Source organism: Pseudomonas sp. B21-036 (genome assembly GCF_024748925.1).
Lineage (GTDB): Bacteria > Pseudomonadota > Gammaproteobacteria > Pseudomonadales > Pseudomonadaceae > Aquipseudomonas > Aquipseudomonas palmensis.
In genome coordinates, this window is record NZ_CP087178.1 from 2445366 (window position 1) to 2502367 (window position 57002).

Sequence of the window (57002 nt, forward strand, 5' to 3'; positions counted from 1 at the left end):
TGCAGCGCATGGGCCATGCACAGGCCCTCAAGGCCAGCACCACGCACCGTCACGACTACCTGGGCAGTTACGTCAGCGACCTGGTCAATGTGATTGATTTCGATGTGATTCGTGGTGCGGGCCTGCGCCTGGGTGTCGACCCGCTGGGCGGTGCCGGGGTGCGTTACTGGTCGGCGATTGCCGAGCACTACAAGCTCGACCTGGACGTGGTCAACACCGAGGTCGACCCCACGTTCCGCTTCATGTGCGTGGACTGGGACGGCCAGATCCGCATGGACCCGTCCTCGCCTTACGCCATGCAGGGCCTGATCGGCCTGCGCGATCGGTTCGACGTGGCGTTCGGCTGCGACCCCGACCATGACCGCCACGGCATCGTCACCCCGTCAGGTGGCCTGCTGGCGCCGAACAACTACCTGGCGGTGTCCATCGACTACCTGTTCCAGAACCGCCCGCAATGGCGCGCCGATGCGGCCGTGGGCAAGACCGTGGTCAGCAGCGGCATGATCGACCGCGTGGCGGCACGCCTGGGGCGTCGCCTGTACGAAGTGCCGGTGGGCTTCAAGTATTTCGCCGATGGCCTGTTCGACGGTTCGCTGGGCTTTGGTGGGGAGGAGAGCGCCGGCGCCTCGTTCCTGCGCAAGGACGGCACGGTGTGGAGCACCGACAAGGACGGCCTGATCCCGTCGCTGCTGGCGGCAGAGATGACCGCCCGTACCGGGCGCGACCCAAGCCAGGCATACGAGGCGCTGGCCGAGGCGCTGGGCAGGCCGTTCTCCACCCGGGTGGATGCCAAGGCCACGCCGCAGCAGAAGGCCCAGTTGGGCAAGCTGTCGCCGCAGCAGGTCAAGTCGACCACGCTGGCAGGCGAGCCGATCGAGCAGATCCTCAGCCATGCGCCGGGCAACGACCAGGCGATTGGCGGGTTGAAGGTGATGACGGCCAACGGCTGGTTCGCGGCGCGGCCGTCGGGCACCGAAGACATCTACAAGATCTATGCGGAGAGCTTCGTCGACGACGCGCACCTGCAGCGCCTGGTGGGTGAGGCGCAGGAGCTGGTGGACGCTGCCATCGCCTGATTCGGCCTCTTCGCCGGCAAGGCCGGCTCCTACAGGTGATGCGTGAACCTGTAGGAGCCGGCCTTGCCGGCGAAAGGGTCAATGCCTACGCCACATCCACCAGCACAATCTCGCTGTCTTGCAGCGCCACCACCCTGAGCACCTGCTCATCCTCCACCGCCACCCCGTCGCGGGCCTCGGCGCGCAGGCCATTGACCTCGATCACGCCCTTGGCCGGCACCAGGTAGGCCCGGCGACCCGCATCGATGCGGTACTCGGCGCTTTCCCCGGCCTTCAGCGTCGCCGCCACCAGCCGCGCATCGGCGCGGATCCCCAGGCTGCCTTCATCCCCCTCGCGCCCGCTGGCCAGGGTCACGAACCCTTCGCCGCGCTCGCCCTTGGGAAACGGCCGCACGCCCCACGACGGTGCCTGGCCCACACGCTGGGGCACAATCCAGATCTGGAAGATCCGCGTGTCCACGGCCTCCACGTTGTACTCGCTGTGGGTGATGCCGGTACCGGCGCTCATCACCTGCACGTCACCGGCTTCGGTACGGCCCTTGTTGCCCAGGCTGTCCTGGTGGGTGATCGCGCCTTCACGCACATAGGTGATGATCTCCATGTCGCGGTGCGGGTGCGGCGGGAACCCGCTGCCGGCGGCGATCAGGTCGTCGTTCCATACCCGCAGCGTGCCCCAGTTCATGCGGCGCGGATCGTGGTATTCGGCAAAGGAGAAGTGATGGTGGGCATCCAGCCAGCCATGGTTGGCGTGGCCAAGGGTGTCGAAGGGGCGCAGTTGCAGCATGCTCGTGTCCTCGGTAATCAGGTGGATGGCGCTGATGATCCTCTCGATAAACATCGAAAAAAAGCGTAAATATCGGCTAAATATGATCGTTATATTCGATATATAACCTGCGGTAGTTTCGCCGCTTCGTCGCCTAATCCACTGATGTGAAAGCATTCGGCTGGTGATTTGGTCGTGATAAGGCGAACATGGCCGCTGATTGAATTGATTGCCGGAGTCGGTGTGTCACACGAGCGTCCCAAGCTACCCACGGATCTAACCCCACCCGCGCAACTGCCCTGGGTCAGACGTCTGGCCGCACGCCTGCTGGGCCGTGGCCTGAGCCGGTTGCAGGCACAGCACCGAGATTCGTGGTTCCAGGGCCATGCCAACGGCCAGCGCACCGGGCATGCCGACGGGCTGCGTGAAGGCTATGAAGAAGGGCGCGTGGACGGTTTCGAGGCCGGGCGCCAGGTGCTGGTGATCCGCGATACGCGCCCGGATGCCCACGGCGTGCCGGGGCTGGACGATGCCCTGTTCGACGACTGGCGCCTGCCGCTGACCCCCGAGCTGAAGAAGCGCTTCAAGGCCGACGTCGCCGCGCGCCTGCCGGCCCACGCCCAACCCAGCGCAGCGCAGTGGAAGATGATCTTCAGCGACACGCCGTCCACCTGCGTGATCGCCGGCGCCGGCGCTGGCAAGTCCACCTCGCTGGTGCTGCGTATCCTGTTGCTGCGCCATTACCTGGGCTTCGAGCTGGAGGCCATGACCGTGGTCACCTTCACCCGCGAGTCGCGCAAGGACTTCATTGCCCGCCTGGTGCAGGTGTTCGGCCTGTGGCAACTGGCCCTGAGCCCGGTGCAGGCGCGTGAGCTGGTGCGCACCTTCCATTCGCGCATCCTGCCGCTGGTGCGCAGCCTGCCGGGCTTCAGCCAGGTGCGGGCATTCGAGACCCTGGGCAGCGAGCAGCCCGGGGGCAGCGAGGCGGGCGTGGACAGCAACCCGTTCGACCTGCGCATCAACGATGCCCAGCGCCAGCAACTCAACCTGTGCTACCGCGACCTGCTGCACACCAGCCCGCGGTTCGCCGAGCTGATTGCCGGGCTGCGCCGCGAAGCCCTGCAGCTCAAGGCCCTGGACCGCGACCACCCCGACGTGCAGAAGCGCGTGGCGGTGACCCAGCTGTCGTCCGGGCGCGACGAAGAGCTGTGCGACGTGATCGAAGACCTGTGGTTCCAGGCAGGTGCCTGGCCGATCAAGGGTATCGAGCCCAGCCGCGAAACCGTCGAAATCAACGGCAGCCGCTTTCATTTCCACGGCCATATCGCCGAGCTTGACGCCTGGGTGGTGCTGGGTTTCGACCCCAAGGAGAATCAGCAGTACAAGCGCCCCGGCGCCAAGCTGCCGGTGTGGGCCGAATGGGTGATCAAGCGCACGCTGTTCCAGGCGTTCTGCGACAAGCCGGTGATCTGGCTGGAAAACTACGCGGCGGCCAAACGCCTCACCGCCTCGCTGGCCGGTGATGCAGTGGCCGGGCCGGGCTTTGACTACAAGGTAAAAGGCGAGCTGGGCGCGGCGCCCTTGCTGGATGCGTTCGTCGGCGCTGCCGGGTTCATCGAGAACCTGGGGTTGGATGTGAGCGTGGCGGTGGGCGGCATGAGCTTCCCGCAGGGCGACACCGACGCGCTGTTCTTCGAGGCCCTGAGCCTGTACTGGAAGGCGCTGGAGGTGCACCTGCTGGCACAGTCGCCGCCGATCATGAGCTACAACCGCATGTTCGCGCTGTTCGGCGAGAACAACCCGGAAAACCTGCGCCTGCTGCCCGACCCGATGCTGCGCCCGTTGTCGCACCTGATGATCGACGAGTTCCAGGACGTGTCGCCGCAGATCGTCTCGTGGCTGCGCGCCTGCCTGCGCGAGATCCGCCGGCGCGGCCCGGCCATGCACGTGGGGCAGGTGGCGCAGCATTCCTCGCTGCTGTGCGTTGGGGACGACTGGCAGTCGATCTATGGCTGGCGCGGCAGCTCGCCTAAGTACTTCATGGAGTTCGCCAAGCAGTTCGTCGCCCCCAGCACCACCCGCGTGATGCTGGCCGACAACTACCGCAGCCACCAGCACATCATCGATGCAGCCGAGCATATCGTTAAGTCGGCCCCGGCAATTGCCGGCAAGAAGGCCCGTGCCTGTGGCCCGGCGGCCGAGCAGCCGGTGCCGGTGATGGTGATGGAGCGCGACGAAGCCACACTGGCCCGGCAGTTGATGGACCACTACCGCGATGGCGAGTCGGTGATGCTGCTGTACCGCAAGAGCGTCGACAAGTCGGTGATTGCCGAGCACCTGCAGCCCTTGCTCAACCACGAGGCCAGCCTGCCGGCGGCGCAGCGGCGGTTCCGCCAGCTCACCTACCACAGCGCCAAGGGCCTGCAGGCCGATGCGGTGTTCATGCTCGGTGACTGCCAGCACCTGACGCGCTCGCCGTACAAGAACCAGGTGTACCGCCAGGCCGGGCTGGGCCGCGCGGGCGACCCCGAAGGCTACGACAACGCCCAGAAGGACGAGATCCTGCGCCTGGCCTACGTGGCCATCACCCGCGCGATCAAGCACTGCTACTGGCATGTGGAGACGCCGACCGGGGAGGCGGCGAACCTACCCCGGGCGTCTGTTCAGGTGGACGGGAACAAGGCCTGCTTCGAAGACCTGCGCGGGGCGCAGCCTCAGGACGCCTCGCGGTAGGGGTTGCGTGGGTCGTGCAGCCAGTCCAGGAACGGCTTGCCGGTGTCCTGGGGCACCATCTCGATGCAGTCCTCGACCGGGCAGGTGATCTGGCACAGGTTGCACCCCACGCACTCGGCGTCGATCACCTCGTAGCGGTGCCCTCCCTCGGCCTTGACCAGGCTGGCGATGGCCTGGTGCGAGGTGTCTTCGCAGGCAATGTGGCAGCGCCCGCAGCCGATGCAGGCCTGCTGGTCGATCCTGGCGATCACCTGGTAGTTGATGTCCAGGTACTTCCAGTCGGTGGTGTGGCCCACCGCGCGCCCGCGAAAGTCCTGCAGGCTGTGGTAGCCCTGACTGTCCATCCAGCGCGAGAGGCCGTCCTTCATTTCGTCGACGATGCGAAAGCCATGCAGCATCGCCGCGGTGCACACTTGCACCGAGCCGCAACCCAATGCAATGAACTCGGCGGCATCCCGCCAGCTGCCGATGCCGCCGATGCCACTGATGGGCAGCCCGTGGGTGGCCGGGTCGCGGGCGATCTCGGCCACCATGTTCAGCGCGATCGGCTTCACTGCCGAACCGCAGTAGCCACCGTGGGTACTGGCCTCGCCGACGATCGGCAGGGCGATCATGCGCTCAAGGTCGACGCTGGTGATCGAGTTGATGGTGTTGATCAGCGACACTGCGTCGGCGCCGCCGCGGTGCGCGGCGCGGGCCGACTGGCGGATGTCGGTGATGTTGGGGGTGAGCTTGACGATCACCGGCAGCGAGCAGTAGGTCTTGCACCAGCGTGTCACCTGCTCGACGTACTCCGGCACCTGGCCCACCGCCGCGCCCATGCCGCGCTCGGGCATGCCGTGGGGGCAGCCGAAGTTCAGCTCGATGCCGTCCGCCCCGGTGGCCTCCACCAGCGGCAGGATGGTTTTCCACGCGTCCTCCACGCACGGCACCATCAGCGACACGATCAGCGCGCGGTCGGGCCAGGCCTTTTTCACCTGGGTGATCTCGCGCAGGTTGATCTCCAGCGAGCGGTCGGTAATCAGCTCGATGTTGTTGATGCCCAGCACCTCGCGGTTGGGCCCGAAGTGCGCCGAGTAGCGTGACGACACGTTGACGGCGGCGGGGTCTTCGCCCAGTGTTTTCCAGACCACGCCACCCCAGCCGGCCTCGAACGCACGTATCACGTTGTAGGCCTTGTCGGTGGGCGGTGCGGAGGCCAGCCAGAACGGGTTGGGCGCCTTGATGCCAGCGAATTCGATCGACAGGTCTGCCATTTATGCGGCCTCCACGTTGAGGGTCAGTTGGGCATGGATGGCCTCGGCGGCCCGCTTGCCGTGCTGCACGGCCTGTACGGTGAGGTCCTGGCCCAGGTGCGTGCAGTCGCCGCCGGCGTACACGCCCGGCAGGCTGGTGCGCAGGTTGTCGTCCACGCGGATACGCTCGCCATCACGCTCCAGTTGCAGGGCCTGCGGGTCGCTCAGGGCCTGGCCGTCGAAGGCCTGGCCGATGGCCTTGAAGATCGCATCCGCCGCCAGTTCGAAGGTTTGCCCAGTGGTTTGCAGACGCCCGTCCACCAGGTGCGTGCGGGCAAAGCGCATGCCGCGCACCCGGCCCTGGTCGTCGAGCAGCACCTGCTCGGGCTGGGCCCAGGTCAGCAGCCGTACCTGGTTGGCCTTGGCGATGTCCTGTTCATGCTGGGTGGCGCCCATGTCCTGCAGGCCACGGCGGTACACCAGGTTGACGTCATGGGCGCCCAGGCGGGCCATCTGTACTGCCATGTCGATGGCGGTGTTGCCGGCGCCGAGCACGATGCAGCGTTCGGCCAGGGGCAGGGTGCTCAGGTCGTCGGCCTGGCGCAGCTCGCGGATGTACTCGGTGGCGCTGAGCAGGCCGGGGGCGCCTTCGTCGGGCAGGCCCAACTGGCGGCTGGCGGCCAGGCCCAGGCCGAGGAACACCGCGTCGAACTGCTGTTGCAGCTCGCCCAGGCTGAGGTTGTCGCCCAGCACCTGGCCGTGGCGGATCTCGATACCGCCCACCTGCAGCACGAAGTCCAGCTCGCGCTGGGCGAAGTCGTCCACCAGCTTGTACTTGGCGATGCCGTATTCGTTGAGGCCGCCGGCCTTTTCCCGTGCTTCGAAAATCACCACCTCATGCCCGTGCCAGGCCAGCCGGTGGGCGCAGGCCAGGCCTGCGGGGCCGGCGCCGACCACGGCGATGCGCTTGCCGGTGCTGGGCGCACGCTGGAACGGGTGCTCGGCGAACTCGGCATGATCGACCGCGTAGCGTTGCAGCAGGCCGATCAGCACCGGGGCGCATTCCTGGGCGTTGTTGCGCACGCAGGCCTGCTGGCAGAGGATCTCGGTGGGGCACACCCGGGCGCAGCTGCCACCGAGGATGTTGGCCGAGAGAATCTTGATGGCCGCGCCCTGCACGTTGTCCTGCTGGATGTTGCGGATGAAGGAGGGGATGTCGATGTCGCTGGGGCAGGCGTCGACGCAGGGGGCGTCGTAGCAGTACAGGCAGCGCGCGCTTTCCACGGCGGCCTGGCGCGGGGTGAGGGGTGGAGCCAGGTCGCTGAAATGCGTGGCGAGGGTGGCGTTGTCGTCTTGCGGGTGCGGGAGATGGTTCAAGGCGTTGATCACGGTAGTGGCCTCTTTGTTTTTTTATAGAAACCGGGGCGCTGGCGCGCCCATCGCGGGTCAAGCCCGCTCCCACCGGGATCGCACGATACCTGTGGGAGCGGGCTTGACCCGCGATGCTTTAAAGGCTCAGCGCTTGACCGCGCCGGGCCTGCACTGCTGCGCACGCTTGCTCAGCAGGTCGAACACCGCCGGGTATGCCGGCCGTTCGACATAGCGCCCGGCGCCGCGCTCGGCGCGCAGGTCGCCGTCGGCCCACACCAGCTTGCCCTGGCTGATGGTATGGCTGGGCACCCCGCGCACCGTCTTGCCTTCGAAGATGTTGAAGTCGACGTTCTGGTGGTGGGTCTTGGCCGAGATGGTGCGCGTGCCGTGCGGGTCCCACAGCACCAGGTCGGCATCGGCGCCGACCCGCAGCGCACCCTTGCGTGGGTACAGGTTGAAGATCTTGGCGGTGTTGGTGGAGGTGAGGGCGACGAAGTCCTGCATCGACAGCCGGCCGGTGTTCACGCCTTCGTCCCACAGCACCGCCATGCGGTCCTCGATGCCCGCCGTGCCGTTGGGGATACGGCTGAAATCGTCACGCCCCGCGGCCTTCTGCTCGGCGCAGAAGCAGCAATGGTCGGTGGCGGTGGTATGCAGGTTGCCCGATTGCAGCCCGTGCCACAGGGCCTCCTGGTGCCCGCGCGGGCGAAACGGCGGGCTCATCACATAGCCGGCCGCCGTCTGCCAGTCGGGGTGCTGGTACACGCTGTCGTCCAGCAACAGGTGCCCGGCCAGCACTTCGCCGTACACCGGCTGGCCCTTGGCGCGGGCATAGGTGATCTCGTCCAGCGCCTCGCGGGTGGACACGTGCACCAGGTACAGCGGGGTGCCGAGGGTTTCGGCAATGCGGATGGCACGGCTGGCCGCTTCGCCTTCCACCTGCGAAGGGCGCGACAGTGGGTGCGCTTCGGGGCCGGTGATGCCCTGGGCCAGCAGCTTGCGCTGCAGGTGGTACACCAGCTCGCCGTTCTCGGCATGCACCGTGGGCACCGCGCCCAGCTCCAGGCAGCGCTCGAAGCTGCCGACCAGGGTGTCGTCGGCGGCCATGATCGCGTTCTTGTAGGCCATGAAGTGCTTGAAGCTGTTCACCCCGTGGTGGTTGACCAGCTCGGCCATTTCCTCGCGCACCTGCTCGCTCCACCAGGTGATGGCCACGTGAAAGCCGTAGTCGGCCGCCGATTTCTCGGCCCAGCCGCGCCACTGGTGAAAGGCTTCGAGCAGCGATTGCTGCGGGTTGGGGATCACGAAGTCGATGATCGAGGTGGTGCCGCCGGCCAGGCCGGCGGCGGTGCCGGTGTAGAAGTCCTCGCTGGCCACTGTGCCCATGAAGGGCAGCTGCATGTGGGTGTGGGGGTCGATGCCGCCGGGCATCAGGTACTGCCCGCTGCCATCGAGCACGGTACAGCCGGCGGGGACGTCGAGGTTGTGGCCGATGGCCTGGATCAGGCCGTCTGCGCAGTACACGTCGGCCGGGTAACTCTCGTCATGGGTAATCAGGGTGGCGCCACGAATCAAAAGCGTCATCACGAAGCTCCTCGCAGGCTTGACCGGTTGCTACCGGCTCTAGATTTTTGTCGTGATCGGCGCCGGAGTAATCCTGTCATCGCCGTCAAGAATTGAATCTAGTTGGCGATCCGGGATTGGGCAAGATTATTTTTTATATGCTTATTCTGTTTTCAACTTATTGAAAAATAAGAATAAAACTTCTTTTTACGGGTTAGGAAAGGTTTCTGGCGAGTCCTGTCTTGCTTGACAGGATGCGTAAATGGTCAAGATTTCTCAGATCACCTGACCGTGATTGCCTTACCTGCACGCGCAAGACTCCGGCGCCTCATCGCGAGGTGCACATAACCAGAAAAGTGGAGCGGCCAATGCACCAGACCCGATCGCAAGTGAGCGAGCGTGACGGCTTGTTCGAGCTCGACGCCGGCACCGACGTCCTCGACAGCCCTCGCTACAACCATGACATCGCCCCGACCAAGGTGGGGCAGCGCACCTGGAACAAATGGCACATCACCGCACTGTGGGTCGGCATGTCGATCTGCGTGCCCACCTACACCCTGGGCGGGGTGCTCACGGCGTACTTCGGCCTGACGGTGGGCGAGGCGCTGTTGGCGATCCTGCTGGCCAACACCATCGTGCTCATCCCGCTGACGCTCAATGCCTTCCCCGGCACCAAGTACGGCATCCCGTTCCCGGTGCTGCTGCGCTCCTCGTTCGGCATCATCGGCTCCAACGTGCCGTGCCTGATCCGCGCGCTGGTGGCGTGCGGCTGGTTCGGTATCCAGACGATGTTCGGCGGGCTGGCCATCCACCTCTTCCTGGGCTCGTTCTGGCCGGAATGGAAGGCGCTGGGCGGCACCGGCGAGGTCATCGGCTTCATGCTGTTCTGGTGCCTTAACCTGTGGGTGGTGCTGCGCGGCGCCGAGTCGATCAAGTGGCTCGAAACCCTGTCGGCACCGCTGCTGGTGCTGGTGGGTGCCGGGCTGCTGGTGTGGGCGCTGCCCAACGTGTCGTTCAGCGAACTGCTGGCGCAGCCGCCCAAACGCCCCGAAGGCGCCAGCGTGACCGGCTACTTCTTCGCCGGGCTGACCGCCATGGTGGGTTTCTGGGCCACGCTGTCGCTGAACATCCCGGACTTCAGCCGCTACGCCCGAAGCCAGAAGGACCAGATCCTGGGGCAGATCTTCGGCCTGCCGCTGACCATGTTCCTGTTTGCCGCGCTGGGGGTAGTGCTGACCGCTGCCTCGGCCTCGCTGGTGGGCGAGACGGTGTCCGACCCGGTGAGCCTGATCGGGCATATCCAGAGCCCGCTGTGGGTGGCGCTGGCCATGGCGCTGATCATCATCGCCACACTGTCGACCAACACCGCGGCCAACATCGTTTCGCCCACCAACGACTTCCAGAACCTGGCGCCCAAGTGGATCGGGCGTACCACCGCCGTGCTGCTGACCGGGCTGGTGGGCCTGCTGCTGATGGCCCATGAGCTGCTCAAGAAGCTCGGCCTGATCGTCTCGGACGTGAGCCTGGAGTCGGTGTATTCCAACTGGCTGCTGGGCTATTCCAGCCTGCTGGGGCCGATTGCCGGGATCATGGTGGTGGACTACTTCCTGCTGCGCAAGCAGACCCTCGACCTTGCCGGGCTGTACCGCGACGACGTGTACCCGGCCTGGAACGCGACCGGCTTCATCGCCTTCGGCGTGCCGGTGGTGCTGACCCTGTTGTCGCTGCACAGCCCGGCGTTCAGCTGGTTCTACGACTTCGGCTGGTTCACCGGCTCGGCGCTGGGCGGGGTGATCTACTACGCCCTGGGCAGCCTGAAGGGCGCGCGTGCCACCAGCCTCAAACCCACCGTGTAACCCCACGGCCCGCAGAGGCCGGCCAAGCAGGAGATGCTCATGCAAACCGCTAAGGACGTTCTGCAAAGTACCCAGGCCCACATCGATGGCCAGCGCCTGTGGCAGTCGCTGATGGAGCTGGCGCAACTGGGTGCCACCGCCAAAGGAGGCGTATGCCGCCTGGCCCTGACCGACCTGGACCGCCAGGCCCGCGACCTGTTCGTGCAATGGACCGAGGCTGCCGGCTGCACCGTCAGCGTGGACGGGGTGGGCAACATCTTTGCCCGCCGGCCCGGGCGCAACCCGCAACTGCCGCCGGTAATGACCGGCAGCCATATCGACACCCAGCCCACCGGCGGCAAGTTCGATGGCTGCTTCGGAGTGCTGGCCGGGCTGGAAGTTCTTCGTACACTCAATGACTTGCAGATAGAAACTGAGGCGCCACTTGAGGTTGTGGTGTGGACCAACGAGGAGGGCTCGCGGTTCGCGCCGTGCATGATGGGCTCGGGCGTGTTCGCCGAGAAGTTCACCCTTCAGGAGACGCTGGCCAAGCGCGATGCCCAGGGCGTGAGCGTGGGCGAGGCGCTGAATGCGATCGGCTACGCCGGCACCCGCGCGGTCAGTGGGCACCCGGTGGGCGCCTATTTCGAGGCGCATATCGAGCAGGGGCCGATCCTGGAGGACCAGCGCAAGACCATCGGCGTGGTGCTCGGCGCGCTGGGGCAGAAATGGTTCGACCTCACCCTGCGCGGTGTCGAGGCCCACGCCGGGCCGACCCCGATGCACCTGCGCAAGGACGCCCTGGTAGGCGCCAGTGCGGTGGTGGCGGCGGTCAACCGCGTGGCTCTGGAGCATCAGCCCCATGCGTGCGGCACGGTGGGCTGCCTGCAGGCGTACCCGGGCTCGCGCAACGTGATCCCCGGCGAGGTGCGCATGACCCTGGATTTTCGTCACCTGGAGCCGGCGCGGCTGGACTCGATGATCGCCCAGGTGCAGGAGGTGATCGCCGCGACCGCGCAGCAGCATGGGCTGACCTACACGCTGACGCCCACCGCGGACTTCCCGCCGCTGTACTTCGACAAGGGCTGCGTGGAGGCGGTGCGCAGCGCGGCGCAGGGGCTGGGCATGTCGCACATGGACATCGTCAGCGGGGCCGGGCACGACGCGATCTTCCTGGCCGAACTGGGCCCGGCCGGGATGATCTTCGTGCCGTGCGAGGGCGGCATCAGCCATAACGAAATCGAGAATGCCGACCCCAAGGACCTGGCGGCCGGGTGCGCAGTGCTGCTCAGGGCGATGCTGGCGGCGGCGCAGGCGGTGGCGCAGCGTGAAGCTGCTTAACTACATGAGGTTGTTGGCTTATCTGATTGATATATATGAAATAAAAATCACAACTTAAAGTGGTTTCTAGGTTGTGGATGCTGGCCTCTTCGCCAGCAAGGCCGGCTCCTGCAACGCCAGTAGGAGCCGGCCCTGCCGGCGAAGGGTTCACCAGGCCCGGCAACAGCCCAGCGTTTTTTTGTCGATTGCCCGGCGCAGCCTGTATAAACTGCACGCCACCTTGCTGGTCGCTACCTGAACCGGCAGCTGAAACAAGAGAGTCGAGATGGGCGCACAGTGGAAAGCCAAGCATAGAGAAGTAGCAGCCAACGCCAAGGGCAAGATCATGGGCAAGCTGTCCAAGGAGATCCAGATCGCGGCCAAGGCTGGTGCCGACCCGGACATGAACCCGCGCCTGCGCCTGGCCGTGGAACAGGCCAAGAAGGCCTCGATGACCAAAGAGACCCTGGAACGCGCCATCCGCAAGGGCGCGGGCCTGGATGGCGACGCGGTGCAGTACCACCACGTTACCTACGAAGGCTTCGCCCCGCATCAGGTGCCGCTGATCGTCGAATGCCTGACCGACAACGTCAACCGCACCGTGGCGCAGATTCGCGTGCTGTTCCGCAAGGGCCAGCTGGGCGCTTCGGGTTCGGTGGCCTGGGACTTCAACCATGTCGGCCTGATCGAAGCCAGCCCTGAAACCCCTGATGCCGACCCGGAAATGGCCGCCATCGAAGCCGGTGCACAGGACTTCGCGGAAGGTGAAGAAGAGGGCTCGACCCTGTTCATCACCGACACCACCGACCTGGACGCGGTACAGAAGGCCTTGCCGCAACAGGGCTTCAAGGTGATCTCGGCCAAGATCGGCTACACCCCCAAGAACCCGGTCAGCGGGCTCAGCGACGAGCACATGGCTGAAGTCGAGGCATTCCTGGAAGCCATCGACGACAACGACGACGTGCAGAACGTGTACGTCGGCCTGGCGGGCTGATAACCCACTTCGCCGGCAAGGCCTGCTCCTACGCCTCTTGCAGGAGCCGGCCTTGCCGGCGAAGCACCCGTTCAACCTGCGCAAAATCCGGCCTTGCCAGCACCTGCGGCTGAACACAGCTCGCCTGCAAGTCCGCCAGTTCCTCTGACGCCTCCCCGCAACACGCCAGCAGTTCCCCCAGCAACACCCCGAACGCCCGCACCTCGATACGCTGCAATGCGTCTGCTGCAACACTGCCATCCTGCGCAAAGAACGATGCCGCGCCAAAGTCCCCGAGCACCGCGTTGCCCTGTGCATCGCACAGGATGTTGTGCGCGTACAGGTCGCCGTGGGTGATGCCGCGCTGGTGCAGGTGCGCCGCGACCGACGCGATGGCCGTCGCCAGCCGGGTTGCGGCTTGCAGGCCAAGGCACAGGTCAGGCGGGTAGACGTCTCGGGTGCAGGTTTGCAGGCTGGGCGGCCCGGCCAGGGCAGACAGGTGGGTGCCCACCAGCGCCATCAGCAACCCCGGCACCTGGTGCGGGTGGTTGGCTACCTGCCCCAGCAGCGGGATCAGGTTCGGGTGGGCGCCAGCTGCCACGCACGCCTGCATTTCGTTGAGCGGCGAGCCATCGCTGGTCATCTGGCCCTTGTACAGCTTGAGCGCCGCCTTTCGGCCCGCCACCTGCACGCGGTGAATCACCCCGGAGGCGCCCTGGCCCAGCACCTCGCCCAGCTCGAGGGCGTGCCAGTCGATGGCGTCGCACCGGCCCGGCGCCTGGGGCGCCGCAAGGCCCTGGGGCAAGGGGTTGCCGGCATATGCCAGCCACGCCAGGCGGGGCATCGTCAGCAGCCACTGGGGCAGTTCGCTCAACCGGTTGGCCGACACCCGCAGCAGTTCGAGCCGCTGGCACCGCGCAAGGCTGGCCGGCAGGGCGCGCAGGCGGTTGCCCGCCAGCATCAGCTTTTGCAGCTGCTGGCAGTCGCCCAGTGCGTCGGGCAACTGTTCAAGGCAATTCTCGGTCAGCACCAGTGCCCGCAGGTTGGGGCCCAATGCGGCGGCCGGCAGGTGCGTGATGCGGTTGTTGCGCAACCCGAGCATTTCCAGGCGCAGGCACTGGCCTACGCTGGCCGGCACCTCGGTGAACCGGTTGTGGGAGCAGAACAGCACCTTGAGCCGGTGCAGTCGGCCCAGGTCATGGGGCAGGCTGCTCAACGCATTGCCGCTCAGGTTGAGCACTTCGAGGCTGTCGGCCAGTTCGAAGATCTCATCCGGGAACTGCGTGAGCCCGCAGTTCAGGTCGAGGCGGGTGGCACCTGCCAGGCGGCCGCGCCTGAGGTCGTCGAGGGTGTGCATGAAGGGGCTGCAAGGGCAATGAAGACGGCGGCGATGATACCCGACTTAAGTACCATGGCAGGCGCGCAATTGGCGTCCATACTCGATATTCGCCCTTTTAATAACAACAAAGTTCAGGGTTACCGATCGATGACTTACCAGCACAGCTACGACCGCTCCATTGCCGACCCCGCTGCGTTCTGGGCCGAACAGGCTGACCACCTGGCCTGGTACCGCAAGCCTGCGCAGACCCTTGTGGCCAACCCCGACGGCACCCACCAGTGGTTCGCCGACGGGCAGCTCAACAGCTGCTACCTGGCCCTCGACCACCAGATCGAGCAGGGCCGTGGCGAGCAGACCGCACTGATCTACGACTCGCCCGTCACCGACACCCGCCAGACTTTCACCTTCGTGCAACTGCGCGAGGAGGTGGCGCGCCTGGCCGGCCTGCTGCGCGAGCTGGGGGTGAAGCAGGGCGATGGGGTGATCATCTACATGCCGATGGTGCCGCAGGCGGCCATGGCAATGCTGGCCTGCGCCCGCATCGGCGCGGTGCATTCGGTGGTGTTCGGTGGCTTTGCCGCCAACGAGCTGGCCCTGCGCATCGACGATGCGCGGCCTGCGCTGTTGCTCACCGCCTCCTGCGGGCTGGAGTTCGACCGCGTCATCGAATACAAGCCGCTGGTGGACAAGGCCCTGCAACTGGCCACCCACCAGCCGCGCCAGGTGCTGGTGCTGCAGCGCCCGCAGGCCCGCGCCGAGCTGCGCGAAGGCCGCGATCTGGACTGGCAGGCGGCAGTGGCTGCGGCCAGCCCGGTGCCACCGGTGGCCTTGGCCGCAGGCGACCCGCTGTACATCATGTACACCTCCGGCACCACCGGCAAACCCAAGGGCATCGTGCGTGAGAACGGCGGCAACGCCGTGGCGCTGCGCTTTGCCCTGCGCCATATCTACGGCATGCAGCCGGGGGATGTGTGGTGGGGCATCTCCGACGTGGGCTGGGTGGTGGGGCACTCGCTGATCGTCTACGGGCCGCTGATGAACGGCTGCACCACGGTGTTCTACGAGGGCAAGCCGATCCGCACCCCGGACGCTGCCGCCTACTGGCGCGTGGTGGAGCAGTACCGGGTCAACGGGCTGTTCTGCGCACCCACGGCCATGCGCGCAATCCGCAAGGAAGACCCGCAGGGCGAGCTGTTCAAGCGCCATGACCTGAGCTCGCTGCGCCAGATCTTCCTGGCCGGGGAAAAACTCGACTCCAGCACCCATCAATGGCTGGAGGCAGCCAGCGGCAAGGCCGTGCACGACCACTGGTGGCAGACCGAAACCGGCTGGCCGGTGACCGCGCCCTGCGTCGGGCTGGAAGGTTGCGGGGTGCGTCCGGGTTCGAGCAACCGCGCCGTGCCGGGTTACCACGTGCGCGTGCTGGACGACGACGGGCACCTTCTGGGCCCCAACGAGCAGGGTGCCATCGTGATCGCACTGCCGCTGCCACCCGGCTGCAGCCAGACGCTGTGGGGCGACCATGCGCGCTACCTGCAGGCCTACCTGCACAGCCACCCCGGCTACTACCACACCGGCGATGGCGGCTACCTCGACGAGGACGGTTTCGTCTACATCATGGGGCGCACCGATGACGTGATCAACGTGTCCGGGCACCGGCTGTCCACCGGCGAGATGGAAGACCTGGTGGCGCGCCACCCGGCGATTGCCGAGTGCGCGGTGGTGGGGGTGCGCGACGAAATCAAGGGCCAGGTGCCGTTGGGCCTGGTGGTGCTCAAGGACGGGGTCAGCCTGAGCGAGCAGCAGTTGCAGGCCGAACTGGTGGCCAGCGTGCGCGAGCAGATCGGCGCGCTGGCCTGCTTCAACCAGGTGCGGGTGGTCAAGCGCCTGCCCAAGACCCGCTCGGGCAAGATTTTGCGGGCGGTGCTGCGCAAGATCGCCGACCACCAGCCCTACACCCCGCCTTCGACCCTGGACGACCCGGCCGTGCTGGCCGAGATCGAAGGGGTGCTGGCCAGCCTGGCGCGGGCCAGCTGAGGGTCAACCCGGGCAGGCCACCGGGCCCAGCACATTGAGCTGGCCCAGCCGGCTGCGGGTGCGGGCCAGGTCGATGGCGCTGCCGCCCAGGCTTTCGCACAGCGAGGCCTGGCCGACCAGCACCAGGTGCTTGTCCTGGTCATACAGCACGTCCACCAGGTTGATGAAGCGCTGCTGCGCCGCCATCGAGCACTGCGCCAGGTCCGGCAGGTGCTCGATCACCCAGTGGTCGTAGCGGCGCGCCAGCTCCAGGTAGTCCATCACCGCCGTGGGTTGTTCGCAGATCGCCTCGAAGCTGAAGCCTACCGCGCGCTCCTGGCTGAACAGGGCGTGCAGCGAGCGCTTGCCCACCTGCAGCCTTACCGGCGCGCCGGCGTGATCCAGGCCGGCGGCATGGCGCTGCGCCGGGCTGCCGGGCCAGAGGTAGTGACCCTGGGTGAAGCGCTGCTGGCTGCCGGAGGCCGGGTGGCTGCGGTAGTCCTTCTCGCCGCCCACTTCAAGCACCTGCATGTGCGCCTCGATCAGGCGGATCACCGGTTCGAAGCGCTGGTGGTAGAGCGGGTTGGGCAGCAGCCCGGCAGGCGGGTAGTTGGAGGTCAGCAGCACGAACACGCGGCGCTCGAACAGCGCCTTGAACAGGCCGGTGATGAGCATCGCGTCGCCGATGTCGTGCACGTGGAACTCGTCGAAGCACAGCACCTGGCAGCCTTGCAGCAGCTCGTCCAGGGTCGCGCCCAGCGCATCGTCCTGCTGGCGATGGCGGAACATGCCCTCGTGCAACTGGGCGAAGAAATCGTGAAAGTGCAGGCGGCGCTTGTGCGGATGCTCCAGTGACTGGAAGAAGCCGTCCAGCAGCCAGCTCTTGCCCCGTCCCACCGCCCCGTACAGGTACAGGCTGCGCGCCGTGCCGTCAGCCAGGTGCGCGGCCTGCTCGGCCATGCAGGCGATCACCCGCTGCTGGCCGTGGCTCAAGGTATAGCCCTGCTCATCGGCCTTTCGTCGGAAGAATTCATCGACTTCAACAGCCGCCAGGCGCTTGGCCGGCGGGTGTGCACGGGCAGCCAGGCGCTGGCGCAGGGCGCGCAGCGGCGAACGGATCCAGGACGGCGGTAAGGCGGTCAATCTCAGGCTCCTTGGGGGTGCCGGGCACAGGGGCCGGCTGAGTGGGCGGCGCTAATGTACCGAATAGGGGGTTGGGCTGCCAGTCATGTCGTGCCTGGCAGGTCATGTAGGAAGGTTCTTGTACGCGGCCTATACATTTCCGAGCTTGCTGGCAGGTTTTTCTTCGGCTGCTACCCTCTGGAACAGATGGATCCTGCATTGCAAGGAGGGTAACGGTGAAGGGACGCTCTCTGGCTGCGCTGCTCGGGCTGGTTGTCGCAGACGCTGCCGCCGCCGCAGATTTTCTGGTGGAAGTTCGCGTGGATGTACAGCGTGGTTGTCAGCTGGTGCACCAGACCCGCGATGCCGGCGCCCAGGCCCAGGGCCTGCTCGACTTCGGCCGTACCGCGCGCCTGGACGATCCGCAAGGCCCGCTGACCGGCGCCTTGCTGCAACAACGCCCCCCACGTCTGGAATGCAACCCCGACACGCTGTACCAGGTGAAGGTCGATGGCGGCCAGCATGGCGGCGTCGGCGAGGTGCGCTACCTGGCCAGCGACACGCCACAGGCCCGCCCCATCCCGTACCGCCTCTACCAGGACCCGGCCTGGCGCACTCCGCTGGCGGTGAACATCGCCCAGCACGCACGCGTACCCGACTCGGGGTCGGTGGAACTGCCGCTGTACGCCCGCATCGACACCCTGGCCCAGGTGCCCCGTGTCGGCCATTACTCGGACTTGCTCAAGGTGACCGTCACCTGGTGACCCTGTGCGTGCTAAAGGAACTGGCAGCATGAAGACATCGCAGATTCTGTTGATCAGCCTCGGGCCCTTGCTGTTGTGTCCGATGGCCAATGCCGCCCTCAGCGGGCATATCCAGGCACGCCTGGTGATCAGCGCAGCCTGCCAGATCAGCAATGTGCCGGACGACAGCCCGGCCGGTGGCGGCCTGGGCCTGCTGGACTTCGGCACCCAGGGGCCAAGCTGGGCCCGCCCGCTGAGCGCCAACCTCGACCAGACCGGCGGCAGCGGCACCCTGCAGGTCAGCTGCAACCCCTCGGTGCGGGCCTTCACGGTGAGCATCAATGGCGGCAGCAACGATGCCAACGGCGTGCGCCGCCTGCGCAACGGGAGCGAGCTCATCCCCTACCAGCTGGCGGCCGATCCAAGCGGTGCAGTGCGCTACGGCATCGGCCAGCAGCGCAACTTCTCGATCAGCAGCGCTGCGCAAATCCCCATACCGATCTACGGCGCCGTGGTGGCACACCCCAGGGCGCTGCCGGCCGGCATCTACCGTGACACCCTGATGGTGACCCTGGACTGGTAACAACAAGGAGTGACTCATGCATCCCAACGTCTCACGCATACTCTTCGCCGGGCTTGGCCTGGCCCTTGCCAGCCAGGCCCAGGCGGCCACGGTCACGGGCAATATCAACGCCACCCTGACCCTGACCGCGGCCTGCCAGGTGAACGGTTCGACCGCCACCACCGGGGTCAACTTCGGTAACCTGGATTTCGGCTCGCAGATTGCCCTGTTCACCGAGGCCAGCGCCCAGGTGATCGGCACCGGTGGTGGCGGCGCCATCAGCGTGCTGTGTTCGCCCGGTGCCACGCCGGTGGTGAAGGTGGGCGCAGGCGCGCATGACGCGGCCACCACCGGTGGCAGCCGCGCGCTGGCCATGGGCACCAACTACGTGCCCTATGACTTCTATACCGATGCCGGGCACACCAATCTGCTGGCAATCAACGGCACCATCACCCTCGCCACCAGCACCGGGGTGGCGCAGACCGTCAACCTGTACGGCCGCGCCGTGGGCAAGCCGTCGCTGCCGCCAGGGGTGTACACCGACACGGTGGCGGTCGAGCTGAGCTTCTAGGTCATGCGCCGGTTGCTCGGTGGCCTTGCGGTGCTGGCCTGGGCAGTGCCCATGCCGCTGGATGCCGCGCTCACCAGCACGCTTCAGGTCAGCGCGACGATTGCGGCAGGTTGCCTGGTGGTGGGCGGCGCCAGCAACTACGGCACCCTGGACTTCGGCACCCGTCCGGCGCTCGGCGCCGCCAGCGTGAACACCCAGCTGGCAGGCACCACGGTGACCCTGCAATGCACGCCCGGGGTGGCCCTGAAGATGAGCGTCGACGGTGGCCTGAACAACAACGGGGTACGCAACCTCAAGCGCACCAGCGGTACCTCGCTGGTGGCCTATCAGTTGTACCGCGACGCGGCCTTGTCCCAGGTGCTGGGCATCGGTCAGCTCGTGGCGGTCAGTTACAGCGATCCGACGGCGATCAAGCTGCCGGTGTATGCGCAAGCCCAGTTACCCGGCGTGTTGCCGGCGGGCACCTACACCGACGTGGTGCAAGTGGTGTTGTCCTGGTGAGTGCGCTCCCGGGGTTGTATCGGAACAAGCCAAAGGAGAGGGTGCATGGCGCTGTACGCACGTGGATGGCAAGGGATGGGCAAGTGGCTGCTGGTGGGCGCCTTGCTCGGCGCAGGGGGCGCCCAGGCGGCCACATCGGTGTTGATCTGGCCGATCGACCCGGTGCTGGAGGCCGACCAGAAGGCCGGGGCGTTGTGGTTGGAAAACCGTGGCACCACCCCGGCGAACCTGCAGGTCAGGGTGTTCGCCTGGCGCCAGGACGGGTATGACGACCAGTTCCAGCCCCAGCGCGAGATCATCGGCAGCCCGCCGGTAGCGACCATCAAGCCGGGTGAGAAACAGCTGATTCGCCTGACCCGCACCGGCCAGTCGCCGGCCGGCCAGGAACAGGCCTACCGCATCATCATCGACGAAATCCCACCCGCCCTGCCGGCCAGCGATGCGCAGACTTCCCAGGCGCAGATCCGCTTCCAGATGCGCTACTCGGTGCCATTGTTCGTCTACGGCCAGGGGCTGTGGAGCAAGCCGGACGCCGAGGGCAAGCGTGATGCAGCGGGCGTGGGCACGCCGTTGCTGAGCTGGCGACAGGTATCGCAGCAGGGCAAGCCTTTCGTCGAGATCCGCAACGTGGGGCCGGTGCATGCGCGCCTCACCGATGTGGTGATGCAGCAGGGCGCCCAGAGCAAGCCGCTGGTCGACGGCTTGCTGGGTTATGTACTGCCCGGCGCGAGCATGCGCTGGCCGGCACCTGCAGCAGCCTCGGCGGCCAGTGTGCTGAAAGGGCGCGTCAACGGGGCCGAGCCGCCCCAGACCATCAACCAGGGCCACTGAGCCCGGCGCCTCAAGGGCGCATGAAGATGGAGCAGGGGCCAGGGAGGACCCGGACATGGTGGGACGGCGTGCGTGAGTACTTCTCTGGCCTGCACCCGCAGCGTGACGCTGGCGGTGCTGCTGGCGGGCAGCGCGGTCGCAGGCGAACTGCCGCCACCCCCTGCGAGTATGGAGGCTGTCGCCGATGCGCCGTTGTACCTGGAACTGGTGGTCAACCAGATGAGCAGCGCTAGCGTGGTGCTGGTGCACCAGCGGGCCGGGCGCCTGTACATGGCCACCGCCGACCTGCAGGCGGCGGGCGTGCAACTGCCCGGGCAGCCCGGCCCGGAACTGGTGCTGGACGCCATCGATGGCTTGCACAGCGAGTACGACAGCCAGAACCAGCGGCTGCTGGTGCAGGTGCCGGCGGCGTGGCTGCCCAACCAGCGTATCGGCGAGCGCTCGCTGGGGCCGGCCGGCGAGGCGTTGAGCAGTTTCGGCGCCTTGCTCAACTACGACGCCTACTTCAACGACACCGATGAGGGGGGCACCTACCTGGCAGCCTGGAACGAACTGCGGGTGTTCGACAGCTGGGGCACCTTCTCCACCACCGGGCAGTGGCGCCAGCGCCTCGGCGGGGCAGGCTACGAAGGCGCCCAGGAAGGTTTTCGGCGGTACGACACCACCTGGCGCTACACCGACGAGGCGCGCCTGCTGACCTTCGAGGCCGGCGATGTGCTGACCGGCGCCTTGCCCTGGACCAGCTCGGTGCGGGTGGGCGGGGTGCAGCTGTCGCGGGACTTTGCCGTGCGCCCGGACCTGGTGACCTACCCCTTGCCGGCCTTCGCCGGTGAAGCCGCGGTGCCCTCGTCGGTGGACCTGTTCATCAATGGCTACAAGAGCGCCAGTGCCGACCTGCAGCCAGGCCCCTATACCCTGACCAACGTGCCGTTCATCAACGGTGCCGGCGAGGCGGTGGTGGTGACCACCGACGCCCTTGGCCGGCAGGTCTCGACCACGTTGCCGTTCTACGTCACCAGCAGCCTGCTGCAACAGGGGCTGGCGGACTTCTCGGTGGCGGCCGGCGCCCTGCGCCGCGACTATGCCGTGCGCGACTTTGCCTACGGCCCCGGCGTTGCGGCGGGCAGCCTGCGCTATGGCCTGACCGACTACTTCACGCTGGAAAGCCATGCCGAGGCGGCCGGGTCCCTGGGCCTGGGCGGGCTGGGCGGCAACCTGCGGGTGGGCAACTTCGGCGTGCTCAACACGGCGCTGAGCCAGAGCCGCTTCGAAGGTCGCAGTGGCCAGCAGTTGAGCCTGGGCTACCAGTACAACAACCGCTGGCTGGGCTTCAACTACCAGCGCCTGGAGCGTCATGGCGACTACGCCGACCTGTCGCTGGTCGACAGCCCGTATATCCGCCTCAGCCAGCGCAGCGAGCAGGTCACCCTGAGCCTCAACCTGCAACGCTATGGCAGCCTGGGGGCGGGCTACTTCGACGTGCGCGCCGCCGACAACTCGCGCACGCGCCTGCTCAACCTCAGCTGGAGCAAGCCGCTGTGGGGCAACAGCAGCCTGTACCTGTCGGCCAACCGCGACCTGGACGACAGCCAGTGGGCGGTGCAGGCGCAGCTGGTGGTGCCCTTCGACCTGCACGGCACGCTGGCCCTGAGCCTGGAGCGCAACCAGCAGGGCGAGAACCTGCAGCGGGTCAACTACAGCCGCGCCGTACCCGCCCAGGGCGGCGTGGGGTTCAACCTGGGCTATGCCGGTGGCGACCGTGAAACCTACCGTCAGGCCGACCTGACCTGGCGCCTGCAATCGGTGCAGTTGCAGGCCGGGGTGTACGGCAGCAGCGACAACATGACCCGCTGGGCCGACGCCAGCGGCTCGGTGGTGCTGATGGACGCCGGGGTGTTCGCGGCCAATCGCATCGACGACGCCTTCGTGCTGGTCAGTACCGAAGGCTTTGCCGATGTGCCGGTGCGCTACGAGAACCAGGTGGTGGGGCACACCGACAGCCAGGGGCACCTGCTGGTGCCCTACGGCAGCGGCTACTACCGCGGCAAGTACGAGATCGACCCGCTGGAACTGCCCCCCGATGTGCGCTCGCCGAATGTGGAGCAGCGTGTGGCGGTAAGGCGCGGCGCCGGCTACCTGCTGGAATTTCCGTTGCGCCGGGTACTGGCCGCCAGCGTGGTGCTGGTGGATGCCGGCAACAACGAACTGGCCGTGGGCAGCCAGGTACGCCACGAGCAGAGCGGCGCGCTGGCGGTGGTGGGCTGGGATGGCCTGGTGTACCTGGAGGACCTGAGCGAACACAACAGCCTGGTGGTGCAACTGGCCGGAGGCGGCAGTTGCCGGGTGCAGTTCGAGCTCAAGGCGCAGGCCGACCAGGTGCCGCTGATCGGCCCGCTGGTGTGCCAGTGAAGCGCCGGCTGACGGGGCTGCTTGCGCTGCTGGCACTGCTGGCCGGCATGCGCGCCCAGGCGCTGTGCCAGGTGCTGGCAACCACGCCGGCCACTTTCGGCCTGGTCAACTCCACCCTGATACGCACCACGGTGCAGACCACCACGGCGCCCAGTGCCGGCTTGAGCTGCACCGGTTCGCTGCTGACCCTGCTGCGTTCGGATGACTCCTTCAAGGCCACCTTCACCGCCAACAACGGCACCACCGGGCTGGTGGGCCCCACCGGCGACGTCATCCTCTACACGCTGTACGCCAACAACAGCACCAGCTACCCGATCACCCGGGGCCAGCCCTACGATTTTGCGCGCAACGGCATCATCGATGCCCTGGGCCTGCTCGGCGGCACCTCGCCCAAGACCGTGCCCATCTACCTGCGCACGCAAATGACCAGCAACGTGGCGGCCGGCCTGTACCAGGAGACGTTCACCGTGGCCTGGAGCATCGACTATTGCTGGGGGCTGGGTCTGGGCAGCGCCTGCCTGGGGCGGCAGGTGTTCAACGCCACTACCACCCTGACCATCAACCTGACCGTCACCAACGACTGCCAGATCAGCTCGCCCAACATCGTGTTCGGCAGCGCGCCGGTGGTCAGCGGGTTCGCCACGGTGAGCCAGAACGTCAACCTGGCCTGTACCAAGGGCAGTGCCTACACGGTGGGGCTGGATGACGGGCAGAACGTGGCAGGCGGGCGTCGGCGCATGAAATCCAGCGCCGGCAACTACCTGGCCTATGACATCTTCAAGAGTGGCGGGGGCGTGCGCTGGGGCAGCCTGAGCAGTGCGCGGCGCGCCAGCAGCGACGCCGACATCAACCCGGGCAACGGCAATGGCAGTGGCAGCGCGGCCGGCAGCCAGGTGTTCAACTACAACGCCAGGGTCTACACCGACCAGGCCACGCCGCCGGCCGGCGACTACCTGGACAGCGTGATACTCGACGTGCAGTTCTGAGCCGGCTGGCGCACGGTGCGCCACCAATACCCCAGTGCCAGCACATTCAACCCCGCGCCCAGCACGCATACCAGCAGCCAGCCGCCCCAGGCGTAGGCCAGCGTCGAGGCCAGCGAGCCCAGTGCACTGCCGATGGAGTAGAACAGCATGTAGGCGGCGGTGAGCCGGCTGTGAGTATCGGCCGGCAGGCGGTAGATCAGGCTCTGGCTGGCCACGTGCAGCGCCTGCAGGCCCAGGTCGAACACCACCACCCCCAGCAGCAGTGCCCACAGCGATTGCTGGGTGAGGGCGATGGCGCCCCACGAACCGATCATCAGCAGCAGCGAGAGGCCGCTGACCCGTTGCCCCAGGCCACGGTCGGCCAGCCCGCCGGCACGCGCGGCGGCCAGCGCCCCGGCTGCGCCGGCCAGGCCGAACAGGCCCACCTCGGTTGCCGACAACGACAGCGGCGGGGCGCTCAGGGGCAGTACCAGCGGGGTCCACAGCACCATGGCCGAAGCGAAGCTGAGCATCGCCAGCAGGGCCCGCTGGCGCAGCACCGGCTGCTCGCGCACCAGTTGCCACAACGACACCAGCAGCGCGCCGTAGCCAGTGTTGGGGCGCGCAGCCGTGTGTGCGGGCAGCACGCGCCACAGCAGCAGGGTCATCAGCAGGGTCAGCGCTGCCGACAGGGCGTAGATCGAGCGCCAGCCGGCCAGATCGGCCATCGCCCCGGACAGGGTGCGGGCCAGCAGGATGCCGATCACGATACCGCTGGTGACCATGCCCACCACATGCCCGCGTTCGGTGTCGGCCGATACGCTGGCGGCATGCGCCACCAGCAGTTGCGCCACCACCGCCAACAGGCCGGTCAGGGCCATGCCGACAAACAGCCAGGCGCTGCTGGTGGCCAGCGCGATCATCAGCAGGGCCAGCACCGACAGCAGCGACTGCAGCACGATCAGCCGGCGCCGCTCGAACAGGTCGCCCAGAGGCACCAGCAGTATCAGGCCCAGGCCGTAGCCCACCTGGGTCAGGGTCACCACCAGCCCCACCAGCGCCGGGTCGATGGCGAAGTCGCGGGCCATCGCGTCCAGCAGCGGCTGGGCGTAATACACGTTGGCCACCGCCAGTGCGCAGGCGACGGAGAACAGCAGGGCGAGCCACGGCGAAAGCCGGGGCGCAGGGGAGGCGGGCATGGCGATGTCCTATGTGGTTGCATAATGAAACTTGTTGTATGCTGAGAGGACCGGTTTTATATTGCAACTACTTTTTTCAGCCTGCCGAGAGCGACCATGGTTCAGCGTACCCGCCTGCAAGATGCCGAATGCCCGGTGGCCCGGTCACTGGACGCGATCGGTGACTGGTGGTCGCTGTTGATCGTGCGTGATGCGTTTGATGGCTTGCGCCGCTTTGGCGAGTTCCAGCGCAACCTGGGCATGGCCAAGAACATTTTGGCCTCGCGCTTGCGCCAGTTGGTGGAGCACCGGATTCTGGAGCTGGTGCCGGCGTCGGATGGCAGCGCGTACCAGGAGTACGTGCTGACCGAGAAGGGGCGCGGGTTGTTTCCCTTGATCGTGGGGCTGCGCCAGTGGGGCGAGGCGTTTTTCTACCAGCCTGGCGAGGCGCATTCGGTGCTGGTGGACCGCCAGAGCGGGGCGCCGGTGGGCCCGCTGCAGCTGCGAGCGGCGGATGGGCGGGTGCTGGGGCCGGATGATTGCGTGCGGGTGGCGGGGCCGCCGCCGGCCTGACCTGCCTCATCGCGGGTCAGGCCGCTCCCACAGGGCACTGCAAGCCTTGTGGGAGCGGGCTTGACCCGCGATGGGGAGCGCTGCGGGGCGACGGTGCGCCAGCCCCTAGCGCAGCGCTGCGACCAGCTTCGCCAAGGTGTCGATCACCGCGCTGCCCAGCGCCTTGGAGCGTCCACCCGACCAGCCGGTCACCGCATCGGGCGCGTCGTCGTGGTCCTTGAACGGCATCTCCAGGGTCAGCGACAGGCAGTCATGCGCCTGGCCCACCGCATTGCATGCCAGGGTCATGTTGGCCTGCCCAGGCTTGCTGCGCGGGTAGCCGTGGGTGGTCTGGAAGTCCCGGGTCACGCTGCACAGGGTGCTGCGAAAACGCTCCTCCAGCGCCGCGATCCGATCCGTGTAGCCCGGGTTGCCTTCGCACCCGGCCGTGAACACATGGGGTATTTCCTCATCGCCATGGGCATCCAGGAACAGGTCCACGCCATACAGCTTCATCTGCTGCTGGGCGAACAGCACCTCAGGGGTGTGTTCGATGTTCGCATCCTGCCAGGCGCGGTTGAGGTCCTTGCCCCTGGCATTGGTGCGCAGGTGCCCGGCAGCGGCACCGTCCGGGTTCATGTTGGGGATCAGGTACAGGTCGGCGACCGCCAGTAGGGCCTGCACGGTGGCATCGTTACCCTGTATGCGGTCGATCACGCCCTCCATGAACCACTCGGCCATGTGCTCGCCGGGGTGCTGCTGGGCGATGATCCACAGCTTGCGCTTGCCCGCGCCCCCGTCGCCCGCCCGCAGCAACGGGATATCGCGCCCTTCGACGCTGCGCCCGGTGGCCAGCAGTTCGACGCCCGGCAAGGCGCTGGCGCGTTCGATCAGCTGATTGTGCCGCGCGCGCGGGTAGGGCTCGAAATAGGCGAACCAGGCCTGTGTTTCGCGGGGCTCAAGGCTGAAGTGCAGGGCCTTGCCGTCGTAGCGGGTCGGCACGCGAAACCAGTTCTGCTGGTCGTAGGACGCTACCGCCTGGTAGCCCTCCCATGCGGCGCTATAGGACGACTGGCTGGCGTTGTCCAGGCTGAAGGCGTGGGTATGCCCGGGCGTCAGCCCGCTGGCCTTGAAGTGAAACCACTGGAAATGCCCGCTGTGGGTGTCGGGGCGGATGTTCAGGTGAATCCGGGACGGGTTGCCGGCATCGACGAGCAGGATGTTGCCGGCATCGAATGCGCAATCGATGCTAACGGGGGACAGCGTCACGGTCATGGCCAGGCTCCGGTAGAGTTGTTGTGCCAACCACTCTACACCCCTGGATCACGACCAGAAACCGATCGCCAGCGCCGCTGCCAACCCCAGGCCGAGCGCCACCGAGCAGCCTCCCAGCGAAACACCGGCCCAGGCCTGGCGATACCAGTGCCCATCGCCCAGTTGCCGGGCCGGTGCCAGCAGGTTGCGCCAGCGCAGTTCGGTGGCATGGAACGCATGCAGGTGTTCGGGGGCGGCATCCAGCCAGCGACGAAAGTCGATGCGCTCGCTGGCGGTGATGTCCGGGCTCTGCAGGCGCACATACCATTGCGCCGCCGCAGTGCTGGAGGTGCTGCGCACCGGCAGGGCGGCCTGCAGTACCTGGCCCATGTGCCGTTCCACGGTCGGTGCGCCGATATCCAGGCGCTGGGCGATGGCGGCGAACGACAGTTGATCGAGACGATTGAGCAGGAACACCTGCTGTACCCGACGTGGCAGCTTTTTCAGGCGCACGAGCAGGGCATCTTCGCCGAGGTCGGCGCTATCGTGATGGTGTTCAAGGGGCAGCAACAGACGGGTCATGTACGAGCTCCTTGCAGAAAGAAACGACTGAAGAGAAGGGGGCGTCTTCCCTGACGCTGCGACAGCTTAATCTACATGAGATTGATTCTCAAGTGCTGAATCGGCAAAGGCTTGCCTCGGGGTTACATATCGAGACATACATTTGCTATCATCGCTGCCATTCAAGCACCACCCGCCTTCATTAGCCTGAAGAGCCAAAAAAAAGACCCGGCAAAAAGCCGGGTCAAAAACCGTGATTAGCCTGATGAGGAGATAATCTGAGAGTCCGACCTAAGGGCTTTCAGTTATCCAACCAGTCTCGCGACCAGTTGCTTGCAATAATAATCGTTCTCATTTTCAAGTCAAATGAATTTTCTGTTATCCAGCAAAAAATTCCGCATCGTTGTGCCTGGTCGTTGAACCACGGCCTGCCCCACCGCCGTTCCCGTTGCCCATCATCCCTCCCTTGATTGAAGCTCCTGCCGCCTGGCCTGTTCCGCGAGGCTGCGGTCCAGCAGCGCCCTGGCCATGTTGATCATGTGCATCACCGAGAAGGCCATGTCCCGTGGGTTGCCCTTGAGGTTGTCGGCCGACTCGTAGGCGCTGGCTGCCGCGCAGCGCAGCATGCTCGAGGCGTGTTCGGTGGCCGCTTCGGCCGAGAGGTCCTGGCGGGCGATGAACAGCTGGTCATCCGTGTGGCTGACCGTAGATGGGGTAGGGTTGAGGTAATAGTCCAGTGCGCGGCGTGCCGCTTCGCTGTCCAGGTCGTTGAAAGGGGGTGGGGTCATGGGGCTGCCTTCCTTGTAGTGAGTAGGAAAAGATTACCCTTCAATCCTAAGTACATGTTGTATTGTATTCCATCGCTTAAATACTACAGATTATGTATTGAGTCGCTGCTGTCAGTCCGTATCGTGCCAGCGATGAAAAAATGGAATGAACTGGCGAAAGCCAGAATGCGCGAGCTGGGCCTCACGCAGGAGAAACTGGCCGAACGCCTCGGGGTGACCCAAGGTGGCGTTGGCCATTGGATTCGGGGAAGGAACAACCCACCGCTGGCCACCATCGATGAGATCCTGCGGATACTGGGCATGGGGCGCATGGGCGTGGTCTGCGACGACGCCGTCGCGGAGCCGTCCGGGGTCTATGCCACACCGGCGCTGGGTGCATTCCGCTACCCGCTGTCGGACTGGGAGCACCTGGCCGAGCCTGTCGAAGGCGCGCCGACCGTGCTCAGCGACCACCTGGCCGATGGCCCGTGCTACTGGCTGACGGTGGAAGGTGACGCGATGAATTCGCCCATGGGCCTGAGCGTGCCGGCGGGCATGATGGTGCTGGTGGACAGCGGTCGAACTGCCGAGATCGGCGCGCTGGTGATCGCGCGCCTGCCCGGCAATCCTGTCGCGGTGTTTCGCCAGCTGGTCGAGGAGGGTGGTCAGCGGTACTTGCAGCCGCTCAATCCCACCTGGCCCAAACTGACGTGGGAGGAGGGCACCGAGGTGCTCGGTGTGGTGGTGCAGGCGTCTATCCGGCTGGGCTGAAAAGCGTCGCTGGCAAGCCGGCCCACACAGGGTTTCATGGCGCCCACAAAACCCTGTGCAAGTGCAGTGCCGTCAGCCTTCCTGAACCTCCAGCTCCACCAGCGCGGCCCCTTCGCTGACCATCTCGCCTTCCTGGCAATACAGTGCCTTGACCGTCCCGGCCTGGGGTGCGCGGATGCTGTGCTCCATCTTCATGGCCTCCAGCACCACCAGTTGCGTGCCGGCCTCGACCGCCTGACCGACCTCCACCAGTACCCGCACGATGCTGCCGTTCATGGGCGCACTCATGCCGCCCTGGTGCGCATGGCCGGCGTCCGCCTCGGCAATCGGGTCGAAAGCGCTTACCCCGTGCAGCTCGCCATCCCACTCCAGATACAGCGTTTGCCCACGGCGCACGGCCAGGTGCCTGCGCCGCACGCCTTCGTGCTCGATCACCAGGTGCTCGCCGTCCATGCGCGCGGACAACGACCCGGGGTTCAGGCTCAGTGCCCGATCTTCGCCATTGCAGCGCAGGTGCAGGGCGGTCTGCGCCGGTACGCCCGGCCTGAAACCGGTGGCGGCTGCCCACGGCGAGTGCCGGTCATCAGCGCGCACGCAGGCGGGGCGCGATTGCTGGAAGGCCTGCCCGGCAGCCTGCCAGAACGCTGTCGGCAACGCGACGGGCGCGGGCAGCAGTTGATCCTGATAGCGCGGGATGAACCCGGTATCCAGTTCGGCCTCGGCGAAGGCGCGGTGGGCCAGGATGCGGCGCAGGAAGGCGATGTTGGTCTTCAGGCCGCCAATGGCGAAGCTGTCGAGCATCGCCAGCAGGCGCAGGCGTGCCTGCTCCCGGTTCTCGCCCCAGGCAATCAGCTTGCCCAGCATCGGGTCGTAGAACGGCGAGATGCTGTCACCTTCGCACACGCCGCTGTCGACCCGGCGCCCTTCGCCCGGCGCCGACTCGCGGTACAGCGCCAGGTGCCCGGTGGCCGGCAGAAAGTCGTTGGCCGGGTCCTCGGCGTACAGGCGTACCTCGATGGCATGCCCGTGCAGCGGCACCTGATCCTGCGTCAGCGGCAGCGCCTCGCCGCATGCCACGCGGATCTGCCAGGCCACCAGGTCCAGGCCGGTGATCGCCTCGGTCACCGGGTGCTCCACCTGCAGGCGGGTGTTCATTTCCATGAAGAAGAATTCGCCACGGGCATCGAGCAGGAACTCGACCGTGCCTGCGCCCACATAGCCGATGGCCTGGGCCGCACGTACCGCCGCCTCGCCCATGGCCTGGCGCTGCGCCGAACTCAGGCCGGGGGCCGGGGCTTCCTCGACCACCTTCTGGTGACGACGCTGGATCGAGCAGTCGCGCTCGTTCAGGTACAGGCAGTTGCCATGCTGGTCGGCGAACACCTGGATCTCGACGTGACGCGGCTTGAGCACGTACTTTTCGACCAGCATGCGTGCGTCGCCGAACGACGACAGCGCTTCACGCTGGGCCGAGGCCAGGGCTTCACCCAGCTGGCTTTCCTGCTCGACCACCTTCATGCCCTTGCCACCGCCACCGGCGGTGGCCTTGAGCAGTACGGGGTAGCCGATGCGCTGCGCGGCCGCGCGGAAGGTCTCCAGGTCCTGGGCTTCGCCGTGGTAGCCAGGCACCAGCGGTACCCCGGCCACTTCCATCAGCGCCTTGGCCGCCGACTTGCTGCCCATTGCGTCGATGGCACTGGCCGGCGGGCCGAGGAAGATCAGCCCGGCTTCTTCGATGGCCCGGGCAAAGCCTGCGTTCTCAGACAGAAAGCCATAGCCCGGGTGTATCGCCTGGGCGCCGCTGGCCTTGGCCGCGGCAATCAGCCTGGGGATGTCCAGGTAGCTCTCGGCCGCCTTGGCGCCACCCAGGTCAACCCGGATATCCGCTTCGCGGCTGTGCCGCGCATCGCGGTCGATGGCGCTGTGCACGGCCACGGTGGTCAGGCCCATGGCCTTTGCGGTGCGCATCACGCGGCAGGCGATCTCGCCACGGTTGGCGACCAGCAGGGTGGTCAGCAGAGGGCGGCTCATGGGCGTGGCTCCTTGTCCGAAGCGGGGGTTTGCCAGGCTGGCGTGCGTTTTTCGAGGAAGGCGCGCAGGCCCTCCTGGCCTTCGGCGCTCACGCGGATACGCGCAATGGCGCCTTCACAGTAGCGGCGCAGGGCAGGGGTGAGCTCACCATTGCCCACTTCGCGCAGCAGCTCCTTGCTGGCGCACATGGCCTGCGGGCTGTTGAGCAGCAGGTTGTCGACCCAGCGCTCGACCTCGGCATCCAGCTGCGCGGCCGGGCAGGTTTCGGCCAGCAGGCCCAGTTCGCGGGCCCGCTCGCCGCTGAAGCGTTCGGCGGTCAGGGCATAGCGGCGGGTGGCGCGCTCGCCCATGGCCTGCACCACGAACGGGCTGATCACCGCCGGCGCCAGGCCGATGCGCACTTCCGACAGGCACAGCTGCGCGTCGTCGGCACCGATGGCCATGTCGCAGCAACTGATCAGCCCCACGGCACCGCCGAAGGCTGCGCCCTGGACCACCGCCAGGGTCGGCACCTTGAGCCGCGCCAGGTTGTACATCAGCTCGGCCAGCTCGCGGGCGTCGTCCAGGTTGGTGTTGTAGTCCAACTGCGCCGACTGCTGCATCCAGGCAAGGTCGGCGCCGGCACTGAAGTGCCGGCCGCGCCCGCGCAGCACCATGAAGCGCAGGCTGGCGTCGTTGCCGATCTGGTCGATGGCGATGATCAGTTCGCGGATCATCTGCGCGTTGAAGGCGTTGTTCTTGGCCTCGCGGCTCAGCCACAGGGTGGCGAAGCCGCGCGGGTCGCGAATCAGTTCAAGGGTAGAGAAGTCGCTCATCGGTCACATCCGGAAAATGCCGAAACGGCTCGGTTCGATCGGGGCATTGAGGGCTGCCGAGAGGGCCAGGCCGAGAATCTCGCGGGTTTGCGCGGGGTCGATGACGCCGTCGTCCCACAGCCTTGCGCTGGAATAGTAGGGGTGGCCCTGGTGTTCGTACTGGTCCAGGATCGGCTGCTTGAGCTGCGCCTCGTCCTGCGGGCTGAAAACCTGGCCGCTGCGCTCGCTCTGTTCGCGCTTGACCTGGGCCAGCACGCCTGCGGCCTGTTCGGCGCCCATCACGCCGATGCGCGCGTTGGGCCACATCCACAAAAAGCGCGGGTCGTAGGCACGCCCGCACATGCCATAGTTGCCGGCACCGAAGCTGCCGCCGATGATCACGGTGAACTTGGGCACCTGGGCGCAGGCCACTGCGGTCACCAGCTTGGCGCCATGCTTGGCGATGCCGCCGGCCTCGTACTTCTGGCCCACCATGAAGCCGGTGATGTTCTGCAGGAACAGCAGCGGGATGCCGCGCTGGCAGGCCAGCTCGATGAAGTGCGCGCCTTTCTGCGCGGCCTCGGCGAACAGGATGCCGTTGTTGGCCAGAATCGCCACCGGGTAGCCGTGCAGGTGGGCAAAGCCGCACACCAGCGTGGTACCGAACAGCGCCTTGAACTCGTCGAACAGCGAGCCGTCCACCAGGCGCGCGATCACCTCGCGCACATCGAACGGCTGCTTGGCATCGGCCGGCACCACGCCGTACAGCTCGTCGGCTGCGTACAGCGGGGCGATCGGGGTGCGCACCTGCAGCTGGCCCAGCTTGCGCCAGTTGAGGTTGGCCACGCAGCGCCGGGCGATGGCCAGGGCGTGTTCGTCGTTGTCGGCATAGTGGTCGGCCACGCCGCTGACCTTGCAGTGCACGTCGGCACCGCCCAGGTCTTCGGCGCTGACCACCTCGCCGGTGGCGGCTTTGACCAGCGGCGGGCCGGCCAGGAAGATGGTGGCCTGCTGGCGCACCATGATCGCCTCGTCGGCCATGGCCGGCACGTAGGCACCGCCGGCGGTGCACGAGCCCATCACCACGGCGATCTGCGGTATGCCCTGGGCGCTCATGGTGGCCTGGTTGAAGAAGATGCGGCCGAAGTGCTCGCGGTCGGGGAACACCTCGTCCTGGCGCGGCAGGTTGGCGCCGCCGGAGTCCACCAGGTACACGCAGGGCAGGCGGTTCTGCTGGGCGATGGTCTGGGCGCGCAGGTGCTTCTTGACGGTCAGCGGGTAGTACGAGCCGCCTTTGACGGTGGCGTCGTTGGCCACGATCATGCACTCCACGCCCTCGATGCGGCCGATGCCGGCGATCACGCCGGCGGCAGGCACGTCTTCGCCGTACACCTCGTGGGCGGCCAGCTGGCCGATCTCCAGAAACGGCGAACCCGGGTCGAGCAGGCGGTCGATGCGGTCGCGCGGCAGCAACTTGCCGCGTGAGGTGTGGCGCTCCTGGGCTTTGGGCCCGCCGCCCTGGTGCACGCTGGCGAGCAGGTCACGCAGGCCTTGCACCTGCTCGAGCATGGCCGCGCTGTTGAGCGCGAATTCGGGCGCGCGGGGGTTCAACTGAGACTTCAGAATCATCGTGGCTCCTGGCGCAGCTTCAAGCGGCAAGCTCCAAGCTGCAAGAGTGGGTCTGCGTTATGGCGGCGTTGCCGCTGAGCGCCTCAGCGCGTCTCGTTGAACAGCTCGCGACCGATCAGCATGCGCCGGATCTCGCTGGTGCCGGCGCCGATCTCGTACAGCTTGGCGTCGCGCAGCAGGCGGCCTGCGGGGAATTCGTTGATGTAGCCGTTGCCGCCCAGAATCTGGATTGCCTCGAGGGCCATCTGGGTGGCGCGCTCGGCGGTATAGAGGATCACCCCGGCGGCGTCCTTGCGGGTGGTCTCGGCGCGATCACAGGCCTGGGCCACGGCATACAGGTAGGCGCGGCTGGCATTGAGCTGGGTGTACATGTCGGCGATCTTGCCCTGGATCAGCTGGAACTCGCCGATGCTCTGGCCGAACTGCTTGCGGTCGTGGATGTAGGGCACCACCAGGTCCATGCACGCCTGCATGATCCCGGTAGGGCCGCCGGAGAGCACCACACGCTCGTAGTCCAGGCCGCTCATCAGCACCTTCACGCCACCGTTGAGCTGGCCGAGGATGTTCTCCTGGGGCACCTCGACGTTGTCGAAGAACAGCTCGCAGGTGTTGGAACCGCGCATGCCCAGCTTGTCGAACTTGTTGCTGCGGCTGAAGCCGGCCCAGTCGCGCTCGACGATGAACGCGGTGATGCCGTGGGGGCCCTTTTCCAGGTCGGTCTTGGCGTAGATCACGTAGGTGTTGGCGTCGGGGCCGTTGGTGATCCAGGTCTTGCTGCCGTTGAGCACGAAGCGGTCGCCGCGCTGTTCGGCACGCAGTTTCATCGACACCACGTCGGAGCCGGCGTTGGGCTCGCTCATGGCCAGGGCGCCGATGTGCTCGCCGCTGATCAGCTTGGGCAGGTATTTGGCTTTCTGTTCGGCGGTGCCGTTGCGGTTGATCTGGTTGACGCAGAGGTTGGAGTGGGCGCCGTAGGAGAGCGCGACCGAGGCCGAGCCGCGGCTGATTTCTTCCATGGCCACCACGTGGGCCAGGTAGCCCAGGCCCGCGCCGCCGTATTCTTCGCTGACGGTGATGCCCAGCAGGCCCATGTCGCCGAACTTGCGCCACATGTCGGCGGGGAACAGGTTGTCCTGGTCGATCTGCGCCGCACGCGGGGCCAGCTCGGCTGCGACGAACGCCTGCACCTGGTCGCGGAGCATGTCGATGGTTTCGCCCAGGGCGAAGTTCAGGGTCGGATAACGCATGCTGGCACCTTTCTTGTCGATTGTTCTTTGAGTGGCGTGGTGGTTGACCCGCGATCAAGGCGCTGCGATCTGTCACCTTTACGTTAACGTAAACCCCGCACCGAACACTGTCAATCTCCCCATGACCTTTACGTTAACGTTAATTTGCGCCACATTAGGTCTCGCGTGAATCAGCACCCACAACAATCACAATACGGGGTCGTCATGAATCAACCGAGCTACACCCAGGGTCGCCAGGACAAACCGCTGCTGGCCATGACCATCGGCCAGGCCCTGGACAACACCGTGGCGCGCTTTGCCGAGCGCGAGGCACTGGTGGTACGCCACCAGCAACTGCGCTACAGCTGGCGCGAACTGGCCGACAGCATCGACCTGCATGCCCGCGCCCTGATGGCGCTGGGCCTGAAGACCGGCGACCGCCTGGGTATCTGGGCGCCCAACTGCGCGCAGTGGTGCATCGCCCAGTTCGCCACCGCCAAAATCGGCGTGATCCTGGTCAACATCAACCCGGCCTACCGCACCAGCGAACTGGAATACGTGCTGCGCCAGTCTGCCTGCCAGTGGCTGATCTGCGCCGGCACCTTCAAGACCTCCGACTACCATGCCATGCTTGGCGAACTGCTGCCGGAGCTGGCGCACCAGGCGCCAGGCCAGCTCAATGGCGAGCGCCTGCCCGACCTGCGCGGGCTGATCAGCCTCGACGACGCGCCGCCGGGCGGCTTCCTGCCGTGGGCGGCGCTGGCCGGCATGGCCGAGCAGGTCGCCCCGGCCGAGTACCAGCAGCGCCAGCAGAGCCTGCAGTTCGACCAGCCGGTGAACATCCAGTACACCTCCGGCACCACGGGCTTCCCCAAGGGCGCGACCCTGAGCCACTACAACATCCTCAACAACGGCTACATGGTCGGCGAGAGCCTGGGCCTGACCGAGCATGACCGCATGGTGATCCCGGTGCCGCTCTACCACTGCTTCGGCATGGTCATGGGCAACCTGGGCTGCATCACCCACGGCACCACCATGATCTACCCCAACGACGCCTTCGACCCGCTGCTGACCCTCGAAGGCGTGGCCCGCGAGCGCGCCACCGTGCTGTACGGGGTGCCGACCATGTTCATCGCGCTGCTCGACCAGCCGCGGCGCGGTGACTACGACCTGAGCAGCCTGCGCACCGGCATCATGGCCGGCGCCACCTGCCCGATCGAAGTGATGCGTCGGGTGATCGACCAGTTGCACATGGGCGAGGTGCAGATCGCCTACGGCATGACCGAGACCAGCCCGGTGTCGCTGCAGACCGGCCCGGACGACGAGCTGGAGCTGCGCGTGACCACGGTGGGGCGCACCCAGCCGCAGCTGGAGAGCAAGATCGTCGACGAACACGGCTGCATCGTGCCGCGTGGCACCATCGGCGAGCTGTGCACCCGCGGCTACAGCGTGATGCTGGGCTACTGGGGCAACCCGGCGGCCACCAGCGAGGCGATCGACCCGGCGGGCTGGATGCACACCGGCGACCTGGCGAGCATGGACGAGCAGGGCTACGTGTGCATTGCCGGGCGCAACAAGGACATGATCATTCGCGGTGGCGAGAACATCTACCCGCGCGAGCTGGAGGAGTTCTTCTTCACCCACCCGTCGGTGGCGGACGTGCAGGTGATCGGCATTCCGGATGAGCGTTACGGCGAGGAGATCGTGGCGTGGATCAAGCTGCACCCTGGGCACAGCGCCACCGATGGGGAGCTGCAGGCCTGGTGCAAGAGCCGCATCGCGCACTTCAAGACGCCGCGACATTTTCGTTTCGTCGAGGAGTTTCCGATGACGGTGACCGGCAAGATTCAGAAGTTTCGCATGCGCGAGATCAGCATCGAGGAGTTGTGCAATCGCTGACATCGCATCGCCGGCAACGCCGGCTCCTACAGGTCGGCGCGTTTACTGTAGGAGCCGGCGTTGCCGGCGAAAGCAGCACCACCGTGCAACCCCGTCTACGCTTGCACCTTCACCGGCGGCTCTTCACTGGGCGGGTCACCCACGGGCTCCTGCTCCTTGGGCGGCTCAGGCTCCTTCTCGGGCGCCGGTGGTGGCAGATTGGGGTCATCGATATTCGGATCGGGCGTTTCAGCAGGAATAGGAATATTCATGGGCCGAACCTCACATAAAGGGCTGTTCAAAGGCTGACCCATTCTTCGACCGTGGCCGCGCCGCATCGCTCATTTTTTATTGAACCCCCACGCCTGCCATTGCTCTGAACCTTACCGTCACAGCGTAACGGAGCGATGTTCGATGACCCGCGATGAGCCTTTCAGCACCGATGAAACCAGCGAGCACACCCTGACCCTGGCCAGGGCGCTGCTGCTGCCGCGCATAGTGATCGAGAACACCGAACCTGTGCTCGACGCCGGCCAGCATGCGGTCAAGGGTACCGTGGGCGAACAGGTCACCGTTACCAGCAAGGTCTTCGCCGACGGCCACGACGTGCTGGCCGTGCGCCTGAGCTGGCGCCGCCTGCAGCACCCCAACTGGCACGAAGTGCCCATGACGCTGCTGGGCAACGACAGCTGGGAGGGGCGCTTTACGGTCAGCGAGGTGGGCCGCCACCTGTTCATGATCGAGGCCTGGATCGACCAGTACGCCAGCTACTGCTACGAGCTGGAGAAGAAATTCGCCGCCGGCGTCGACGTAGGCCTGGAGCTGGAGGAGGGCCGCCGCCATCTGATGCAGAGCGCCGAGCGCAGCAGCGAGCCGCTGCGTGCGCAACTGGAGGCGGTGGCCCTGCAACTGGCCAGCCTGCCTGCCCAGGCCGGCGTCGAGCTGCTGCTGCACGGCGACACCCGCGCCCTGATGGGCCGCGCCGACCACCGTGCCTACCTCAGCCGCAGCGCCGAGTTCCCCCTTGAGGTGGAGCGCGAGCGCGCACGCTTTGCCAGCTGGTACGAGCTGTTCCCGCGTTCGGTCACCGACGACCCGGCCCGCCACGGCACCTTCAACGACGTGCATCAGCGCCTGCCGATGATCCGCGACATGGGCTTTGACGTGCTCTACTTCCCGCCCATCCACCCCATCGGCACCCAGCACCGCAAGGGCCGCAACAATGCCTTGCAGGCCGGCCCCGACGACCCCGGCAGCCCCTACGCCATCGGCAGCGCCGACGGCGGGCACGAGGCCATCCACCCGCAGCTGGGCAGCCGCGAAGACTTCCGCCGGCTGGTGGCCGCCGCCGCCGAGCATGGTCTGGAAATCGCCCTGGACTTCGCCATCCAGTGCTCCCAGGACCACCCCTGGCTCACCGAGCACCCGGGCTGGTTCAGTTGGCGCCCCGACGGCACCATCCGCTATGCCGAGAACCCGCCGAAAAAATACCAGGACATCGTCAACGTCGACTTCTATGCCGCCGACGCGGTGCCCGCCCTGTGGCTGGCCCTGCGCGACGTGGTGCTGGGCTGGGTGCAGGAGGGCGTGACCCAGTTTCGCGTGGACAACCCGCACACCAAGCCGCTGCCGTTCTGGGAGTGGCTGATCGCCAACGTGCGCAGCCAGCACCCGCAGGTGATCTTCCTCGCCGAGGCCTTCACCAAGCCGGCGATGATGGCGCGCCTGGGCAAGGTCGGCTATTCGCAGAGCTATACCTACTTCACCTGGCGCAACACCAAGGCCGAGCTGCAACAGTACTTCAGCGAACTCAACCAGCCGCCGTGGTCGTACTGCTACCGCCCCAACTTCTTCGTCAACACGCCGGACATCAACCCGTTCTTCCTGCACGACTCCGGCCGCCCGGGCTTTCTGATTCGCGCAGCGCTGGCCACCATGGGCTCGGGCCTGTGGGGCATGTATTCGGGGTTCGAGCTGTGCGAGGCGGCGGCGATACCGGGCAAGGAGGAATACCTGGACTCGGAGAAGTACGAGATCCGCCCGCGCGACTACACCCAGCCCGGCAACATCATTGCCGAGATCGCCCAGCTCAACCGCATCCGCCGCCAGCACCCGGCCCTGCAGACCCACCTGGGCATCCGCTTCTACAACGCCTGGAACGACAACATCCTGTACTTCGCCAAGGGCGATCCGGCCAGCGGCAGCCTGATCCTGGTGGCCGTCAGCCTCGACCCGCACAACGCCCAGGAGGCGCACTTCGAGTTGCCGCTGTGGGAGCTGGGCCTGGAGGACGACGCCGAAACCTTCGGCGAAGACCTGATGAGCGGCCATCGCTGGAGCTGGTACGGCAAGACCCAGTGGATGCGCATCGAACCCTGGCACCAGCCGTTCGGCATCTGGCGCATCACCCCGGCCCGCTAGCCCCCCGCCAACCTGAAGGAGTCGTACATGGCGAAGAAAGCCCGCCCAGCCACGTTCATCAACGACCCGCTGTGGTACAAGGACGCGATCATCTACCAGGTGCACGTCAAGTCGTTCTTCGACTCCAACGGCGACGGCATCGGTGATTTTCCCGGCCTGATCGCCAAGCTCGACTACATCGCCGAGCTTGGGGTCAACACCCTGTGGCTGCTGCCGTTCTACCCCTCGCCACGGCGCGACGACGGCTACGACATCGCCGCCTACAAGGCCGTGCACAGCGACTACGGCACCCTGGCCGACGTGCGACGCTTCATCGCCGAGGCGCACAAGCGCAACCTGCGGGTGATCACCGAGCTTGTCATCAACCACACCTCCGACCAGCACCCGTGGTTCCAGAAGGCCCGGCGCGCCAAGCCCGGCTCCAGGGCGCGGGACTTTTATGTGTGGTCCGACACCGATACCAGGTACGACGGCACGCGCATCATCTTCCTCGACACCGAGCACTCCAACTGGACCTGGGACCCGGTTGCCGGCCAGTACTTCTGGCACCGCTTCTACTCGCACCAGCCCGACCTCAACTTCGACAACCCGCAGGTGCTCAAGGCGGTGATCGGGGTGATGCGCTACTGGCTCGACCTGGGCGTGGATGGCCTGCGCCTGGATGCCATCCCGTACCTGATCGAGCGCGATGGCACCAACAACGAGAACCTGCCCGAAACCCACCAGGTGCTGAAGAAGATCCGCGCCGAAATCGACGCCAACTACCCCGACCGCATGCTGCTGGCCGAGGCCAACCAGTGGCCCGAGGACACCCAGCTGTACTTCGGCGAAGGGCAGGGCGACGAGTGCCACATGGCCTTTCACTTTCCGCTGATGCCGCGCATGTACATGGCGCTGGCCCAGGAAGACCGCTTTCCGGTCACCGACATCCTGCGCCAGACCCCGGAGATCCCGGCCAACTGCCAATGGGCGATCTTCCTGCGCAACCACGACGAGCTGACCCTGGAGATGGTCACTGACCGCGAGCGCGACTACCTGTGGAACTACTACGCCCAGGATCGTCGCGCGCGCATCAACCTGGGCATCCGCCGGCGCCTGGCACCGTTGCTGCAACGCGACCGACGCCGGGTCGAGCTGCTGACCAGCCTGCTGCTGTCGATGCCGGGCACCCCGACCCTGTATTACGGTGACGAGATCGGCATGGGCGACAACATCTACCTGGGCGACCGCGACGGCGTGCGCACGCCGATGCAATGGTCCATCGACCGCAACGGCGGCTTCTCCCGCGCCGACCCGGCACGCCTGGTGCTGCCGCCGATCATGGACCCGCTGTACGGCTACCAGTCGGTGAACGTCGAGGCCCAGGCCAGCGACCCGCATTCGCTGCTCAACTTCAACCGTCGCCTGCTGGCGGTGCGCAAGCAACAAAAGGCCTTTGGCCGCGGCAGCCTGACCATGCTCTCGCCCAGCAACCGCCGCATCCTGGCGTATGTCCGCGAATTCACCGGCAGCGACGGCAAGGGCGAAACCATTCTGTGCGTGGCCAACGTGTCCCGCGCCGCCCAGGCGGCAGAGCTGGACCTCTCGGCCTATGTCGACCAGGTGCCGGTGGAGATGCTCGGCGGCAGCGCGTTCCCGCCGATCGGCCAGCTGCCGTTTCTGCTGACCTTGCCGCCCTATGGCTTCTACTGGTTCCTGCTCGCGCCCAGGGACCAGATGCCCAGCTGGCATGTGCAGCCCGCGCAGCCGCTACCGGAGTTCACCACCGTGGTGCTCAAGAAACGCATGGAAGAGCTGCTCGAATCGCCGTCGCGCGACACCCTGCAAGACGCCATCCTGCCGCAGTACCTGCCCAAGCGCCGCTGGTTCGCGGGCAAGGGCGCCGCGCTGGAAAAGGTGCGCATCGCCTATGGCGTGCGCTTCGGTGCGGCCACCAGCCCCGTGCTGCTCAGTGAAATCGAGGTCGACAGCGGCGGGCAGACCAGCCGCTATCAGTTGCCGTTCGGCCTGATCGGCGAAGACCAGCTGACCAGCGCATTGCCCCAGCAACTGGCCCTGTCACGGGTACGCCGGGGGCGCCAGGTGGGCCTGATCACCGATGGTTTCGTGCTCGAAAGCTTCATTCGCGCGGTGCTGGCCGGCTTTGCCGATGGCACGCGCCTGAGCTGCAGCGACGGCGAGTTGCAGTTCCAGGCCACCGAACAACTGGCCGCCCTGGAGCTGGGCGACGAGCCGGCGGTGCGCTACCTGTCGGCCGAGCAGTCCAACAGCTCGGTGGTGGTAGGGGGCAGCCTGGTGCTCAAGCTGATCCGCCGGGTCAATGGCGGCATCCACCCCGAGCTCGAGATGAGCGCCTACCTCACTGCCGCCCGCTACCCGAACATATCACCGCTGCTGGGCTGGTTGAGCCGGGTGGACGCCACCGGGCAGCCGCACCTGCTGATGATCGCCCAGGGCTACCTGAGCAACCAGGGCGACGCCTGGGACTGGACCCAGAACACCCTGGAACGCGCGATTCGCGACGAAATGGAACCCGGCACCCAGGCCCCGCAGGCCCATGCCGATGCCTTGCAGGAGCTGCAGGCCTTTGCCGCGCAGCTGGGCCAGCGCCTGGGCCAGATGCACCAGGTGCTGGCCGCACCCACCCAGGACCCGGCGTTCAAGCCGCGGGTGAGTAGCGCGCGCGATGGCAAGGCCTGGGGCAAGCAGGTCAGCGCCCAGCTCAACCAGGCGTTCGACCTGCTGGAGCAGCACCGCGATGAGCTGGATGCCGACAGCCAGGCGCTGGTCGACGACCTGGGCAAGCAGCGCAAGGGCCTGCTCGAACAGGTCAGCGAACTGGCCATGCAGGCGGTCGGTGGCGTGCTGATACGGGTGCACGGCGACCTGCACCTGGGCCAGGTGCTGGTGGTGCAGGGTGATGCCTATCTGATCGACTTCGAAGGCGAGCCGGCGCGCCCGCTGGAGGAGCGACGCGGCAAGCACAGCCCGTACAAGGACGTCAGCGGCGTGCTGCGTTCGTTCGACTATGCTGCTGCGATGGTGTTGCGCAGCGCGTCGGGGGTGGACGTCTCGCCGCCGGCCCGCCAGGCCCGTCAGCGCGTGGCGCGGCGCTACCTGCACCAGGCCCGGCATGCCTTTGTTCAGGCCTACGATCTGGCCACCGCCGACCTGCCGCACGCCTGGGAACAGCCCGGCGGGGCACGCGCGGCGCTGGACCTGTTCAGCCTGGAAAAGGCTGCCTACGAAATTATGTATGAAGCCGAGAATCGCCCGAGCTGGTTGGCCGTGCCCTTGCATGGCCTCCATGGGCTTGTCAGTACGTGGGGAGAATGAATGAGCGCGCACAAGCGGGAACAGGCTGGGCTGGGCACAAGGGATATCGATGACCTGGTCAATGCCAGGCACGGCGACCCGTTCGCGGTGCTCGGGCCGCACCCGGATGGCGCGGGCGGGCAGTGGATACGCGCCTACCTGCCCGATGCCCTGAGTGCCCGGGCGCTGGCCCGCGACAGCGGGCAGGTGCTGCTGGAGCTGGAGCAGGGCAGTGTGCCCGGGCTGTTCAGCGGGCGGTTGCAGCAACCGCAGGCGTACGACCTGCACATCAACTGGGCAGGGGGCGAGCAGGTCACCGAAGACCCCTACAGCTTTACCCAGCTGCTGCTGGGCGAGATGGACCTGTACCTGTTCGCCGAGGGCAATCATCGCGACCTGGCCAAGGTGTTCGGCGCGCAGCCCGCACAGGTGGACGGCATCGACGGGGTGCGCTTTGCGGTGTGGGCGCCGAATGCGCGGCGGGTGTCGGTGGTCGGTCACTTCAACAACTGGGACGGGCGCCGCCACCCGATGCGCAAGCGCGTGCCCAGCGGTGTGTGGGAGCTGTTCATCCCGCGCCTGCAGGCCGGCGAGACGTACAAGTACGAACTGCTCGGGCCCGACGGCATCCTGCCGCTCAAGGCCGACCCGCTGGCACTGGCCACCGAGCTGCCGCCCAGCACCGCCTCGAAGGTGGCCGCCGCGCTGGGCCATGTGTGGCAGGACCAGGGCTGGATGCGCGTGCGTGCGGCGCACCAGGCCACCAACGCGCCGCTGTCGATCTACGAACTGCACGCCGGTTCCTGGCAATGCGAGCTGGATGAAAGCGGTGAAGTGGCTCGCTACTACAACTGGCGCGAACTGGCCGAGCGGCTGGTGCCCTACATCCAGGAGCTGGGCTTCACCCATATCGAGCTGATGCCGATCATGGAGCATCCGTTTGGCGGCTCGTGGGGCTACCAGCCGTTGTCGATGTTCGCGCCCACCGCGCGCTATGGCACGGCCGAGGATTTCGCCGCGTTCATCGACGCCTGCCACCAGGCCCACATCGGCGTGATCCTCGACTGGGTGCCGGCGCATTTTCCCACCGACGAACATGGGCTGGCGCAGTTCGACGGCACCGCACTGTATGAGTACGCCAACCCGCTGGAGGGCTTCCACCAGGACTGGGACACGCTGATCTACAACCTGGGGCGCAACGAGGTGCACGGCTTCATGCTGGCTTCGGCATTGCACTGGCTCAAGCATTTTCACATCGACGGGCTGCGGGTGGATGCGGTGGCCTCGATGCTGTACCGCGACTACTCGCGCAAGGCCGGCGAATGGGTGCCCAACCGCCACGGCGGGCGGGAGAACCTGGAGGCCATCGATTTTCTGCGCCACCTCAACGACGTGGTGGCCCAGGAGGCGCCTGGGGCGCTGGTGATCGCCGAGGAATCCACCGCCTGGCCGGGTGTCAGTCAGCCGACCCAGCAGGGCGGCCTGGGTTTCAACTACAAGTGGAACATGGGCTGGATGCACGACACCCTGCATTACATCCAGAACGACCCGATCCACCGTGCGCATCATCACAACGAGATGAGCTTCGGCCTGATCTACGCGTATTCCGAGCATTTCATCCTGCCGATTTCCCATGACGAGGTGGTGCACGGCAAGCACTCGCTGATCGACAAGATGCCGGGCGACCGCTGGCAGAAGTTCGCCAACCTGCGCGCGTACCTGGCCTTCATGTGGTGCCATCCGGGCAAGAAGCTGCTGTTCATGGGCTGCGAATTCGGCCAGTGGCGCGAGTGGAACCATGACGCGGAACTGGACTGGTACCTGTTGCAGTACCCCGAGCACAAGGGTGTGCAGTCGCTGGTGGCCGACCTGAACCGGCTGTACCGCGACGAGAAGGCGCTGCATCAGCAGGACTGCGTGCCGCAAGGGTTCCAGTGGCTGATCGGCGACGATGCGCGCAACAGCGTGTATGCGTGGCTGCGCTGGAGCGCCGAGGGCGAGCCGTTGCTGGTGGTGGCCAACTTCACGCCGGTGCCGAGGGAGGGTTATCGCATCGGGGTGCCGTTTGGCGAACAGTGGGTGGAGGTGCTCAACAGCGATGCCCAGGTGTATGCCGGGTCCAACTACGGCAACCTCGGGGCGGTGAACAGCGAGGCGTTGCCCAGCCATGGGCAGCCGCTGTCGCTGGCGGTGAACCTGCCGCCACTGGCGGTGCTGGTACTGCGCCCGGCTTGAAAGACTTCGCCGGCAACGCCGGCTCCTACAGGTTGGGCGATCTGCTGTAGGAGCCGGCGTTGCCGGCGAATCGATTCAAAGGTCCAGCACCAGCCGGGCCGTGCGCGCCCGCGACACGCACAGCATCATGCTCTGCTGCGAAGCCTTCTCTTCATCGCTCAGGTACTGGTCGAAATGCTCGGCCTCACCCTCCAGAATCATGGTCTCGCAGGTGCCGCACACACCCTCGCGGCACAGGCATTCCACCTTGGCCGCCTTGGATTTCTCGATGGCCTGCAAGATGGTCATGCCTTCCTCCACCTGCAACTCCTGCCCCGAGCGCGCCAGCACCACGGTAAACGCCGCACCGGTCACCGGCGCCGCGGCAAACTGCTCCCAGTGCACGCGCTGCTCGGCAATGCCCAGCGATGCTGCGGTGGCGATCACCGCATCGATCAGCGGCTTGGGCCCGCACACATACACATGCGCCGCGTCATCCAGGCCCGCAAACAGCGTGGCCAGGTCCAGCTTGCGCTCCAGGCTGTCGATGTAGAACTGCGTGTTGGCCGCATGCGGCCCGCTGCTCAGTTCGGCCTGGAACGCACCATGCTCGGGGCTGCGAAAGGCATAGTGCAGCTCGTAGGCGGTGCTGCCGGCCTCCAGTTCATGCAACTGCGCCAGAAACGGCGTGATGCCGATGCCGCCGGCGATCAGTACGTGCCGGCCCGCGCTCGGGTCCAGCGCGAACAGGTTGTTGGGGCTGGAGATGGTCAGCACGCTGCCCACCTCGACCTGCTGGTGCATGAACGCCGAGCCACCTTTGGACTGCTCTTCAAGGCGCACGCCGATCTGGTAGCTGCGGGTGTCGCGCGGGTCGCTCATCAGTGAGTAGGCGTTGCTGAACTGGCGCCCGTCGGCGCCCTGCATCTGCACGATCACGTGGCTGCCACCGGTAAATGCCGGCATCGGCGCGCCGTCCTCACGGGCCAGGGTGAAGCGCTTGATCAGCGGCGTCGCCTGCTCGACGGCGGTTACCTGCACACTGAACATCTCGTATTTGTTGGCCATGATTCACCTCGACTGCCACTGGCTCACACGGCCAGGCACAGGTACTTGATTTGCAGATAGTCTTCGATGCCGTAGCGCGAGCCTTCGCGGCCCAGGCCCGACTGCTTGACGCCGCCAAACGGCGCCACTTCATTGGAGATCAGCCCGGTATTGATACCGACCATGCCGTACTCCAGTGCCTCGGCCACCTTGAACACCCGGGCGATGTCGCGGCTGTAGAAGTACGCCGCCAGGCCGTACAGGGTGTCGTTGGCCTGGGCAATCACCTCTTCGTCGCTGCGAAAGCGCACGATGGCCGCCACCGGGCCGAAGATCTCGTCCTGCAGCAGCTGGGTGCCCGGCGCAATGTTGGCCAGCACCGTGGGTGCGAAGAAGTTGCCACCCAGCGCATGGGCTTCGCCGCCCAGCAGCAGGTCGGCGCCCTTGGCCACGGCGTCGTCGATCAGGCTGCGCACCTTGGCCACGGCCTTGTCGCTGATCAGCGGGCCGACCTGGCTCGCGGCGCTGGTGCCGTGGCCCACGCCCAGGGCGCGCACGCGCTCCACGAAGCGTTCGGTGAACTGCGCATACACACTGTCATGCACGTAGAAACGGTTGACGCATACGCAGGTCTGGCCGGCGTTGCGGTACTTGGCTGCCAGCGCGCCTTCGACGGCGGCGTCGATGTCGGCATCGTCGAACACGATGAACGGCGCGTTGCCGCCCAGTTCCAGCGACACCTTCTTGATGCTCTGGGCACACTGGCCCATCAGCAGCCGGCCGATCGGGGTGGAGCCGGTAAAGCTCAGCTTGCGCACGGCCGGGTGCCCGGTGAACTGGGCGCCAATGGCCACCGCATCACCGGTGACCACGCTGAACACCCCGGCCGGGATGCCTGCACGTTCGGCCAGCTCCACCAGCGCCAGGGCGCAGAAGGGGGTTTCGTTGGCCGGCTTGACCACGATGGTGCAGCCGGCGGCCAGGGCCGGGGCCACCTTGCGCGTGATCATCGCCGCCGGGAAGTTCCACGGGGTGATGGCGGTGCACACGCCGATGCCCTGCTTGATCACCAGCAGGCGCTTGTCGTTGGAAGGGCTGGGGATGACATCGCCGTAGACGCGCTTGCCTTCCTCGGCAAACCATTCGATGAACGAGGCCGCGTAGCGGATCTCGCCCAGTGCCTCGTGCAGCGGCTTGCCCTGCTCGAAGGTCATCAGCCGGGCCAGGTCGTCTTCGTGTTGCAGCAGCAGTTCGAACCAGCGGCGCAGCACCTGCGCGCGGTCCTTGGCGGTGCGCTCGCGCCAGCCTTGCAGCGCGGCCTCGGCGGCTTCGATGGCGCGTACCGTCTCGGCGCCGCCCATCAGCGGCACGCTGCCCAGGCGCTCGCCGTTGGCCGGGTCGCAGACCTCGACCTGACGACCGTCGTCGGCATCGCACCAGTGGCCGTTGATGTACGCCTGTTGGCGCAGCAGTGTGGGATCGTTGAGTTTCACGCAAGGCACTCCATGCCGCCCCCGGCGTACCGGGGGCGGGCGTTGTCAGTCGTTGAGGTGGGCGACGGCGATCAGGTTGTGGAAGTGGGCGATGCCGTGCTCGCTCATGCCGCTGCGCTCACGGTCGGCCATGATCCGGCCCTGGCCACGGTAGCCGCGGGACTTGAGGCCCTTCTGCACGCTTTCGACCAGGCGCAGGTCCTCGGGGCGGAACACCTCGCGGTACCAGTCGATGAGTTTCTGCTGCTCTTCGGTGATGTCCTTGTTCAGGAAGTACACGTCGTAGTGCTGCAGGGTGGTTTCGGCGTCGACCGGGAACTCGTAGATCACGGTCATGAAGTTCGCGCCTGGCGGCACGTTGAACATGGTGCACGGCCATGCCCAGAAGCCGGCGAAGGAGGGGTCCTTGACGCTTTCGTCGAACTTGAACGACTGCTCCGACGGCTTGGCCAGGCCATATTGCAGGGTCCAGTTGCCGTAGGTGGTGTGGCTGTACTGGCCGACGTCCACCGAGTCGGAGAAGCCCGGGTGCGCCGGGGCGCAGTGGTAGCACTCCAGGTAGTTGTCGACGATGGACTTCCAGTTGGCCGGGGTATCGCTGACGAAACGTGCTGCCAGGTGCAGGTCGTCGATCACCGCGCAGGCCTGGCGCATGCGTGCCTGCAGGCCGGGCAGCTGGTCTTCGACGCTGCCGGCGTCCATGTCCATGTTGATGAAGATGAAGCCTGCGTACTCTTCCACGCGCAGCTGCACCAGGGTGGAGTTCTGCTTGTCGAAGTTGACCACGTTCTCGCAGTTGCGTGCGTGGGCCAGTTCGCCGTCGAGCTTGAAGGTCCAGGCGTGGTACGGGCAGGTGATCACGTTCTTGGCCTTGCCGCTGCCGCTGAGCAGCTGGTGGCCACGGTGCGGGCACACGTTGTAGAAGGCGCGCAGCACGCTGTCGCGACCACGCACCACGATGATGCTCTCGCCGATGATCTCGCGGGTGATGTAGGCGTTGTTCTCGGCCACTTCGCTGCGATGACCCACGCAGATCCAGCTGCGCGCGAAGATGTTCTCTTTCTCGTGCTCGAACACCGCAGGCTGGGTGTAGAACTTGGCCGGAATGGTGAAGGCCTCGTCTGCGCTGGCGCAGAAATCGGCGGGCAGGCGTTTGAAGTCGTTCATTGCTATCTCCTCACGGGGGCGTCCAGCCAGGCCGGCGCACCGTTGTTCAATTGGCTTTTACTTATTGGTTTACGTGTATCTATTGGTTAACAGAACAGGCAAAAAAAAGGACCGTCAGGCCTGCATCCGTGCAGGTGGGTCGGGGTCAGCGACTCAGCGGGCCGTCGCGGTTACCGGGGCCGCTGCGGGTTGTTCAACGGGTTCAGGCTGTTCGGGCTGCTCGCCGGCCAGGCGCGCGGCCTCTTCCTCGATGCGGTGGGCCGGCACGTGGCCGTAGTCCTGCAGCATCCACTTGAAGAAGCCGTAGATCTTGATCAGCAGAATCACCATGAACGGGATCGCGGTCAGCACCACGGCGGTCTTCATGGTCGACAGCGAGGCCTTGGCGAACAGCATGGCCAGCGGTACCAGGGTCAGCACCACGCACCAGAACAGACGGTGGGTGGGGGTGGGGTCGTCGCCTTCGCGCAGGTTGCGGGTACTGGTGGCCGCCACGGCATAGGCGGCAGCGTCCATGTGCGAGGCGCAGAACACCGCCATGATGAACAGGTACACGCCCAGGAACACCTTGCCCATCGGCAGTGCTGTCAGCAGGGCACTGACCGCCGATTCGCCGCCTTGCTCGCTGAGGATCTTCGGTACGTCGATGGCGCCGTTGATGAACTGGTGCATGCTGTAGCTTTCCAGCGCGCCAAAGAAGAACCAGCAGCCCACGCTGCCACCGGCGAGCAGGGCGAACACCACTTCCTTGAGCTGGCGCCCACGGGACACACGGGTCACGAACATGGCCACGCCCGGGGCATAGGACACCCACCACAGCCAGTAGAACACCGTCCAGTTGCGGGTGAACGCGCCGTCGCCGGCCGGGTCGGTGAACAGGCTCATGCGCACATAGTTCTGCACCATCAGGCCGATGGAGTTGGCGGTGTTGTTGATGGTGAACTGGGTCGGGCCCACCAGCAGCACCACGCCGGCGAACACCAGCGCGCCGATGCACACCATCTTGCTCAGGCGCTGCAGGCCGCCATCGATGCCGATGTAGGAACTGAGCGAGAACAGGATGGCCACTGCACCGATCACCATCAGTTGCACGGTGAAGGTGTCGGGGGTGCCGGCCAGGTCATGCAGGCCGCGGGTCAGGGTCGAGGCGGTGAGCGCCAGCGACACGGTCAGCGCGCCCATCATGGTCAGCAGGAAGATCAGGTCCACGGTGCGACCGATCGGGCCGGTGGCCTTGAAGCCGGTCACCGCCTCGACGATCGAGGCCAGGTTCAGGCCGCTCTTCTTGCGCACGTGGAAGTGATAGGCCATGGCCAGCGAGGCCAGGGCATAGATCGACCAGGCGCTGATGCCCCAGTGGAAGAACGAGTAGCTGACGCTGTATTCCAGCGCCTGGCTCGATTGCGCGGCAATGTTCAGACCAGGGGTCTGGTAGTAGTAGGCCCATTCCATCACGCCCCAGTACAGGGTCGAGGACCCCATGCCGGCACAGATGAACATGAACACCCAGGTGGGGGTGGAGTACTCGGGCTTGCCGCTGCCGAAGCGGATGTTGCCGTACTTGCTGAACGCCAGATACAGCACGGCCAGCGAACTGCCGAATACCAGCACCTGGACACTGGTGCCGAAGGTACGGGTGGCAATCTCGAACAACTGGTTGGCGGCCTGTTCGGCCTGGGAGGGAAACACGGCGAGGCCGATCACGGTGAGCAGCACGGCAATCAGGCTCACGGTAATCAGGAACACATCTATCTGTTTTTTATTCTTGTGCGACATCATCGTCTCCTGGACGTTGGCGTTCTTATCTGTACCCGGCAGGCAATCCGGGGGGTAGTGCGGTAAAGCGTCCTCCTTCTGTTAACTAAAAGTTAACGTCTATCTTTTGGTTAACAGATTCTGCCTAGAATCTTGTGGGCTCGCAAGAGGTGACGGGCCGGATTGTCTGGCAATTCAGACAACCGGCCCGTTGGTTCACCCTTCGATCAGCGCAGTGATGGCCTGGCCGACCTGTTGGGTGGACTTCTGCCCGCCCATGTCGCGGGTGGTGTCGCCGGCGGCGATCACGCGCTCGATGGCGCCAAGGATGTCGTCGTGGGCGGCGCGGTAGCGCGGGTCGGCGCCGTCATTGCCGAGGAACTCCAGCATCAGCGCCCCGGACCAGATCATCGCGATCGGGTTGGCGATGTTCTGGCCGAAGATATCCGGCGCCGAGCCGTGGACCGGTTCGAACAGCGACGGGAACCTGCGCTCGGGGTTGAGGTTGGCCGACGGTGCGATGCCGATGGTGCCGGCGCAGGCCGGGCCCAGGTCGGAGAGGATGTCGCCGAACAGGTTGGAAGCCACCACCACGTCGAAGCGGTCCGGCTGCAGCACGAAGCGTGCGCAGAGGATGTCGATGTGCTGCTTGTCCCAGCTGATCTCGGGGTAGTTGGCAGCCATCGCGGCGGTGCGCTCGTCCCAGTACGGCATGCTCACGGCCATGCCGTTGGACTTGGTGGCCGAGGTCACGTGCTTGCGCTCGCGGGTCTGCGCCACGTCGAAGGCATACTTGAGAATGCGGTCGACGCCGCGGCGGGTGAACACCGACTCCTGCAGCACGAACTCGTTTTCGGTGCCTTCGAACATGCGACCGCCCAGCGAGGAGTATTCGCCCTCGGTGTTCTCGCGGATCACCACGAAGTCGATGTCGCCCGGCTCGCGACCGGCCAGCGGGCAGGGTACGCCGGGGAACAGGCGCACCGGACGGATGTTCACGTACTGGTCGAAGTCGCGGCGGAACTTGAGCAGCGAGCCCCACAGCGAGATGTGGTCCGGCACCTTGTCGGGCCAGCCTACCGCACCGAAGTACAGCGCATCGAAGCCCTTGAGCTGCTCGAACCAGTCATCGGGCATCATCTTGCCGTGGGCCAGGTAATAGTCGCAGCTGGCCCACTCGAAGAATTCGAACTGGATGTCCAGGCCGTGCTTGCGCGCGGCGGCTTCGACCACGCGGATGCCCTCGGGCAGCACTTCGTTTCCGATACCGTCGCCGGGAATGGCGGCAATCTTGAAGGTCTTGGTCATGGCGGCTCACTCGTTGTTGTTTGGGAACAGGTGAGCGCATGCTATAAGCCATTGGATCAGAGATAATCTCGCCCCACATGAATTCTTTGTGCACATATCGTGAATAGTCTGCCCAACCTCGAAGACCTCAACATTTTTGTCCAGGTGGCCAAGCGCGCCAGCTTTGCCGCAGTGGCCGAGCAACTGGGCATGTCGGCCGCGTTCATCAGCAAGCGTGTGCGCCTGCTCGAGCAGCAGATGGGTGTGCGCCTGCTGCACCGCACCACGCGGCGGGTGTCGCTGAGCGAGGAGGGCGAGCGGGTCTACCAGTGGGCCTTGCAGATCTTCGAGACGGTGCAGCGCATGGGCGACGACATCAGCACCCAGCACCGCGTGCCGGTGGGCCAGTTGCGTATCGCAAGCAGTCTGGGCCTGGGCCGGCGCTTCGTGGCGCCGGCGCTGTCGGAGCTGGCCGAGCGCTACCCGCAGCTGGATATCCGTCTGGACGTGCACGACCGCCTGGTGGACCTGATCGAGGAGGGGGTAGACCTGGATATCCGCGTGGGCAACGTGATTGCCCCGCACCTGATCGCCAAGCCGCTGGCCCACAACCGGCGCGTGCTGTGCGCCGCACCGGGCTACCTGCAACGGCGCGGCACGCCGCGCCAGCTGGCCGAGTTGAGCAGCCATGACTGCCTGGTGATCAAGGAGCGTGACCACCCGTTCGGCGTCTGGCAACTACAGGGGCCGCAGGGCGAGCAGAGCGTGCGGGTGACCGGCGGGCTGTCGACCAACCACGGCGAGGTGGCGCACCAATGGTGCCTGGACGGGCGGGGGATACTGCTGCGTTCGTACTGGGATGTGCACGACAGCCTGGCCGATGGCCGGCTGGTGCCGGTGCTGGAGGACTACCACCAGGCGGCGGACATCTGGGCGGTGTACACCTCGCCCCTAGCCAGCTCGGCGAAAGTACGCGTGGCGGTCGAGTTCCTGCGCCAGTACTTCGCCGAGCGCTACAGCCTGCCGGTGCTGGGCTAGCCCTTGGCGGGCACGATCTTCTTGATGGTGCCGTTGGTGATTTCGATCAGCACGTAGTTGTCCTGGATCTTGACCCACTGGCTGTCTTCGTCGGGCTGGCTCAGGCCCTTTTCCTTCCAGCCGCGCAGGGCCATGTCGTCGCGCTTGTAGAGGTCGGGGGCCTTGTCGTGCACCTTCAGCTCGCGGGTCGGGGACTCGGGCGCGACCACGCTGGGCTCGGCGGCCTGGGCCGGGAGCTGGACCAGCGCGACACTGCCGAGCAGGGCAAGGGTGGTGAACAGTTTGCGTGCAGTCATGCGGTACTCCTGATGGCTGGGGCTTGAAGAATCGGACTGCGCGCTGCTGCAAACATTCAATCGGCTGTATATCTGCGGCGTTGCCTTCGCTGGCAATGCCAGCTCCCACAGGGTTTTGTGAACGCCCGACACGGTTTCTGTGACACAACCCGCACCCCAGAGCCTTCGTCTGAACTTTTTGAAACGCCCGGGGTTCGAAAGGTCGCATTCGACCCCGAGTGCCTTTCACATAAATGGAGACTGAAAGTGATGTCCAAGCGATTCGGCAACCTGCTGCTCAAGACCTCGGCCCTGGCGGTACTGGCCGCCCCCCTGAGTGCGCTGGCCGCAGCCCCCACCGACCCGATTGCAACCTTTGGTGTTCTCGGCGCCTACAACAAGTTCAAGCTCGAAGGCGGCAGCGAGTCCGATACCGACCGCATGGGTGAAGGCGGCCTGTTCTTCAACTTCGGCAACAAGCTCACCGCTGAATCCGGCTTCATCTACCAGGCCGGTGTCGATCTCAAGTACGGCGACCACAACGACACCAAGCTCAAGGAAGGCCAGGCCGACGTGGACCTGGGCTGGCGCGCCGCGATCGATGCGCGCAACTCGGTCGACCTGATCGTGGGCGGCGGCTACAACTGGTCGCGCTACGAGCTGGAATCCAACGGCTACGACATGAAGCTGACCGGTCGCACCCCCTTCGCCAAGGCCGCGCTGGGCTACAACCACCAGTTCGACGACATGACCCTGCGCCTGGAAGCCGGTGCACGCCGTTCGCTGGACAGCAAGGCCAAGCTGCATGTCGAAGACGTGGGCAACGACACCGTCGACCTCAAGGACCGTACCAACCCCTATGCCGAAGTCAGCCTGCTGATGAACCAGAAGGGCTCGATGCCGGTGATGGCCGGCCTGTACTACACCCGCACCGAGTACAAGCTGGACGAAGACTCGGAAGTGGCCGACAACATCAAGCTCAAGCGTGACGAGTTCGGCATCAAGGTCGGCCTTGCGTTCTAAGGGCTAGCGCCCGCGCTTGCGCGACACCACCGCCTCGATGTTCTTGCGCCCGATCAGCCTTGGCTGTTCGGGCGCAGTCATTTCACCCAGCCACTTGTACATCACCAGGCAGTCGACCAGGCCCAGGCGGGCATGCTGGTAGGCCCTGGGCAGGCGCCCGACGGTCTCGAAGCCCAGCGCGTGCCACAGCGCCACGGCCACCTCGTTGCTGGCCACCACCGAGTTGAACTGCATGGCCAGGAAGCCCTCGTTGCGTGCCAGGCGCTGGGAGTGCTCGCACATCAGCCGCGCCACGCCGCGCCCGCGGGCGGCCTCGGCGACCATGTAGCCGCAGTTGCTCACATGGCTGCCGGGGCCTGCGGCATTGGCCTTGAGGTAGTACGCGCCCAGCAACTGGCCCTCGTCCTCGACCACCAGCGTGTGCAGCGGCACCTCCAGCCACAGGTGCCGGGCCTGCTCCAGGCTCAGGTTCGGGTCGTAGGCGTAGGTCTCCCGCGCTGCGATCACGGCCTGGAAGGTGGGCCAGAAGCGGTCGAAATCGGCGGCGGTCATCGGGCGGATCTGCAGCATGGGAATCCTTGGCGGGCGAAGGGGGCGGGTGGGGCGCCATTCTAAGGGATTGCGCCCCGACCGGCGCAATCAACTGAACGCTGGCGCCGGGGTGGGCTCCAAATTCGACCACTGGTTGCGGATACCCAGACATGTCGAAAATCATCACCCAGCCCTTGCCCGTGCAATCGAGCGACGAAGACGACCCGTTGCTGTTCGGCTCGCCCAAGGAGCGCCTGGACTTCTACCGGCGCGAGATCCAGTACGAAACCAGCCTGCTGTCCAACCGGACCAACGCCTACCTCACGGCGCAGTCGTTCCTGGTGATCGCCTTTGCCTCGTCGATGGCCAACCTCAACCCCGAATGGGGCAAGCTGTTCACCCTGGTGGTGCCGTGCCTGATGGCGCTGCTTGGCATCGTCAGCTCGCTCAACGCCTGGCCGGGCATACGCGCGGCCTACCTGATCATCGATCACTGGCACTTCAAGCAGAGCAACCTGCTGCACAGCAAGCCGGCCATGGGCCTGGCCTACGACGAATCGCCGCTGTTCAACGAGCTGGAATCGAGCCACAAGGGCTTTTGCAAGTCGCTGCTGTTCTCCATGCGCACGCCCTGGCTGTTCATCGGCTTCTGGCTGCTGCTGGGCAGCTTCTGCCTGTACATCCAGTTCACCAACCCGGGTGGTTGAGGCCACCGTGCTGGCCGGCTAGAGTGGCGGCTCATGCATTCACAGGGGAAGGGAACCCATGGAGTCGATCACCTTGCGCGCGGCCCGGGCCGGCGATGGGGCAGCGGTATTTGCGGTGACGCACCAGTCGATCACGCAATTGGCGGGTGGGCGCTATTCGCACGAGCAGTTGCGCGGCTGGATGGGCCAGCGAACCCATGAGGATTACGAGCGTTCCATTGCCAAGGGCTCGATGGTGGTGGCATGTCAGGGTGAGACGGTGGTCGGTTTTGTCGACGCTGAACCTGGCGAAGTCACGCGCCTGTTCGTGCTGCAGCAGGCGGCCGGCCAGCAACTGGGCAGCCGCCTGCTGGAGGCGGGCCTGGCCAAGGCCCGGGCGCCGGGTGTGGAGGTGATCAAGGTCGAGTCCACGCTCAATGCCGAGGGCTTCTATCAGCGTCACGGGTTTGTCGCCAAGGGGCGCGACTTCTTCTCCCACGGGGTGGGCGGCGACCCGATCGAGGTGGTGCTGATGGAGCGGCCTGCGCAGCCCTGAGCGCAGGCCCCGGGCCGGGTTACTCCCCGGCCTTGCCCACCGCATCCAGTGCGCGCGCCGAGTACACCAGGGCGGCGCCGGCGTTCATCGCCACGGCCACGCCCAGGGCCTCGGCGATTTCCTCACGGGTGGCGCCTTGCTTGACCGCCTGCGCCGAGTGCACGGCAATGCAGCCGTCGCAGCGGGTGGTCACCGCCACGGCCAGGGAGATCAGCTCGCGGGTCTTTGCGTCCAGGTGGTTGGTCTTGGCCCCGGCGCCGCTGGCGGTCATGTAGCCGTCGACCGTGCCGGGCGAGAGTTGCTTGAGGTCGCCGATACCGGCCATCAGCTGTTTGCGGTAGCCATCCCAGTCCATCATGCTCATCGTCTTCACCTTTTTGTGTTGCGACAAAATGAACAGTGAAGCTAGTTTTTTCGCCACTGGGGCGCCGTTGGTCGATGGTCGGGGTGGGGGCGTACTTTGGTAGGGGCCGTTTTGCCGCAAGGCCGGCCCCCACAGGCTCACGCGCCGCCTGCAGGAGCCGGCCTTACCGGCGAAAGGGCCACCTCAGATATAGATGAACACCAGCAGCAACAGCGCCACCACTGCCCACTTCTCCAGGTAGTAGCGCAGCCGGTTGCGCTTCTTCAGCGCCTTGCCGCGCTCGCGGATCTTGTAGATGCGCGTGAACAGCCGGTTGATCCCGCCGGTCTTGTCGCCCGCATCGTTCGGCGCCGCAGCGGCGGCCATCACCTTGCGGCTGAACCAGCGGTTGAACGCCGTCGCCCAGCGGTACTTCAGCGGTCGCTCCACATCACAGAACAGGATGATGCGGTTGTGCTCGGTGTGGTTGGCCGCGTAGTGGATGTAGGTTTCGTCGAACATCACCGCCTCGCCGTCGCGCCAGTGGTAGTTCTCGCCGTCGACGCAGATATAGCAGGCCTCGTCGTTGGGCGTGTCCAGCCCCAGGTGGTAGCGGTAGGAGCCGGCATACGGGTCACGATGGCGCACAAGTTTGGAGCCAGGCGGCAGGGTGGCGAACATCGCCGCCTTGACCGTGCCGATGCCCTGCAGCAGTTCGGTGGTGCGTGGGCACAGCTTCATGGCCGACGGGTGGCTTTCGCCGTACCACTTCAGGTAGAAGCGCTTCCAGCCGCTCTTGAAGAACGAGTTGAAGCCGACGTCGTCATGGCTCTGCGAACTCTTGATTTCGCCCACGTGCAGCAGTTGCTGGGCTTCGGCACGAATTTCCTGCCAGTTGTCCTGCAGCGGCTTGAGCTCGGGGAAGGCCTCCACCGGCAGGTAAGGCTTGGCCGGCAGCCGGGAGAACAGGTAGAGGAACACGTTGATCGGGGCCAGGAAGCTGGAGTGATCGCCCAGCTGGCGGGTGAACTTGTGCCGCACGCGCCCGCGCAGGTGCACGTAGGCGATGGAGAAGACAAACAGTAGAACGAGAAAGATTTTCATGGTCGATTAACAGGTCGATGTGGCTATGCGCCATGGCATGAGCAGGCCAGCATAAACAATCAACCGCGTGCTTTGTACATATTGTTACGTTTTGGGGTGCCGACCTTTGGCTAGGTCGGCGGTCGTTCGGCAGGCATCAGGACGGTTGATGGCGCCACACCGGCTGGCCATGGGCATC

The 57002-nt window shown here is 66.1% G+C and carries 48 protein-coding genes (2 of these 48 cut by a window edge); 23 read left to right on the top strand and 25 right to left on the bottom strand.

Annotation, left to right across the window (positions count from 1 at the left end):
• A protein-coding gene (gene pgm, locus LOY33_RS10905) for a phosphoglucomutase (alpha-D-glucose-1,6-bisphosphate-dependent) (protein ID WP_258662621.1) crosses the window boundary here: on the top strand, positions 1-1076 show its 3' portion. It extends 565 nt beyond the left edge of the window; 1076 of the gene's 1641 nt are visible here — the last part of the coding sequence; its start codon lies off the left edge, out of view; it ends in the stop codon at positions 1074-1076.
• A gap of 85 nt (positions 1077-1161) precedes the next feature.
• Here pgm and LOY33_RS10910 read toward each other — a convergent pair whose 3' ends face one another.
• Positions 1162-1860, bottom strand: a complete 699-nt coding sequence (locus LOY33_RS10910; RefSeq protein ID WP_043864092.1) for a pirin family protein — start codon at positions 1858-1860, stop codon at positions 1162-1164.
• A gap of 222 nt (positions 1861-2082) precedes the next feature.
• Between LOY33_RS10910 and LOY33_RS10915 the strand changes: the two genes are divergently transcribed.
• Positions 2083-4572, top strand: coding sequence for a UvrD-helicase domain-containing protein (locus tag LOY33_RS10915; protein WP_258662622.1), 2490 nt, complete (start codon positions 2083-2085; stop codon positions 4570-4572).
• On the opposite strand, the gene preA is transcribed toward LOY33_RS10915, so the two are convergent.
• The 3 genes from preA to hydA form a co-directional block, all read right to left on the bottom strand.
• Positions 4554-5828 carry an NAD-dependent dihydropyrimidine dehydrogenase subunit PreA gene (preA, locus tag LOY33_RS10920; protein WP_253086945.1) on the bottom strand — a complete coding sequence of 425 codons (1275 nt, stop codon included), beginning with the start codon at positions 5826-5828 and terminating at the stop codon, positions 4554-4556. The genes LOY33_RS10915 and preA overlap by 19 nt on opposite strands.
• Positions 5829-7196 carry an NAD(P)-dependent oxidoreductase gene (locus tag LOY33_RS10925; RefSeq protein WP_043863979.1) on the bottom strand — a complete coding sequence of 456 codons (1368 nt, stop codon included), beginning with the start codon at positions 7194-7196 and terminating at the stop codon, positions 5829-5831.
• 126 nt (positions 7197-7322) lie between these two features.
• Positions 7323-8762 (bottom strand): dihydropyrimidinase, encoded by a 1440-nt coding sequence (gene hydA, locus LOY33_RS10930; RefSeq protein ID WP_054914390.1) that lies wholly within the window; start codon positions 8760-8762, stop codon positions 7323-7325.
• A 347-nt stretch (positions 8763-9109) separates the two neighbouring features.
• Here hydA and LOY33_RS10935 point away from each other — a divergent pair, with 347 nt between their 5' ends.
• The 3 genes from LOY33_RS10935 to LOY33_RS10945 all read left to right on the top strand — a co-directional run bounded on the left by LOY33_RS10935 (position 9110) and on the right by LOY33_RS10945 (position 12890).
• Entirely contained in the window at positions 9110-10597 is a 1488-nt protein-coding gene (locus LOY33_RS10935) for an NCS1 family nucleobase:cation symporter-1 (protein ID WP_043863977.1), read from the top strand.
• Positions 10598-10636: 39 nt separating this feature from the next.
• The gene (locus LOY33_RS10940) at positions 10637-11917 is read left to right on the top strand and encodes a Zn-dependent hydrolase (RefSeq protein ID WP_043863976.1); all 1281 of its coding nucleotides are present in this window, start codon (positions 10637-10639) and stop codon (positions 11915-11917) included.
• 265 nt (positions 11918-12182) lie between these two features.
• Positions 12183-12890: a YebC/PmpR family DNA-binding transcriptional regulator gene (locus LOY33_RS10945; protein WP_043863975.1), complete on the top strand. Its 708-nt coding sequence runs from the start codon at positions 12183-12185 to the stop codon at positions 12888-12890.
• 28 nt (positions 12891-12918) lie between these two features.
• On the opposite strand, the gene LOY33_RS10950 is transcribed toward LOY33_RS10945, so the two are convergent.
• Positions 12919-14226: a leucine-rich repeat-containing protein kinase family protein gene (locus tag LOY33_RS10950; protein ID WP_258662624.1), complete on the bottom strand. Its 1308-nt coding sequence runs from the start codon at positions 14224-14226 to the stop codon at positions 12919-12921.
• A 129-nt stretch (positions 14227-14355) separates the two neighbouring features.
• On the opposite strand from LOY33_RS10950, the gene LOY33_RS10955 reads away from it, so the two are divergent.
• Positions 14356-16245: a propionyl-CoA synthetase gene (locus LOY33_RS10955; RefSeq protein WP_258662625.1), complete on the top strand. Its 1890-nt coding sequence runs from the start codon at positions 14356-14358 to the stop codon at positions 16243-16245.
• A 3-nt stretch (positions 16246-16248) separates the two neighbouring features.
• On the opposite strand, the gene zapE is transcribed toward LOY33_RS10955, so the two are convergent.
• Entirely contained in the window at positions 16249-17367 is a 1119-nt protein-coding gene (gene zapE, locus LOY33_RS10960; RefSeq protein WP_408980695.1) for a cell division protein ZapE, read from the bottom strand.
• 215 nt (positions 17368-17582) lie between these two features.
• Here zapE and LOY33_RS10965 point away from each other — a divergent pair, with 215 nt between their 5' ends.
• From LOY33_RS10965 to LOY33_RS10995, 7 genes are all read left to right on the top strand, one after another.
• Positions 17583-18110 carry a spore coat U domain-containing protein gene (locus LOY33_RS10965; RefSeq protein ID WP_078481712.1) on the top strand — a complete coding sequence of 176 codons (528 nt, stop codon included), beginning with the start codon at positions 17583-17585 and terminating at the stop codon, positions 18108-18110.
• A 28-nt stretch (positions 18111-18138) separates the two neighbouring features.
• The gene (locus LOY33_RS10970; protein ID WP_043863971.1) at positions 18139-18672 is read left to right on the top strand and encodes a spore coat U domain-containing protein; all 534 of its coding nucleotides are present in this window, start codon (positions 18139-18141) and stop codon (positions 18670-18672) included.
• Between the two features lie 16 nt (positions 18673-18688).
• Positions 18689-19222, top strand: a complete 534-nt coding sequence (locus LOY33_RS10975; protein WP_043863970.1) for a spore coat U domain-containing protein — start codon at positions 18689-18691, stop codon at positions 19220-19222.
• 3 nt (positions 19223-19225) lie between these two features.
• Positions 19226-19723, top strand: a complete 498-nt coding sequence (locus LOY33_RS10980; protein ID WP_043863969.1) for a spore coat U domain-containing protein — start codon at positions 19226-19228, stop codon at positions 19721-19723.
• 45 nt (positions 19724-19768) lie between these two features.
• Positions 19769-20554, top strand: coding sequence for a molecular chaperone (locus tag LOY33_RS10985; RefSeq protein WP_078481711.1), 786 nt, complete (start codon positions 19769-19771; stop codon positions 20552-20554).
• A 168-nt stretch (positions 20555-20722) separates the two neighbouring features.
• Positions 20723-22963 (top strand): fimbria/pilus outer membrane usher protein, encoded by a 2241-nt coding sequence (locus tag LOY33_RS10990; RefSeq protein WP_258662882.1) that lies wholly within the window; start codon positions 20723-20725, stop codon positions 22961-22963.
• Positions 22964-23010: 47 nt separating this feature from the next.
• Entirely contained in the window at positions 23011-23949 is a 939-nt protein-coding gene (locus LOY33_RS10995) for a spore coat U domain-containing protein (RefSeq protein WP_100632862.1), read from the top strand.
• Here LOY33_RS10995 and LOY33_RS11000 read toward each other — a convergent pair.
• Positions 23913-25127 carry an MFS transporter gene (locus tag LOY33_RS11000; protein ID WP_078481709.1) on the bottom strand — a complete coding sequence of 405 codons (1215 nt, stop codon included), beginning with the start codon at positions 25125-25127 and terminating at the stop codon, positions 23913-23915. The genes LOY33_RS10995 and LOY33_RS11000 overlap by 37 nt on opposite strands.
• A gap of 96 nt (positions 25128-25223) precedes the next feature.
• Here LOY33_RS11000 and LOY33_RS11005 point away from each other — a divergent pair, with 96 nt between their 5' ends.
• Complete coding sequence (locus LOY33_RS11005) at positions 25224-25679, top strand: helix-turn-helix domain-containing protein (RefSeq protein WP_043863967.1); 456 nt, start codon at positions 25224-25226, stop codon at positions 25677-25679.
• Positions 25680-25784: 105 nt separating this feature from the next.
• Here LOY33_RS11005 and LOY33_RS11010 read toward each other — a convergent pair whose 3' ends face one another.
• The 3 genes from LOY33_RS11010 to LOY33_RS11020 form a co-directional block, all read right to left on the bottom strand.
• Entirely contained in the window at positions 25785-26933 is a 1149-nt protein-coding gene (locus LOY33_RS11010; RefSeq protein ID WP_058540284.1) for a M14-type cytosolic carboxypeptidase, read from the bottom strand.
• A 48-nt stretch (positions 26934-26981) separates the two neighbouring features.
• Entirely contained in the window at positions 26982-27494 is a 513-nt protein-coding gene (locus LOY33_RS11015) for a DUF4880 domain-containing protein (protein WP_258662626.1), read from the bottom strand.
• 434 nt (positions 27495-27928) lie between these two features.
• Positions 27929-28261 carry a DUF6124 family protein gene (locus tag LOY33_RS11020; RefSeq protein ID WP_043863964.1) on the bottom strand — a complete coding sequence of 111 codons (333 nt, stop codon included), beginning with the start codon at positions 28259-28261 and terminating at the stop codon, positions 27929-27931.
• Positions 28262-28393: 132 nt separating this feature from the next.
• On the opposite strand from LOY33_RS11020, the gene LOY33_RS11025 reads away from it, so the two are divergent.
• Complete coding sequence (locus tag LOY33_RS11025; protein ID WP_078481708.1) at positions 28394-29011, top strand: LexA family transcriptional regulator; 618 nt, start codon at positions 28394-28396, stop codon at positions 29009-29011.
• 72 nt (positions 29012-29083) lie between these two features.
• Here LOY33_RS11025 and LOY33_RS11030 read toward each other — a convergent pair whose 3' ends face one another.
• The 4 genes from LOY33_RS11030 to LOY33_RS11045 all read right to left on the bottom strand — a co-directional run bounded on the left by LOY33_RS11030 (position 29084) and on the right by LOY33_RS11045 (position 34712).
• Positions 29084-31042, bottom strand: coding sequence for an acetyl/propionyl/methylcrotonyl-CoA carboxylase subunit alpha (locus LOY33_RS11030; protein WP_258662627.1), 1959 nt, complete (start codon positions 31040-31042; stop codon positions 29084-29086).
• Positions 31039-31857, bottom strand: a complete 819-nt coding sequence (locus LOY33_RS11035) for a gamma-carboxygeranoyl-CoA hydratase (RefSeq protein ID WP_043863961.1) — start codon at positions 31855-31857, stop codon at positions 31039-31041. The genes LOY33_RS11030 and LOY33_RS11035 overlap by 4 nt, the downstream gene beginning before the upstream one ends.
• 3 nt (positions 31858-31860) lie before the next feature.
• Positions 31861-33465: a carboxyl transferase domain-containing protein gene (locus LOY33_RS11040; protein WP_043863960.1), complete on the bottom strand. Its 1605-nt coding sequence runs from the start codon at positions 33463-33465 to the stop codon at positions 31861-31863.
• Between the two features lie 83 nt (positions 33466-33548).
• Positions 33549-34712: an isovaleryl-CoA dehydrogenase gene (locus LOY33_RS11045; protein ID WP_043863959.1), complete on the bottom strand. Its 1164-nt coding sequence runs from the start codon at positions 34710-34712 to the stop codon at positions 33549-33551.
• A 204-nt stretch (positions 34713-34916) separates the two neighbouring features.
• Here LOY33_RS11045 and LOY33_RS11050 point away from each other — a divergent pair, with 204 nt between their 5' ends.
• A complete protein-coding gene (locus LOY33_RS11050; protein WP_043863958.1) occupies positions 34917-36590 on the top strand; it encodes an AMP-binding protein in 1674 nt (557 codons plus the stop codon).
• 95 nt (positions 36591-36685) lie between these two features.
• On the opposite strand, the gene LOY33_RS11055 is transcribed toward LOY33_RS11050, so the two are convergent.
• Positions 36686-36841: a hypothetical protein gene (locus tag LOY33_RS11055; protein ID WP_178083066.1), complete on the bottom strand. Its 156-nt coding sequence runs from the start codon at positions 36839-36841 to the stop codon at positions 36686-36688.
• A gap of 142 nt (positions 36842-36983) precedes the next feature.
• Between LOY33_RS11055 and LOY33_RS11060 the strand changes: the two genes are divergently transcribed.
• From LOY33_RS11060 to glgB, 3 genes are read left to right on the top strand one after another with little or no spacing between them, the layout of a single operon-like run.
• Complete coding sequence (locus tag LOY33_RS11060) at positions 36984-38990, top strand: alpha-1,4-glucan--maltose-1-phosphate maltosyltransferase (RefSeq protein ID WP_058540282.1); 2007 nt, start codon at positions 36984-36986, stop codon at positions 38988-38990.
• Positions 38991-39017: 27 nt separating this feature from the next.
• On the top strand, positions 39018-42326 hold the full coding sequence (gene treS, locus LOY33_RS11065; protein WP_258662631.1) for a maltose alpha-D-glucosyltransferase: 3309 nt from the start codon (positions 39018-39020) through the stop codon (positions 42324-42326).
• Positions 42327-44540: a 1,4-alpha-glucan branching protein GlgB gene (gene glgB / locus LOY33_RS11070; RefSeq protein WP_043863955.1), complete on the top strand. Its 2214-nt coding sequence runs from the start codon at positions 42327-42329 to the stop codon at positions 44538-44540.
• Between the two features lie 75 nt (positions 44541-44615).
• Here the strand turns inward: glgB and LOY33_RS11075 are convergent, their stop codons facing one another.
• The 5 genes from LOY33_RS11075 to LOY33_RS11095 form a co-directional block, all read right to left on the bottom strand.
• Positions 44616-45587, bottom strand: coding sequence for a PDR/VanB family oxidoreductase (locus LOY33_RS11075; protein ID WP_043863954.1), 972 nt, complete (start codon positions 45585-45587; stop codon positions 44616-44618).
• Between the two features lie 23 nt (positions 45588-45610).
• Positions 45611-47059 carry an NAD-dependent succinate-semialdehyde dehydrogenase gene (locus LOY33_RS11080; RefSeq protein WP_043863953.1) on the bottom strand — a complete coding sequence of 483 codons (1449 nt, stop codon included), beginning with the start codon at positions 47057-47059 and terminating at the stop codon, positions 45611-45613.
• A gap of 45 nt (positions 47060-47104) precedes the next feature.
• Complete coding sequence (locus LOY33_RS11085) at positions 47105-48226, bottom strand: aromatic ring-hydroxylating dioxygenase subunit alpha (protein ID WP_043863952.1); 1122 nt, start codon at positions 48224-48226, stop codon at positions 47105-47107.
• Between the two features lie 153 nt (positions 48227-48379).
• The gene (locus tag LOY33_RS11090; RefSeq protein WP_043863951.1) at positions 48380-50002 is read right to left on the bottom strand and encodes a BCCT family transporter; all 1623 of its coding nucleotides are present in this window, start codon (positions 50000-50002) and stop codon (positions 48380-48382) included.
• Positions 50003-50197: 195 nt separating this feature from the next.
• The gene (locus tag LOY33_RS11095; protein ID WP_043863950.1) at positions 50198-51289 is read right to left on the bottom strand and encodes a tartrate dehydrogenase; all 1092 of its coding nucleotides are present in this window, start codon (positions 51287-51289) and stop codon (positions 50198-50200) included.
• 99 nt (positions 51290-51388) lie between these two features.
• Between LOY33_RS11095 and LOY33_RS11100 the strand changes: the two genes are divergently transcribed.
• Positions 51389-52306, top strand: coding sequence for a LysR substrate-binding domain-containing protein (locus tag LOY33_RS11100; protein WP_054914402.1), 918 nt, complete (start codon positions 51389-51391; stop codon positions 52304-52306).
• On the opposite strand, the gene LOY33_RS11105 is transcribed toward LOY33_RS11100, so the two are convergent.
• The gene (locus LOY33_RS11105) at positions 52303-52602 is read right to left on the bottom strand and encodes an RcnB family protein (RefSeq protein WP_043863948.1); all 300 of its coding nucleotides are present in this window, start codon (positions 52600-52602) and stop codon (positions 52303-52305) included. The two genes, LOY33_RS11100 and LOY33_RS11105, sit on opposite strands and share 4 nt — an antisense overlap.
• A 249-nt stretch (positions 52603-52851) precedes the next feature.
• Here LOY33_RS11105 and LOY33_RS11110 point away from each other — a divergent pair, with 249 nt between their 5' ends.
• Positions 52852-53604, top strand: a complete 753-nt coding sequence (locus LOY33_RS11110; RefSeq protein ID WP_043863947.1) for an outer membrane beta-barrel protein — start codon at positions 52852-52854, stop codon at positions 53602-53604.
• 3 nt (positions 53605-53607) lie between these two features.
• On the opposite strand, the gene LOY33_RS11115 is transcribed toward LOY33_RS11110, so the two are convergent.
• Positions 53608-54174, bottom strand: a complete 567-nt coding sequence (locus tag LOY33_RS11115) for a GNAT family N-acetyltransferase (protein WP_043863946.1) — start codon at positions 54172-54174, stop codon at positions 53608-53610.
• A gap of 131 nt (positions 54175-54305) precedes the next feature.
• Here LOY33_RS11115 and LOY33_RS11120 point away from each other — a divergent pair, with 131 nt between their 5' ends.
• Together LOY33_RS11120 and LOY33_RS11125 are read left to right on the top strand one after the other, a co-directional pair.
• Positions 54306-54842, top strand: a complete 537-nt coding sequence (locus LOY33_RS11120; RefSeq protein WP_043860251.1) for a hypothetical protein — start codon at positions 54306-54308, stop codon at positions 54840-54842.
• A gap of 58 nt (positions 54843-54900) precedes the next feature.
• Entirely contained in the window at positions 54901-55377 is a 477-nt protein-coding gene (locus LOY33_RS11125) for a GNAT family N-acetyltransferase (protein ID WP_054914403.1), read from the top strand.
• A gap of 19 nt (positions 55378-55396) precedes the next feature.
• Here LOY33_RS11125 and LOY33_RS11130 read toward each other — a convergent pair whose 3' ends face one another.
• From LOY33_RS11130 to LOY33_RS11140, 3 genes are all read right to left on the bottom strand, one after another.
• Entirely contained in the window at positions 55397-55741 is a 345-nt protein-coding gene (locus LOY33_RS11130) for a carboxymuconolactone decarboxylase family protein (protein WP_078481264.1), read from the bottom strand.
• Positions 55742-55924: 183 nt separating this feature from the next.
• Positions 55925-56824, bottom strand: coding sequence for a lipid A hydroxylase LpxO (gene lpxO / locus LOY33_RS11135; RefSeq protein ID WP_054914404.1), 900 nt, complete (start codon positions 56822-56824; stop codon positions 55925-55927).
• A 136-nt stretch (positions 56825-56960) separates the two neighbouring features.
• On the bottom strand, positions 56961-57002 hold the 3' end of the coding sequence (locus LOY33_RS11140; RefSeq protein WP_258662636.1) for a DUF1835 domain-containing protein. It continues 1209 nt past the right edge of the window; only the last 42 of its 1251 coding nucleotides appear in the window; its start codon lies off the right edge, out of view; its stop codon occupies positions 56961-56963.

Coding starts and splice junctions, on each gene's coding strand:
- LOY33_RS10910 (WP_043864092.1), bottom strand. CDS start 1,860: ATGCTGCAACTGCGCCCCTTCGACACCCTTGGCCACGCCAACCATGGC.
- preA (WP_253086945.1), bottom strand. CDS start 5,828: ATGGCAGACCTGTCGATCGAATTCGCTGGCATCAAGGCGCCCAACCCG.
- hydA (WP_054914390.1), bottom strand. CDS start 8,762: ATGACGCTTTTGATTCGTGGCGCCACCCTGATTACCCATGACGAGAGT.
- LOY33_RS10935 (WP_043863977.1), top strand. CDS start 9,110: ATGCACCAGACCCGATCGCAAGTGAGCGAGCGTGACGGCTTGTTCGAG.
- LOY33_RS10940 (WP_043863976.1), top strand. CDS start 10,637: ATGCAAACCGCTAAGGACGTTCTGCAAAGTACCCAGGCCCACATCGAT.
- LOY33_RS10945 (WP_043863975.1), top strand. CDS start 12,183: ATGGGCGCACAGTGGAAAGCCAAGCATAGAGAAGTAGCAGCCAACGCC.
- LOY33_RS10950 (WP_258662624.1), bottom strand. CDS start 14,226: ATGCACACCCTCGACGACCTCAGGCGCGGCCGCCTGGCAGGTGCCACC.
- LOY33_RS10955 (WP_258662625.1), top strand. CDS start 14,356: ATGACTTACCAGCACAGCTACGACCGCTCCATTGCCGACCCCGCTGCG.
- LOY33_RS10970 (WP_043863971.1), top strand. CDS start 18,139: ATGAAGACATCGCAGATTCTGTTGATCAGCCTCGGGCCCTTGCTGTTG.
- LOY33_RS10975 (WP_043863970.1), top strand. CDS start 18,689: ATGCATCCCAACGTCTCACGCATACTCTTCGCCGGGCTTGGCCTGGCC.
- LOY33_RS10980 (WP_043863969.1), top strand. CDS start 19,226: ATGCGCCGGTTGCTCGGTGGCCTTGCGGTGCTGGCCTGGGCAGTGCCC.
- LOY33_RS10985 (WP_078481711.1), top strand. CDS start 19,769: ATGGCGCTGTACGCACGTGGATGGCAAGGGATGGGCAAGTGGCTGCTG.
- LOY33_RS10990 (WP_258662882.1), top strand. CDS start 20,723: ATGGAGGCTGTCGCCGATGCGCCGTTGTACCTGGAACTGGTGGTCAAC.
- LOY33_RS10995 (WP_100632862.1), top strand. CDS start 23,011: ATGCGCGCCCAGGCGCTGTGCCAGGTGCTGGCAACCACGCCGGCCACT.
- LOY33_RS11000 (WP_078481709.1), bottom strand. CDS start 25,127: ATGCCCGCCTCCCCTGCGCCCCGGCTTTCGCCGTGGCTCGCCCTGCTG.
- LOY33_RS11005 (WP_043863967.1), top strand. CDS start 25,224: ATGGTTCAGCGTACCCGCCTGCAAGATGCCGAATGCCCGGTGGCCCGG.
- LOY33_RS11010 (WP_058540284.1), bottom strand. CDS start 26,933: ATGACCGTGACGCTGTCCCCCGTTAGCATCGATTGCGCATTCGATGCC.
- LOY33_RS11015 (WP_258662626.1), bottom strand. CDS start 27,494: ATGACCCGTCTGTTGCTGCCCCTTGAACACCATCACGATAGCGCCGAC.
- LOY33_RS11020 (WP_043863964.1), bottom strand. CDS start 28,261: ATGACCCCACCCCCTTTCAACGACCTGGACAGCGAAGCGGCACGCCGC.
- LOY33_RS11025 (WP_078481708.1), top strand. CDS start 28,394: ATGAAAAAATGGAATGAACTGGCGAAAGCCAGAATGCGCGAGCTGGGC.
- LOY33_RS11030 (WP_258662627.1), bottom strand. CDS start 31,042: ATGAGCCGCCCTCTGCTGACCACCCTGCTGGTCGCCAACCGTGGCGAG.
- LOY33_RS11035 (WP_043863961.1), bottom strand. CDS start 31,857: ATGAGCGACTTCTCTACCCTTGAACTGATTCGCGACCCGCGCGGCTTC.
- LOY33_RS11040 (WP_043863960.1), bottom strand. CDS start 33,465: ATGATTCTGAAGTCTCAGTTGAACCCCCGCGCGCCCGAATTCGCGCTC.
- LOY33_RS11045 (WP_043863959.1), bottom strand. CDS start 34,712: ATGCGTTATCCGACCCTGAACTTCGCCCTGGGCGAAACCATCGACATG.
- LOY33_RS11050 (WP_043863958.1), top strand. CDS start 34,917: ATGAATCAACCGAGCTACACCCAGGGTCGCCAGGACAAACCGCTGCTG.
- LOY33_RS11055 (WP_178083066.1), bottom strand. CDS start 36,841: ATGAATATTCCTATTCCTGCTGAAACGCCCGATCCGAATATCGATGAC.
- LOY33_RS11060 (WP_058540282.1), top strand. CDS start 36,984: ATGACCCGCGATGAGCCTTTCAGCACCGATGAAACCAGCGAGCACACC.
- treS (WP_258662631.1), top strand. CDS start 39,018: ATGGCGAAGAAAGCCCGCCCAGCCACGTTCATCAACGACCCGCTGTGG.
- glgB (WP_043863955.1), top strand. CDS start 42,327: ATGAGCGCGCACAAGCGGGAACAGGCTGGGCTGGGCACAAGGGATATC.
- LOY33_RS11075 (WP_043863954.1), bottom strand. CDS start 45,587: ATGGCCAACAAATACGAGATGTTCAGTGTGCAGGTAACCGCCGTCGAG.
- LOY33_RS11085 (WP_043863952.1), bottom strand. CDS start 48,226: ATGAACGACTTCAAACGCCTGCCCGCCGATTTCTGCGCCAGCGCAGAC.
- LOY33_RS11090 (WP_043863951.1), bottom strand. CDS start 50,002: ATGTCGCACAAGAATAAAAAACAGATAGATGTGTTCCTGATTACCGTG.
- LOY33_RS11095 (WP_043863950.1), bottom strand. CDS start 51,289: ATGACCAAGACCTTCAAGATTGCCGCCATTCCCGGCGACGGTATCGGA.
- LOY33_RS11105 (WP_043863948.1), bottom strand. CDS start 52,602: ATGACTGCACGCAAACTGTTCACCACCCTTGCCCTGCTCGGCAGTGTC.
- LOY33_RS11110 (WP_043863947.1), top strand. CDS start 52,852: ATGTCCAAGCGATTCGGCAACCTGCTGCTCAAGACCTCGGCCCTGGCG.
- LOY33_RS11115 (WP_043863946.1), bottom strand. CDS start 54,174: ATGCTGCAGATCCGCCCGATGACCGCCGCCGATTTCGACCGCTTCTGG.
- LOY33_RS11120 (WP_043860251.1), top strand. CDS start 54,306: ATGTCGAAAATCATCACCCAGCCCTTGCCCGTGCAATCGAGCGACGAA.
- LOY33_RS11125 (WP_054914403.1), top strand. CDS start 54,901: ATGGAGTCGATCACCTTGCGCGCGGCCCGGGCCGGCGATGGGGCAGCG.
- LOY33_RS11130 (WP_078481264.1), bottom strand. CDS start 55,741: ATGAGCATGATGGACTGGGATGGCTACCGCAAACAGCTGATGGCCGGT.
- lpxO (WP_054914404.1), bottom strand. CDS start 56,824: ATGAAAATCTTTCTCGTTCTACTGTTTGTCTTCTCCATCGCCTACGTG.